Source organism: Planococcus maritimus (assembly GCF_001687625.2).
In the GTDB taxonomy this organism is placed as follows: domain Bacteria; phylum Bacillota; class Bacilli; order Bacillales_A; family Planococcaceae; genus Planococcus; species Planococcus maritimus.
Genome location: NZ_CP016538.2, coordinates 2,173,171 through 2,230,841 on the forward strand (window position 1 = coordinate 2,173,171; position 57,671 = coordinate 2,230,841).

At 45.7% G+C, this 57,671-nt stretch carries 54 protein-coding genes (2 of these 54 only partly in view); 13 read left to right on the forward strand and 41 right to left on the reverse strand.

The genetic code is table 11. The annotated features are described in order from the left end of the window. The 4 genes from BBI11_RS10925 to BBI11_RS10940 form a co-directional block, all read right to left on the reverse strand. A protein-coding gene (locus BBI11_RS10925) for a DUF418 domain-containing protein (protein WP_068463224.1) crosses the window boundary here: on the reverse strand, window positions 1-614 show its 5' portion. It extends 565 nt beyond the left edge of the window; only the first 614 of its 1,179 coding nucleotides appear in the window; it begins with the start codon at window positions 612-614; the stop codon falls past the left edge of the window. A gap of 10 nt (window positions 615-624) precedes the next feature. Then, window positions 625-4,230, reverse strand: coding sequence for a helicase-exonuclease AddAB subunit AddA (gene addA, locus BBI11_RS10930; RefSeq protein WP_068463227.1), 3,606 nt, complete (start codon window positions 4,228-4,230; stop codon window positions 625-627). Then, entirely contained in the window at window positions 4,208-7,684 is a 3,477-nt protein-coding gene (gene addB / locus BBI11_RS10935; protein ID WP_068463230.1) for a helicase-exonuclease AddAB subunit AddB, read from the reverse strand. Before addB ends, addA begins: the two co-directional genes overlap by 23 nt. A 74-nt stretch (window positions 7,685-7,758) precedes the next feature. Next, the gene (locus BBI11_RS10940; RefSeq protein WP_068463232.1) at window positions 7,759-8,391 is read right to left on the reverse strand and encodes a TVP38/TMEM64 family protein; all 633 of its coding nucleotides are present in this window, start codon (window positions 8,389-8,391) and stop codon (window positions 7,759-7,761) included. A 70-nt stretch (window positions 8,392-8,461) separates the two neighbouring features. Between BBI11_RS10940 and BBI11_RS10945 the strand changes: the two genes are divergently transcribed. Then, entirely contained in the window at window positions 8,462-9,226 is a 765-nt protein-coding gene (locus BBI11_RS10945; RefSeq protein WP_083389066.1) for an AzlC family ABC transporter permease, read from the forward strand. Further along, window positions 9,226-9,534, forward strand: a complete 309-nt coding sequence (locus BBI11_RS10950; protein ID WP_068463235.1) for an AzlD domain-containing protein — start codon at window positions 9,226-9,228, stop codon at window positions 9,532-9,534. Before BBI11_RS10945 ends, BBI11_RS10950 begins: the two co-directional genes overlap by 1 nt. Window positions 9,535-9,546: 12 nt before the next feature. Here the strand turns inward: BBI11_RS10950 and BBI11_RS10955 are convergent, their stop codons facing one another. The 13 genes from BBI11_RS10955 to hpf form a co-directional block, all read right to left on the reverse strand. After that, window positions 9,547-9,804 (reverse strand): CsbA family protein, encoded by a 258-nt coding sequence (locus tag BBI11_RS10955; RefSeq protein ID WP_068463237.1) that lies wholly within the window; start codon window positions 9,802-9,804, stop codon window positions 9,547-9,549. 12 nt (window positions 9,805-9,816) lie between these two features. Continuing rightward, complete coding sequence (locus BBI11_RS10960) at window positions 9,817-10,974, reverse strand: PDZ domain-containing protein (protein WP_237150263.1); 1,158 nt, start codon at window positions 10,972-10,974, stop codon at window positions 9,817-9,819. Between the two features lie 81 nt (window positions 10,975-11,055). Beyond that, complete coding sequence (locus BBI11_RS10965; RefSeq protein ID WP_068463238.1) at window positions 11,056-12,162, reverse strand: trans-sulfuration enzyme family protein; 1,107 nt, start codon at window positions 12,160-12,162, stop codon at window positions 11,056-11,058. Beyond that, window positions 12,159-12,749: a peroxiredoxin family protein gene (locus BBI11_RS10970; protein WP_068463240.1), complete on the reverse strand. Its 591-nt coding sequence runs from the start codon at window positions 12,747-12,749 to the stop codon at window positions 12,159-12,161. The genes BBI11_RS10965 and BBI11_RS10970 overlap by 4 nt, the downstream gene beginning before the upstream one ends. 169 nt (window positions 12,750-12,918) lie before the next feature. Further along, on the reverse strand, window positions 12,919-14,445 hold the full coding sequence (locus tag BBI11_RS10975; protein WP_068463246.1) for a murein hydrolase activator EnvC family protein: 1,527 nt from the start codon (window positions 14,443-14,445) through the stop codon (window positions 12,919-12,921). Between the two features lie 111 nt (window positions 14,446-14,556). Next, on the reverse strand, window positions 14,557-15,441 hold the full coding sequence (gene ftsX / locus BBI11_RS10980) for a permease-like cell division protein FtsX (protein WP_068463248.1): 885 nt from the start codon (window positions 15,439-15,441) through the stop codon (window positions 14,557-14,559). Then, window positions 15,431-16,117, reverse strand: coding sequence for a cell division ATP-binding protein FtsE (gene ftsE, locus BBI11_RS10985; RefSeq protein ID WP_068463250.1), 687 nt, complete (start codon window positions 16,115-16,117; stop codon window positions 15,431-15,433). Before ftsE ends, ftsX begins: the two co-directional genes overlap by 11 nt. A 268-nt stretch (window positions 16,118-16,385) precedes the next feature. Beyond that, the gene (gene cccB / locus BBI11_RS10990; RefSeq protein WP_068463252.1) at window positions 16,386-16,727 is read right to left on the reverse strand and encodes a cytochrome c551; all 342 of its coding nucleotides are present in this window, start codon (window positions 16,725-16,727) and stop codon (window positions 16,386-16,388) included. A 54-nt stretch (window positions 16,728-16,781) separates the two neighbouring features. Continuing rightward, on the reverse strand, window positions 16,782-17,654 hold the full coding sequence (locus tag BBI11_RS10995; protein WP_068463253.1) for a YitT family protein: 873 nt from the start codon (window positions 17,652-17,654) through the stop codon (window positions 16,782-16,784). Between the two features lie 159 nt (window positions 17,655-17,813). After that, the gene (locus tag BBI11_RS11000) at window positions 17,814-19,013 is read right to left on the reverse strand and encodes a cation:proton antiporter (RefSeq protein WP_068463260.1); all 1,200 of its coding nucleotides are present in this window, start codon (window positions 19,011-19,013) and stop codon (window positions 17,814-17,816) included. 113 nt (window positions 19,014-19,126) lie between these two features. After that, a protein-coding gene (gene prfB / locus BBI11_RS11005) for a peptide chain release factor 2 (RefSeq protein WP_156889106.1) occupies window positions 19,127-20,228 on the reverse strand; the annotation gives its coding sequence in 2 pieces (ribosomal slippage) (window positions 19,127-20,155 and window positions 20,157-20,228; 1,101 coding nt in all). A 69-nt stretch (window positions 20,229-20,297) separates the two neighbouring features. Further along, the gene (gene secA, locus BBI11_RS11010) at window positions 20,298-22,814 is read right to left on the reverse strand and encodes a preprotein translocase subunit SecA (protein ID WP_068463264.1); all 2,517 of its coding nucleotides are present in this window, start codon (window positions 22,812-22,814) and stop codon (window positions 20,298-20,300) included. A gap of 288 nt (window positions 22,815-23,102) precedes the next feature. Beyond that, a complete protein-coding gene (hpf, locus tag BBI11_RS11015) occupies window positions 23,103-23,672 on the reverse strand; it encodes a ribosome hibernation-promoting factor, HPF/YfiA family (RefSeq protein WP_068463266.1) in 570 nt (189 codons plus the stop codon). Between the two features lie 126 nt (window positions 23,673-23,798). Here hpf and BBI11_RS11020 point away from each other — a divergent pair, with 126 nt between their 5' ends. Continuing rightward, the gene (locus BBI11_RS11020) at window positions 23,799-24,506 is read left to right on the forward strand and encodes an SDR family NAD(P)-dependent oxidoreductase (RefSeq protein WP_068463268.1); all 708 of its coding nucleotides are present in this window, start codon (window positions 23,799-23,801) and stop codon (window positions 24,504-24,506) included. A gap of 58 nt (window positions 24,507-24,564) precedes the next feature. Here BBI11_RS11020 and BBI11_RS16620 read toward each other — a convergent pair whose 3' ends face one another. The 4 genes from BBI11_RS16620 to BBI11_RS11040 form a co-directional block, all read right to left on the reverse strand. Next, a complete protein-coding gene (locus BBI11_RS16620) occupies window positions 24,565-25,224 on the reverse strand; it encodes a ComF family protein (protein ID WP_068463270.1) in 660 nt (219 codons plus the stop codon). Beyond that, window positions 25,221-26,549, reverse strand: a complete 1,329-nt coding sequence (locus BBI11_RS11030; RefSeq protein ID WP_068463272.1) for an ATP-dependent helicase ComFA — start codon at window positions 26,547-26,549, stop codon at window positions 25,221-25,223. The genes BBI11_RS16620 and BBI11_RS11030 overlap by 4 nt, the downstream gene beginning before the upstream one ends. A 39-nt stretch (window positions 26,550-26,588) precedes the next feature. Continuing rightward, entirely contained in the window at window positions 26,589-27,419 is an 831-nt protein-coding gene (locus BBI11_RS11035; protein ID WP_068463274.1) for a DegV family protein, read from the reverse strand. A 172-nt stretch (window positions 27,420-27,591) separates the two neighbouring features. Further along, window positions 27,592-28,152 (reverse strand): YybH family protein, encoded by a 561-nt coding sequence (locus BBI11_RS11040; protein WP_068463275.1) that lies wholly within the window; start codon window positions 28,150-28,152, stop codon window positions 27,592-27,594. A gap of 131 nt (window positions 28,153-28,283) precedes the next feature. Between BBI11_RS11040 and BBI11_RS11045 the strand changes: the two genes are divergently transcribed. Beyond that, on the forward strand, window positions 28,284-28,892 hold the full coding sequence (locus BBI11_RS11045) for a 3'-5' exonuclease (RefSeq protein ID WP_068463278.1): 609 nt from the start codon (window positions 28,284-28,286) through the stop codon (window positions 28,890-28,892). A gap of 75 nt (window positions 28,893-28,967) precedes the next feature. Here the strand turns inward: BBI11_RS11045 and BBI11_RS11050 are convergent, their stop codons facing one another. Both BBI11_RS11050 and BBI11_RS11055 read right to left on the reverse strand, forming a co-directional pair. Beyond that, a complete protein-coding gene (locus BBI11_RS11050; protein WP_068463280.1) occupies window positions 28,968-29,642 on the reverse strand; it encodes a response regulator transcription factor in 675 nt (224 codons plus the stop codon). Between the two features lie 28 nt (window positions 29,643-29,670). After that, window positions 29,671-30,816, reverse strand: a complete 1,146-nt coding sequence (locus BBI11_RS11055; RefSeq protein ID WP_068463282.1) for a sensor histidine kinase — start codon at window positions 30,814-30,816, stop codon at window positions 29,671-29,673. Between the two features lie 153 nt (window positions 30,817-30,969). Here BBI11_RS11055 and BBI11_RS11060 point away from each other — a divergent pair, with 153 nt between their 5' ends. Then, the gene (locus BBI11_RS11060) at window positions 30,970-31,605 is read left to right on the forward strand and encodes a YigZ family protein (protein WP_068463284.1); all 636 of its coding nucleotides are present in this window, start codon (window positions 30,970-30,972) and stop codon (window positions 31,603-31,605) included. 163 nt (window positions 31,606-31,768) lie between these two features. Further along, on the forward strand, window positions 31,769-32,824 hold the full coding sequence (locus tag BBI11_RS11065; RefSeq protein WP_068463286.1) for an LCP family protein: 1,056 nt from the start codon (window positions 31,769-31,771) through the stop codon (window positions 32,822-32,824). A gap of 86 nt (window positions 32,825-32,910) precedes the next feature. Here BBI11_RS11065 and BBI11_RS11070 read toward each other — a convergent pair whose 3' ends face one another. Further along, window positions 32,911-33,987: a glycosyltransferase family 4 protein gene (locus BBI11_RS11070; protein WP_068463288.1), complete on the reverse strand. Its 1,077-nt coding sequence runs from the start codon at window positions 33,985-33,987 to the stop codon at window positions 32,911-32,913. A 327-nt stretch (window positions 33,988-34,314) separates the two neighbouring features. Here BBI11_RS11070 and BBI11_RS11075 point away from each other — a divergent pair, with 327 nt between their 5' ends. From BBI11_RS11075 to brnQ, 3 genes are all read left to right on the forward strand, one after another. Beyond that, window positions 34,315-34,605, forward strand: coding sequence for a hypothetical protein (locus BBI11_RS11075; RefSeq protein WP_068463290.1), 291 nt, complete (start codon window positions 34,315-34,317; stop codon window positions 34,603-34,605). Between the two features lie 111 nt (window positions 34,606-34,716). Beyond that, window positions 34,717-34,908 (forward strand): CsbD family protein, encoded by a 192-nt coding sequence (locus BBI11_RS11080; RefSeq protein WP_068463292.1) that lies wholly within the window; start codon window positions 34,717-34,719, stop codon window positions 34,906-34,908. A 123-nt stretch (window positions 34,909-35,031) separates the two neighbouring features. Next, window positions 35,032-36,354, forward strand: a complete 1,323-nt coding sequence (gene brnQ, locus BBI11_RS11085; RefSeq protein WP_068463295.1) for a branched-chain amino acid transport system II carrier protein — start codon at window positions 35,032-35,034, stop codon at window positions 36,352-36,354. 46 nt (window positions 36,355-36,400) lie between these two features. Here brnQ and BBI11_RS11090 read toward each other — a convergent pair whose 3' ends face one another. Further along, entirely contained in the window at window positions 36,401-37,321 is a 921-nt protein-coding gene (locus BBI11_RS11090) for a YflT domain-containing protein (RefSeq protein WP_068463296.1), read from the reverse strand. Between the two features lie 160 nt (window positions 37,322-37,481). After that, a complete protein-coding gene (locus BBI11_RS11095; protein ID WP_068463298.1) occupies window positions 37,482-38,075 on the reverse strand; it encodes a general stress protein in 594 nt (197 codons plus the stop codon). Window positions 38,076-38,337: 262 nt separating this feature from the next. Here BBI11_RS11095 and BBI11_RS11100 point away from each other — a divergent pair, with 262 nt between their 5' ends. Next, window positions 38,338-39,771 (forward strand): tetratricopeptide repeat protein, encoded by a 1,434-nt coding sequence (locus BBI11_RS11100; RefSeq protein ID WP_237150264.1) that lies wholly within the window; start codon window positions 38,338-38,340, stop codon window positions 39,769-39,771. Between the two features lie 13 nt (window positions 39,772-39,784). Beyond that, window positions 39,785-40,501 carry a hypothetical protein gene (locus BBI11_RS11105; protein ID WP_068463302.1) on the forward strand — a complete coding sequence of 239 codons (717 nt, stop codon included), beginning with the start codon at window positions 39,785-39,787 and terminating at the stop codon, window positions 40,499-40,501. A gap of 90 nt (window positions 40,502-40,591) precedes the next feature. Here the strand turns inward: BBI11_RS11105 and BBI11_RS11110 are convergent, their stop codons facing one another. The 9 genes from BBI11_RS11110 to BBI11_RS11150 all read right to left on the reverse strand — a co-directional run bounded on the left by BBI11_RS11110 (window position 40,592) and on the right by BBI11_RS11150 (window position 48,438). Beyond that, window positions 40,592-41,326, reverse strand: coding sequence for a gamma-glutamyl-gamma-aminobutyrate hydrolase family protein (locus BBI11_RS11110; RefSeq protein ID WP_068463304.1), 735 nt, complete (start codon window positions 41,324-41,326; stop codon window positions 40,592-40,594). An 87-nt stretch (window positions 41,327-41,413) separates the two neighbouring features. Beyond that, window positions 41,414-41,725 (reverse strand): MGMT family protein, encoded by a 312-nt coding sequence (locus tag BBI11_RS11115; protein ID WP_068463306.1) that lies wholly within the window; start codon window positions 41,723-41,725, stop codon window positions 41,414-41,416. A gap of 6 nt (window positions 41,726-41,731) precedes the next feature. Further along, window positions 41,732-42,214: a hypothetical protein gene (locus BBI11_RS11120; RefSeq protein ID WP_068463309.1), complete on the reverse strand. Its 483-nt coding sequence runs from the start codon at window positions 42,212-42,214 to the stop codon at window positions 41,732-41,734. A gap of 30 nt (window positions 42,215-42,244) precedes the next feature. Continuing rightward, the gene (locus tag BBI11_RS11125) at window positions 42,245-43,228 is read right to left on the reverse strand and encodes a GNAT family N-acetyltransferase (protein ID WP_068463311.1); all 984 of its coding nucleotides are present in this window, start codon (window positions 43,226-43,228) and stop codon (window positions 42,245-42,247) included. Between the two features lie 26 nt (window positions 43,229-43,254). Further along, on the reverse strand, window positions 43,255-43,914 hold the full coding sequence (locus BBI11_RS11130) for a Wzz/FepE/Etk N-terminal domain-containing protein (RefSeq protein WP_068463313.1): 660 nt from the start codon (window positions 43,912-43,914) through the stop codon (window positions 43,255-43,257). A 317-nt stretch (window positions 43,915-44,231) separates the two neighbouring features. Continuing rightward, a complete protein-coding gene (locus tag BBI11_RS11135) occupies window positions 44,232-44,531 on the reverse strand; it encodes a MarR family transcriptional regulator (RefSeq protein ID WP_068463315.1) in 300 nt (99 codons plus the stop codon). 191 nt (window positions 44,532-44,722) lie between these two features. Further along, the gene (locus tag BBI11_RS11140) at window positions 44,723-46,018 is read right to left on the reverse strand and encodes a Zn-dependent hydrolase (RefSeq protein WP_068463317.1); all 1,296 of its coding nucleotides are present in this window, start codon (window positions 46,016-46,018) and stop codon (window positions 44,723-44,725) included. Between the two features lie 11 nt (window positions 46,019-46,029). Further along, on the reverse strand, window positions 46,030-47,217 hold the full coding sequence (locus BBI11_RS11145; RefSeq protein WP_068463319.1) for an amidohydrolase: 1,188 nt from the start codon (window positions 47,215-47,217) through the stop codon (window positions 46,030-46,032). 24 nt (window positions 47,218-47,241) lie between these two features. Further along, window positions 47,242-48,438, reverse strand: a complete 1,197-nt coding sequence (locus tag BBI11_RS11150; protein ID WP_068463321.1) for a hypothetical protein — start codon at window positions 48,436-48,438, stop codon at window positions 47,242-47,244. A 339-nt stretch (window positions 48,439-48,777) separates the two neighbouring features. Between BBI11_RS11150 and BBI11_RS11155 the strand changes: the two genes are divergently transcribed. After that, window positions 48,778-50,202, forward strand: a complete 1,425-nt coding sequence (locus BBI11_RS11155; RefSeq protein WP_068463323.1) for an NAD-dependent succinate-semialdehyde dehydrogenase — start codon at window positions 48,778-48,780, stop codon at window positions 50,200-50,202. Window positions 50,203-50,251: 49 nt separating this feature from the next. On the opposite strand, the gene thrB is transcribed toward BBI11_RS11155, so the two are convergent. From thrB to BBI11_RS11170, 3 genes are read right to left on the reverse strand one after another with little or no spacing between them, the layout of a single operon-like run. Beyond that, entirely contained in the window at window positions 50,252-51,157 is a 906-nt protein-coding gene (gene thrB / locus BBI11_RS11160; RefSeq protein ID WP_068463325.1) for a homoserine kinase, read from the reverse strand. Beyond that, complete coding sequence (gene thrC, locus BBI11_RS11165) at window positions 51,154-52,215, reverse strand: threonine synthase (protein ID WP_068463327.1); 1,062 nt, start codon at window positions 52,213-52,215, stop codon at window positions 51,154-51,156. The genes thrB and thrC overlap by 4 nt, the downstream gene beginning before the upstream one ends. Then, window positions 52,212-53,510 carry a homoserine dehydrogenase gene (locus BBI11_RS11170; protein WP_068463329.1) on the reverse strand — a complete coding sequence of 433 codons (1,299 nt, stop codon included), beginning with the start codon at window positions 53,508-53,510 and terminating at the stop codon, window positions 52,212-52,214. The genes thrC and BBI11_RS11170 overlap by 4 nt, the downstream gene beginning before the upstream one ends. Before the next feature lie 129 nt (window positions 53,511-53,639). Here BBI11_RS11170 and BBI11_RS11175 point away from each other — a divergent pair, with 129 nt between their 5' ends. Continuing rightward, window positions 53,640-55,004 carry an aspartate kinase gene (locus BBI11_RS11175; RefSeq protein WP_068463332.1) on the forward strand — a complete coding sequence of 455 codons (1,365 nt, stop codon included), beginning with the start codon at window positions 53,640-53,642 and terminating at the stop codon, window positions 55,002-55,004. Between the two features lie 69 nt (window positions 55,005-55,073). On the opposite strand, the gene BBI11_RS11180 is transcribed toward BBI11_RS11175, so the two are convergent. The 3 genes from BBI11_RS11180 to BBI11_RS11190 all read right to left on the reverse strand — a co-directional run. Then, window positions 55,074-55,571: a cupin domain-containing protein gene (locus tag BBI11_RS11180; RefSeq protein WP_156889061.1), complete on the reverse strand. Its 498-nt coding sequence runs from the start codon at window positions 55,569-55,571 to the stop codon at window positions 55,074-55,076. A 50-nt stretch (window positions 55,572-55,621) separates the two neighbouring features. Then, window positions 55,622-57,241 carry a M20/M25/M40 family metallo-hydrolase gene (locus tag BBI11_RS11185; protein ID WP_068463334.1) on the reverse strand — a complete coding sequence of 540 codons (1,620 nt, stop codon included), beginning with the start codon at window positions 57,239-57,241 and terminating at the stop codon, window positions 55,622-55,624. 138 nt (window positions 57,242-57,379) lie between these two features. Next, window positions 57,380-57,671 carry the final stretch of an aminotransferase class I/II-fold pyridoxal phosphate-dependent enzyme gene (locus BBI11_RS11190; RefSeq protein WP_068463336.1) on the reverse strand. 872 nt of this gene lie beyond the right edge of the window, so the window shows 292 of its 1,164 coding nt (coding positions 873-1,164); the start codon falls outside the window, past its right edge; it ends in the stop codon at window positions 57,380-57,382.

Genomic DNA, 57,671 nt, shown 5'->3' on the forward strand with positions numbered 1-57,671 from the left:
TTGCCATAATACCAATCCGTCAACCGCCTGCTGAAAATTTCTGCGAAGTTCCCTGAGCCATAAGCCGCAATCGATTGTTCGGCTTCTTGGTACCCAATATAAATATTAGGATCTGCCATGACCGAAATAAACATAATGGCCGTGAACATCAAATGAGGCAATGCGTAGATTAATAAAGCAAGCCCCAACAGCCAGTTGGCGGGCAAGCTGAGCATGCCAATCAGCAGCAATCCCATCAAAGCGTAGGTGATTAAAATATCCCCGTACCAAATAAAGAACGCATGAATAATCCCAAATGCCAACAAGATCACCAGTCTCTTGACGGCTAGTGGCACAAACGGTTGACTGTGTTGTTGGGCCCGCGAAAATTGCATCATCAAGCCGTAGCCGAACAACATGGCAAATAGCGGGTAAAAGCTTGCCTGGACGAATATATCCAAGCCGGTGAATATAGTTTGGTCCATATTGCTGCTGAACCATTTATACGGATCGATGTAACTTAAAGGCGAATGGAATGCCAGCATATTGATGAGCAGAATTCCGAATAACGAGAACCCCCTCATCAAATCAATGGCTTCCACCCGTTCACTCAACATGGTCGGCTGTAATTTCAAAATAATCCTCCTAGACTTTCACTTCTTCGTTTGAAGAGAAGAGATACAAAACGCGTTCTTTTATCGGAATGCGCAAAATGGCTTCCACTGCTTCTTGGTAAATGGATAATTGGATGGCGTAACGCTCTTTCATTACTGATTGAACATTGCCCATTCCGCGGGTTTGATCGGTTTTGTAATCAAGCAAGACCCACTCCCCGTTTTCTTTAAACAGGCAATCGACAATCCCTTGGACAATTTGATAATCCCCGTCTTCATCAGCACGGGCATACGTGAAAGGAACTTCTCTTCTGACATCCTCTGCAGCTATCAAGCGCTGTGCGATTGGGCTATCGAAAAAGGTTTCGACTTGTTCGGCTCTGACCGCCTGCGCTTCTTCCTCTGTCAAAATTTCACGCCCTGCCAATTCCTCTAAAAATTGACGGATTTCCGCTAGATTCATCCGGCGTTCAAGCGGCAAATGCTGCATGACCGTATGGACAGCCGTTCCGACGTCTGCTGCGGACAGTTTTCTGTCCATCAAGAAGTCTGGGCGATGGGGCGCCTTTTTCTGTGTTTTCGGTTGATATTCTTGGATGAATGATTCGGGCTCATCCAAACTCTGCAAAAGCTGCAGCCTTTTCATTTCGGTTACCGACTGCTTAGAACGCTTTTCAACAGCAGCCTGGTGGGGATAGGAAAAATCGAAACGGCTGTAGATCAATGCGGCATCGGCATCGGCTTCTGGACGGTCTTCAGGCGCTTCCAGTACAGGCTGCAGCTCTTCTAAAGAAGCGGTCTCGACAATATCAATGTCAAAACGCGAATGATGCTCAATCACTTCACCACCCGTGTGCAGTTGCTTTGCATCAGGATGCCTCGTGACAGCCGGACCAATCCAATCCAAATACGATTTTGCACGCGAGCGTTTAAAATCAGGCAACAGCAGATCGCCAGAAGTCGTTTTCCACTTTTCAAGTAAGCGGTCAATATCTTTTACCGAAGCAGTTAAGTAAAGCTGTTCTTTCGCGCGTGTCATGGCTACATACAAGACGCGCATCTCTTCCGCCTTCATTTGTAGCTGCTTCATCTCTTTGACAGCCAGATACGGCAGCGACGTATATTCAATTCGCGTCTCCGGATTTACAGCCTTGACCGCGAGTCCGTATTGCTGGTCGAATAAATACGGTTTATGGAAATCCATTTCATTGAATGGCCGTCCGGTCCCTGCGAAAAAGACCACTGGAAACTCTAAGCCTTTCGATTTGTGGACGGTCATCAGCCGGACGACGTTTTCTTTTTCACTCAATGATTTGGCAGTCCCAAGGTCGTCTCCGCGTTCTCGCATGCGGTCGATAAAACGCAAGAAGCGGAACAAGCCGCGAAAAGCGGTTTGTTCGTATTCAAGTGCACGGTCGTGAAGAGCACGCAAATTAGCTTGGCGCTGTTTGCCATTTGACATGGCACCCGCCATTTCGTAATAGTTCGTATCCAAATAAACTTTCCAAATCAACTCTGCTAACGAGCCTCTTCGCGCCAAATCACGCCATTTCTGCAAGCTATTAGTAAATCGCGACAACTTAAGGCGCGTAGCTTGTTCCATAGTGCCGATGCGGATAAACGCTTTTAACGCATCGTAGAAAGTGCCTTTCGCATCAGCTAAGCGAATTGCTGCGAGCTCGTTTTCCTGAAGACCGAAAAACGGCGCACGCAAAACGGCGGCAAGCGGAATGTCCTGATACGGATTGTCGATAACACGCAATGTATCGAGCATGATCATCACTTCGAGTGCATCGAAATAACCGCCGCTCAATTCCGCATATAGAGGCACACCAGCCGCTTTAAATTCATCGGAAAAATCACTGGACCAAGTCATTGAACGCATCAAAACAACCACGTCACGATATTCAAGCGGGCGCTCTTTGCCGCTCCATGGATCGTGCACAAGCGTTCCCGCATCCATCATTTGGCGGATTTTCTGTGCAATCCAGCGAGCTTCCCATTGCGATTTGTCCATATCCACAGATACGTCTTCGCCTTCTTCGGTTTCCGGTTCATGGATGAGCGTCAAGTGGATCGGCACATCCGCTTCAGGATAAGGCGCTTTCGGCTTTAATGCCGCATCTTCGTCGTAGCTGATTTCGCCAACGCGTTCGCCCATAATCTGCGAAAAGATGTAATTGGTGCCATCGAGTACTTCTTTGCGGCTCCTGAAATTGGCGTTCAAGTCAATCCTCAGGCCCGTTTCTTGCGCTTCCCGGCTAAAGCGGGAATACTTGCCGAGGAACAGCATCGGCTCCGCCAAACGGAAACGGTAGATCGATTGTTTCACATCCCCAACCATAAACAAATTGCCATCTTGTTCTGTACCGGACTTCACCAGGCTAAGTATCGTTTCTTGCAGCATATTCGTATCCTGGTATTCGTCGACTAAGACTTCCTTAAAGCGTGTTCGGTAATCTTGTGCTATCGCTGAAGGTTTCCCGTCCTCGCTTAAGATTTCCAGTGCATAATGCTCCAAATCCGAGAAATCTACCAAACCGCGATCGATTTTCAGGGCTTTGTAATCTTTTGCAAAGCGCTTTGTCAAATCAACCAATGTTCTCATGAGCGGCGCCATTTCACGCATTTCCCCAAGAAGCCGTTCGGGAGCGCGGGTGAAATACCCGTCTTTTACGTCATTAATCAGTTTTTTTGCTTCATTTCTCCGCGCTTTCGCTTCTTCCGCTAACTGCGGGTCGCAGGAATCTTTTTTCACGGAAGCTAAGCGTTCCCATTTAATGTTTCGCGCATAAGCGTGAAGCGACGCCCAAGACTCATCCAAAGCGTCGAGTGCCGTACGGATCAGTGTAGCATCCATCCGGAAATGCTCTTCCAAGATGTGAGGGCCGTCCGGCTGCGTAGCTAACTCCCAGCCTTCGTCGAGTAAATCGAGCGCTGCCTCAAAACTATGACGTATCGTCATTTTTAAATCATTCATGAACGGCAATTCGTCAACTGTGGCATGTTCCGACACATCGTAAAGCTGTGGCAATTGTTCAAGCCAAGCCTCCGGTTTAGGGTGCACACGTGAATAATCATATAACTTCCCTAGTAAAATCTCCATGGCCTGGTCGCTGCGGTCAGAAGTAAAACTGTCCGCAAGCCTGTAAACTTTGTCGCGCCCTTCCCCCTCGTAAGCAGATTCAAGCACTGCTTCCATCACATCGTCACGCAATAAGGCCGCTTCTGTATCTCCAGCAATACGGAATCCTGGGTCGATTTCCAATAGATAGGCGTATTGCTTCACCACTTGCAAGCAAAACGAATGCAAGGTCGAAATTTGAGCTTTATTGATCAGCCTCAGCTGTTTTTTCAAATGAACCGAGTCTGGCTGTGCAGCGACCGCCTGCTCGAGAGCCGCAGACATACGGTGGCGCATTTCTGCTGCAGAGGCATTCGTAAAGGTCACAACCAATAGCTCGTCGACTGATATCGGATCTTGCTCATCCAGTACCTTTTCAATCATCCGATTGATCAATACAGCCGTTTTCCCAGAGCCTGCCGCGGCCGATACAAGCATGTCCTGCCCCTTGGCCCAAATCGCCTGCCATTGTTCGTCTGTCCATGTGGCATCATTCGGTTTTTTCGGTATCATCACGACCCACCTCCTTGCGTATTTTCTCAACTGCCTGTTCAGAACTCAAGACCGGCAATTTCCGGTATGTCTGGTCGGGATCACTCGGATCGAATTGACATACCGCGCGGAAGTTGCAAAATTGGCATGGCGTATCGTTTTTTAAGCGGTACGGAGAAACGTCCGTATGGCCATCTAGAATCCCGTTCCCTGCGCCTTGATGTTTCTTCCTGACAAATTCACGAATGGTTTCCATGTCTTCTTTTTCTACCGTTTTCGATGAACCTTTGGAGACCGATCCATTTTTATTCAGACGGACGGGAATAACGTTCGAATATCCGTCGATTTGGTCGTCCATCGCCTGAATGACTTCTGGATCTTCTACGACGAGCCCGTTCATCTTGAACGACTTCGCTAGTTCTTCTTCCAACTCTTCAGCCGTTAATAATTTTGTCATCTTGAGCATCGGATTGTGCATATGGAAATACAACACGCCAGCCGGTTCCGCCTGCTCCCCTAGCCAGCGTTTGGAATGGGTCAAGGCGACATCCAAATACGTGAAAGTTTGCAGTGCCAGGCCGTGATACACTTCGCCTAAATCCAGCCCTTGCTTGGACGATTTATAGTCGACGACTCGCAAATACGGTTTACCGCCAATATCCGTTGAATCGATGCGGTCGATGCGTCCCCTGACATTCATTTTGCGGCCGCGTTCAAGCGGTATATCGAGCGGTGGAATCGCTTCTTTTGTGCCAAAGCCTACTTCAAGGGCGACCGGCACGAAGCCCGACACTTGTGCATGCTTGCTTAACATGAATGCCGTTTGGCGAATGATGCCCTCGAGTTTGTATTGGATATAGCGGTAACGATGCGAACTCAACAAGATTTGGTTAACGAAATAAGGTGATAATTGTTCGATTGCCCGCTTGGCGAGATCTGCACATTGTTCTTTGCTTAACGATGACCAGGAAACGCCCAGTTGCATTACTTCGTCTGAAATCCATTTGATGGCAGCATGGAATAAATCTCCCATCGCTGGAGCCGCCAGGCGGTAGTGACTGCGCTCTTCAAGTTTCAAACCATAAGCCGCATAATGGGCAAATTGGCAGCTATGATACGTCTCGATACGGGAAACGCTCGAGGCAATCGGTGCCCCGTAGAGGGATTCAGCGGTCTCTTCCGATAATTTCTCAGCTTTCGTGTGGCTCAAAGGCTTGAATATTTGCTGGATGATCGACGACCAAAGCGGATCTTCCCTGTAATAATCGAGCACGGCTTGCCAATGTCCCGTGAGCTCTCCGCTTCTGATTTGAGCAGCCAGGTGGGAAAGCGTCGCACGTGGATGGCTAATATATTCCAAAGCATCTGGCTCATGCAGCTCTTCTGGGCCAATCGCTGCCAGTTTCGGCTCAAGCTGAAGCAAATCAGCGATTTTCCTAATATATAACGAAGGCAACAAAGCTTTCCCTTCCTCATCAGCAATCGGGTAAGAGACGCTCAGCCGGTCGGAAGCGGAAGAGAATGAGCGATAGGCCATATACGTTTCATCCATCAGACGCATGCGTGAACTCGGGGCAAGTTCGATTCCTATTTTTTGGAACCACTCCCGCTCCGCATCGGTCAAAAGCCCTTCATGTTCAATGCGCTGCGGCAAGACCCCATCACTTGCACCAATAATAAAGACCGAGCGGATATCCATTAAGCGCGCCAAGTCCATTTTGGCAATCGTCACTTGGTCAAGTGACGGCGGAATGCGGGAAAACTCCAAGGTTTCGAAGCCTTCATCAAGAATGCGTGCGGCGCTTTGGAGGTCCAGTTCTTTATCTCCGAACATCAGGACGAATTGGTCAAGCACACCAACCCATTGATTCCATGCCTGCTCGTGCTCGGTTGCGGCAAGCAATTGATGGTCGGCCTCTTCACGGTCTTTCAACAATTGGATTTTCGAATAGACATCGAGTTCTTCCACAAACTGAAACAAGGTAGTGGCAAAATCGCGGCCGGTCACGCAATCGTTGAGGCGTGTTTTCAAACGCTCGAGTGGATCGCGGACGACATCGCGGACGGTTTGCAATTCCATTTGCAGCGCCAGCTCTTCATCGGTCTGGATGCCTGAATGGAATTCGAGCCCGCGGTATTTTTTATAGACCCAACGCTTATCGTCAAACCAACGTTCGCCATAAATGCCATTTGCCAGGACGAAATTCTCGAGCTGGTCTCCTCGTTCCCGCCATTTCGTGACATTGCCTTCTGGAAAGAACAAATCCGTCTTCAATGCCCGAAAAACTGGTTCATATGCATAATTTCCGATGACCGCTTCGAGTGCAGAGCGGCTGAATTCGATCAATGGATGATGAAGCATCGATTTTTTTTGACTGATGAAATAAGGGATTTCGTATTGCGGAAAAATAGTATTGATCAATTCGTCGTACACTTCCGGCTGTCGGTACAGCACCGCAATATCATGATAGCGGGAACCTTCCATTACTTGTTGGCGGATCGACCGGGCAAGTTCGTGGATTTCAGCGCGCCGGTTCGACGCTTCGACTAATTCGACGGCTCCTTGGCCTTGAATGGAAGGAGCGGGAAAAGTTTCAATAAAGCGTTCGACATGCATTAGCTCCTCATTGTTGAAGCGCTTCGTTTCTCTCAAGTAGACCTCTGGTTCTAGCTCAATTCCTTCCACTGCGGCAAGATCTGTCAAACGGCTTGCTGTGACGGCCGATTGATAGAATAACGACTGCTCGTCTTCGGCGCTGCTCGCATCGTCCATCGGCAAGACGATCGTCACAGATTTGGCATGCTTCAGCAACTCTTCGATGATTTGGAATTCACGTGCTGTAAAACTGACAAACCCGTCAATGTAAATAACCGATTGCTTAATCGTTTCTGAGTGCCGGATTTTCTCACTTAACAATCCGAGGTGACCTTCGGAATCCACAAATACTTTGCCTAGCCTGCGGTCAATTTCAAGCAAGATGAGCTCTAGGTCTGCAGCCTTGTCCTGCAATGTCCTAGGTGCCCCAGCTGTTTCAAGCGAGGAACGGATGGTACCGAGCTCTTCGCAATCGATGCAATAACGGGAAAATTCCTTGATCAATTGTTCAATCTGGTCAGTGAACCCCCGCTTCCCTGCCGCTCTTCTAAACAAATTAAATTCATCTCTATGTTCTTCGAGCAAACTGCGGATCAGCATACGGTAGCCAAATGTATCGATTTCCTTGCGGCTAATCCCGCCGACTTCCTGTAATACACGCCAGGCTAGCCGCTTGAACGTGACGGCTTGCGCACGGATCATCCCATTCATGCCATATGCTGCGGATAATCGATATTCCGTTGAAAACGACATTTGATCGGGAACAATGAGAAATATCGGATCCCCGTCTGCTTGGTCTTTTAAACTATCAGCGATTTCCTCTTGGACAAAACGGGTTTTTCCGGTTCCAGCTCGCCCGTACACAATGCGTAGAGACATATAATGCACCCCTTCTCAATAAAGAACGTTTGTTCTCATTATACTATATACGATAAAAAAGAACGACTTTTCCGTTAAGATAGCCGTTCCTTTTCACGTTCTTCTTTCGCTCTTTTGAAATCGGCTTCTACTTTATTATTGAGCCGCTTCTCCAAAATTTTTCCAATAATATACAACAAGACGATGACGACAATCACAATAGCTGTGCGGATCGGCTGGGTAAACAAAGCGCGAATATCATAACCGACATAAGAAATCGTCAAGACCATGACAAATTTCCCGGCCATCAAAGTCAATAAATAATAATGGCGGCTGATATTTGATAGCCCTGCCACTAGATTGACGAGTGCCGATGGCGTAAACGGAAAACACAGCAGCAAGAATAAGGGCCCGAAGCCATTGCGCTCTACCCAATGAATAAGCCGTTCCACTTTCTGATGGCGCGTCATGAATTTCATGAAGCGCGCTTGGCCGAATTTTCGGACCAACAAAAAGACTGTATAAGATCCAGCGACCGCCCCGCCCCAGGATAAGAGGAAACCGAGCCATAGACCGTATGCAGTGGCATTAGCAAAAACGAACACAAATAATGGCAAAAACGGCAAAAACGATTCGATGAACGGCAACAAAAATCCAATGAACGGACCAAATGCCCGGTAAGATTGCGTTAACTCGACAATGTTTTCCATCGTAAAAAAATCCGACATAGGCTCAGTCCTTTTAAATTGCGTGATTTTTCAATAATGAATCTAATAACAGGAAAAAATATGCTATGCTATGATAATTACTTTACACTCTTTCTCCCGTTTTGGAAAAGAGAAATACTTGCGGCTAAAGGAGCGGAACAAATTGAAGGAACACGGATTTTCTTCTGGGATTAAAGCTGGCGCGAGCATCGCCATCGGATATTTCCCAGTCGCATTGACTTTTGGGCTATTGGCGAAAACAACAGGCTTGTCTCTCATCGAAACGACGGCCATGAGCATCTTCGTTTTTGCCGGTGCCGCCCAGTATATATCACTTTCCCTCATCACAGCCGGCGTACTCCCGGCGCTCATCGTCGTCAACACGTTCATCGTCAATATTCGCCATTTTTTGATGACAGCGGCGTTGAACGAAAAAATGGAGCCGGCCGCCCGTTGGAAAAAAGCGCTGTATGCGTTTGGCATTACCGATGAAACCTTTACGGTGCTCGCGACACAGCCAGGCCATAAAATCCGAACCTCATTTGCAGCTGGCGTCATTGTAATATCTTACGGAAGTTGGGTATTGTTCACTGCACTTGGCCATTTGATTGGCGCCAGCCTCCCAGCTTTTTTACAGGCATCCATGTCAATCGCCCTGTATGCAATGTTTGTCGGCTTGCTTGTTCCCTCCATGAAAGGCAACCGCAAAGTCGTCAGCCTGGCATTCATCGCTGCCCTATTCAATTCGCTATTTTTCTTCACCGGCTGGCTGTCCACTGGCTGGGCAATCATGGTGTCGACTCTCGCTTCAGCCATTATCATTGAACTAATTTCACGGAAAGGAGTTGCCGCCTAATGGGTGCTTGGATCTGGTGGATGATTTTTGGAATGGCTATCGTTACCTATATTCCGCGTGCTATCCCGTTAACCTTTTTGGAAGGCCGTGAGTTGCCAGAAGTGGTACAGAATGTATTGCGCAATATTCCATACGCCGTACTGGGCGCTTTGATTTTTCCGGCTGTATTCTTCATTCAGGAAAACATCTGGTTCGGCGTGATCGGTGTCGCCTCTGCATTTGCCATCGCGATTGCCGGAGCGAATGTAATCTTCGTCGTACTTGGGACGATTGCTATACTTTCCATATATGGACTTTGGTTCGGATAAGAAAAAAAGCCGTCACTCATTTTCATGAGCTTCGGCTTTTTTTCTTTTTTGATACATATTGCTTGCATACCAGAAACCAGCTGTTAATGAAGCGGCATTGACGATAAACAATAACCACGTATGAGTGAAGCCGGCATACACTGCCGCTGCAATCAATGCTACGGTCAAGATGAGGCCGACATAATGGTTGAACGTCACTCGCGTAAACAGGATCACAAGAAGCCCGGGCACAAACAGCGATAGGAAAAACTTAGTCACCATTGACTCCATATTTTTCTCTCCTTACTCGACAATCAAGAGACCTAGACGATGGTGGTCATGACGGAAGACAACATGTTGTCGAAGACGCATTTCCAGGTTATGGTCGATTACTTCCAAGCGGCAATGCGCCGCGTTAAGTTGGATGGCTTCGTATAGTTCCGTTTCATTCGTCACAGTGGTGCCGTTTACTTTGCGGATGATTTCCCCGCGCACAAGCCCCATCTTCTCTGCAGGAGAGCCCGGAAGCACATCGATGATCATGACACCTTGCGCTTGTGGAGTCACTGTGTAATTCCCGCTACGCTCTTTTTGTGCATAATACACGCTGATGCCTAAACGGAACACTGCACCAGCAGCAAGTGCGATGATTGCCATCGGCTGCCAAAGAAAACCGAATAGGGCAAGAACAATCGTCAAGACAGCCGACCCTGCAACCGATTTGGCGATTTTAGGATACAAATAAACAGGCAAGGTACGTTTACTGCGGCCTTGGAACCCGAATACGACTGGGAACAAGATGAAGGAAAAGGCCGATTCTCCAATCGGCAGCTGCGGCCAATACGGTGCGTATTCAGAAATCATCTCTCCTGGCACGACCAAGACAGCTGGGATCAGCCACAACCGGCGGGAAATATAAGCAGCTGCACGCAAGCCACGCGCCGATTTATGCAGGCGCGGCGATGCGGCTGCTGCCGCTGACTTGTCGATCATACGGCTCTCGATAAATAGGACAATCCCTGAAATCAAAGCGACTGAAATGAGCCATCCGTCCGAAAAGCTTCGACCAGCCATTTCGGCGAATCCAAGATTGAGACTCCAATTACTAGCTTCAAATAACCAAACGATTACTGCTGCAGCTCCCGCTAAATAAATAAAAGAAGCCAGATGATAAAATCCGGTCAGCATGATGATAATGCTGACGATGCTAAGCGCAATCAGCCATTCCATCGGTACTGCTAACCCAGCGGCTGCCACGATCACCGATAGGATCAATGCATATAGCAAGCCATCCTTCAGTAAGCGCTTGAATTCCGTCCCGCCGTACACAATCCGCGTACGGAAAATACGGCGTTCTTTTTTAACGCGAAAATATCCAAGCATGGTCGCAGCAAATAATGCGACATAAAAAACAGGGTTGAGAAAAAACATGGCGATTGCCATCAAAAAATCCGTTAACACTCCACTGACACCATCCTTAAGCTAAATGAACTTATCTTCCATTGTACCAAAGAAGCAGGAATAGCCCTACATCTTTTTCAATCAGTTGAATGCCAGTTGCAGTTGTCCGAGGATATCGTCTGTGCCTTCAATTCCAGCTGACAGTCTGACAACACGTTCCGTTACGCCGATACGAGCTTTTTCCTCCGCGGATAATGTGCGGTGTGATGTGCCGAATGGATATGACACAGTTGTCTCAACACCAGCCAAAGTCGGAACGATTTTAATCCAACCGAGTGAAGAAAAGAAAGTGGAGACATCTATCGACTCAGGCAATTCAAACGAAACAATGGCGCCTTTTCCTGGATACCATACTCGTGCTTTGTCTTGCAGAAAATCAGCAATCGCCTGTGCATTGGCAGTCTGTTTGTCCATCCGCAGCGCTAAAGTCTTAATGCCGCGAATGGTCAGCCATGCTTCAAACGGGCTTAAATTCATGCCGAGATTGACCACACGTTTTGTGGCTTCTTCGATCAAGGATTCATCTCCGACCAATACCCCTGAAGTGACATCACTATGTCCACCGAGATATTTGGTTGCGCTATGTACGACTAAATCCACACCTTGAGCATAAGGCGTATATGTGTAAGGTGTCGCAAAGGTATTATCTATCATCACTTTCACACCGTATTGATTTTTCAAGCGGACAAGTCCTTCGATATCTTCGATTCGCAGAAATGGATTGGTAATCGATTCACTGACGATTAATTTCACTTCAGGAAAATCAACAAGCATTTGTTCGATCGTGCTGATATCCGAAAAATCTTCGAAGTGCACGGTAATGCCGAGCCTTTTCAATTCTTCTTTCAATAAATGGAAAGTTCCGCCATACACATCCTCAGCAGCAAGGATATGGTCTCCCGCTTGTGCAACAGCTAAGATTCCAGCAAGTATCGCTGACATGCCAGAAGATGCAGCCACGCCTCTCGGTGCCCCTTCAAGCTGTGCAACCGTTTGTCCAAGTGCATCTGTATTTGGGTTCGCTGTCCGGGTGTAGAGATACGTTCCATTTCCTTCGTAATAGCCTTCCAATTCTTCCAACGAAGAAAAAGAGAAAGCCGATGTTTGATAAAGCGGCATGACTTTCGGGCGGATGATCCGCTCTTCCATTCCTGCCGTGTGTACTGATTTCGTGTCGATTGATGTCATTCTGATTCCCCCTCATTGATTTCGTCGATAAATCCATTCATCATGTCTTCGTCCATCGGGCCAACGATTTTATGGAGTATACGGCCTTCTCTATCGATGATATAGGAAGTCGGTATCGAAAACGCTTGGTAAAGCGCACCGATGTCTCCATCCACATCCATCGGAATCGGAAAACTCAAGCCGAATTCTTCGACAAATTTTTCGATTTCCGACATGCCCCGGTCTTCTGTCGTTAAGTTAACTGCGACCACTTCAACAGCCTGCTCCTGCTGTTTGTCATAAAAAGTCTGCATGTGAGGCATTTCTGCACGGCAAGGTGGACACCATGTCGCCCAGAAGTTAAGGATGACCGCTTTTCCACGATAATCCGATAAGCGCATATCCTCGCCTGCCAATGTCGTTAATTCGAAGTCAGGGGCCAACTCGCCTTTCGCTAAGCCTTCATCGGTCGGAAGAAAATCGACCGTACTGCCAAGCGCCATTTTATTCAATGCCCGGTCTTCTTGTTGGCTGTCAAAGACTGCCCACACCGCAAGAATGATGACCACAATGGCGGCTATTAGGAGCCCGATCATTTTTTTCGACATTGTTTTCACTCCATTCCATAACCATCATACGATAAACGAACTGTTTGTAGCCAGTATATTCGCCAGAATTGCTCCGCAACAAATTGTGTCAACGAAAAAACCGCCCAAGCCATTTCTCCAAGCTTCACCAGTCGTGAAGCGGAAAGAACGGCCTTGACGGCTTTTTGGATTAATAAGAAAGATAGTTGGCTGGGTTCACAGCATTGCTGCGCGAACCGTTCCAAGATCCTACATGGATTTCAAAATGTAAATGAGGCCCAGTCGAACGGCCGGTGTTGCCCATGCCTGCAATATATTGGCGCTGTTCAACTTTCTGTCCGACTGATACTCCAATCGAATTTAGATGGCCATATACAGTCGCATAAGGTTGCCCGTTAATCGAGTGGTTAATAATAATGACATTCCCGTATCCGTTCATCGACCCGGCATAGGAGACATACCCGGCAGCTGAAGCCACGATAGGTGTTCCAGGAGAGTTGGCAATATCGTATCCTAGATGCGTCTCAGCACCGTCCCCGATATCACGTCCACCAAACCCAGATGTGTGACGGCCGGATGCCGGCATGACAAAGTTTGCTGCTGGCTTGACGACAGGAGCTGGTGTCGGTGTCGGCGTTGGTGCTGGAGTTGGCGCTGGAGTTGGTGCCGGGCTTGCAGTGCTGGCACTTGCTGATGAAGATTTACTTGCTGCTTTTTCGGCTGCGGCTTTTTCCGCGGCAGCTTTCTCTGCTGCGGCACGTTCAGCTGCCGCTTTCTCTGCTGCGGCACGCTCCGCTGCTGCTTTTTCAGCTGCGGCCTTTTCGGCTGCGGCTTTACGTTCAGCCTCCGCGATACGAGCACGTTCAGATTCTTCTTCCTTAGCCAATTTCGCCATGCGAGCTTGCTGTCCCATGATTTGTTTTTCCACTTCAGCGCTGACTTCAAGCGCTTCTTCGTGTTGTGCTTCTAAATTGGTTTTTTCTGAAGCTAAGCGTTTTTGCTCTGCTTCCATTTGTTTTTTCAACCCAGCTTGTTCTTTCTTCTGGCTATCCAAAGATGCTTTCAGTGAAACAAGTTCTTCGCGGCGTTCTTCCTGGTTGGCAAGAATCGTTTCAACCGCTTCTTTTTTAGCAGCCAATTCTTTTTTATCCTCAGCTTGTTCGCGCATGATGTCACGGTCAGCCTCAATTAATGTATTGACCGCTGAAACACGGTCGATAAAATCGATAAAGCTATTGGCACCCAATAAGACATCTATGTACTCAACCGAGCCTCCGCCCATTTGAATTGCACGAGCTCGTTCTTTCAATAATTCTGTACGCTCGTCAATCTTGCGTTCAAGTTCTTCGATTGCTTCTTTCAACTCATCGATTTCTTCTTTGGTTTGGTCGATTTCAGCTTGTACAGTATCAATTTTAGACTGTGTTTCCTGCATTTTCTTATCTAATTGTTGGATTTCCGAAACGATGCGGTCAAGCTCTGAAGACGTTTCTTGGATCTCGCCTTCTTTCTTTTGGATCCCTGAGCTTAAATCTTCTTCTTTTTCTTCCAGCTCTTTACGTTCTTTTTCTAATTTTTGCTGTTCTTTTTGGACTTGCTGTTGCTCCTGTTCCAATTCATTGAGCTTGCTGCTGTTTGCGTGTGCACTAGGCATGAGCAGAGACAGTGCGAGAATTGATGAAACACCGGACAACATCCATTTAGACTTCGAATTCAAGTTCGTTTTCCCCCTTTGGATTTACGTTCTTTTTCTATGTCTGTATTTTATTTCCTAATTTATGTAAGCTTAAGGCCTATGGTTAACATGCGACCATAGGCCTTTGATTGATTATACACGTAAAAACTTGCGAATGGACATAAAACTTCCCCAGATTCCGATAAAGACACCCATCGCCAAGATCAATGCACTCACTTGGTAAATAAAAGGTGAAAACTCCAGCAGTTGGAAAAGTTCTCCGCTTAGTCGAGGTTGTACGAACTCCGTAATTTTCTGGTATAGCAGCACGACAAGACCGATCGGGATAATAGAACCCAAAATTCCTAGCCACATGCCTTCTAGAATGAACGGTACACGGACAAACCAATTGGTTGCCCCGACAAGTTTCATGATCTCAATTTCGGTACGACGCGCCACAATGGTAATGCGGATCGTATTCGATATTAAGAACATCGCTGTAAACAACAAAGCTAAAATGAGGACCAGGCCGACATTGCGCCCAGCGTTCAAGAAATTGAAAAGTTTTTCAATTTTTCCTTCCCCGTATTCTACGTCTTCGATATATTCAAGGGCAGCAATATCGTTTGCTACCGCTTCTGTCTGTTGAGGTTCTGTCGCTTTTACATAGAACACATCAAACAATGGATTGCTTTGTTCAAATAGGCTCAGTTCTTCGCCAAAGTCGAGTACGAGATCCGTCAATTCTTCTTCTTTCGTTGAAAAATCGGCTGATTCGACGCCACTCAACCCGGATATCTCTTCCTCGAGTTCAGCAATTTGCTCTTCTTCTGCCTCGAGAGAAACGAAGACTTTAATTTCGACATCATTTTCGAGGTCATCGGCTACTTTGTTCAAGTTCATCATGATCATGACGAATACTCCCACAAGCAGCAATGTAACCGTAACGGCGCTGACAGATGCAAACGTCATCCAGCCATTTCTACCGAGGCTCTTGAGGCTTTCTTTGATGTGGCGGCCAAATGTTCTAATCTTCATAGCCGTAATCACCTCCGGCTGCGTCGCGTACAATCAGCCCGCCTTCAATAGCGATAACGCGATGTCTCAATTTGTTAACGATTTCTCGGTTGTGGGTCGCCATGATAATGGTCGTGCCTGTTGAATTGATCTGTTCGAAAAGATTCATGATATCCCACGATGTATCAGGGTCAAGGTTACCTGTTGGCTCATCGGCGATCATGATTTTCGGTGTATTGACGATGGAACGGGCGATAGATACACGCTGCTGTTCACCACCGGACAATTCACGGGGGAACATTTTCGCTTTATGCTTCAACCCGACCATGTCCAATACTTCCATGACACGATCTTTGATGATTGGAGGTTTTTCCTCGATAACCTCTAATGCAAAGGCAACATTTTCATAAACATTTAAGCGCGGCAATAATTTGAAATCCTGGAATACGACACCGATATCACGGCGCAGAAAAGGAACTTTCCGGTTTTTCAATTTGGCGATATCTTTTCCATCGACCAGCATTTGCCCTGAAGATGGACGTTCTTCCCGATACATCATCTTGATGAACGTCGATTTACCGGCTCCGCTTGGCCCAACGATATAGACAAATTCGCCTTGGTCAATCTCAACATTCAAACCATTGAGTGCCACAATACCGTTCGGATATTTTTTATAGACATTTTTCATTTGTATCATTTATAAACCACCTATTAATCATCCGGCATATTGCCGAATTTAATTTCCCATGTACGTAGCAAATTTTGCAGCACGGTTATTATAACACTCCTAAACTTCTTTTTTGTTACAGTTACATTTCAATTCAGACTCAGTCTCTATACAATTAATTATCTGAAAGTTCGATAAGTTTAAGGCGAATTTCATTGCTAGTTTCCTTATTTTTATCATTTGTCTTTATATTCTCCTTGTTTTTTGGCAAAAAAAATAAACCGGTCAACAACCCGGTTTATTTTTGGTTTGCAAGATATTCAGCTACAGCTTGTGCTTCTTCACCTTCGATAATGTTTGGAGGCATTGCGCCTTGCCCATTTTCAATAACTGATAGGATTTCTTCTTGAGATAAGCGGGATCCTACATCATTTAGTGCTGGGAAACTGCCTCCGCCTTCCAAGTTTTCACCATGGCATGAAATACAGTTTTGCTGAATAACTGCTTCAGCGTCTACTGTTGTTGTTTCCGTTTCGCCACCTGTGTCAGCAGGCTCTTCAGGAGATGATTCTTCTTCGCCTCCGCATGCACCAAGAACCAGAACAGAACCGAACAATACCGTCATCAATTGTTTTTTCATGGAAATCCTCCTCTGCGTCTTGCTTATTTTACCTTCTATAGGAGTATACCAAATTTAGGCACGTTTGAAACCTTCTCCTAACACTTCAGACGCGTCGGATACAATGACAAATGCTTGCGGATCGATTAATTTCACCAATTGTTTTAACCTTGTGAACTCTGTTTGTGGAATGACGACCATCAAAATCGGCTTTTCATTTCCTGAGTAACCGCCTGTTGCAGTCAATTCCGTTACGCCTCTATCGACTTCATCATAAATGGCATCCCGGATTTCCACTTGCTTGTTCGTGATGATGTAGACCATCTTCGATCGGCTAAATCCGACCTGCACTAAATCTATTGTCTTGGTCGTGAGGTACAATCCAATCAAAGCATACAAGCCCTTTTCAATATCAAAAACGATAGCTGCTGCCAAGACGATCATGCCGTCGATAATCGCGACACTTGTCCCGAGCGTAAACCCGGTGTATTTGGTGATGATTTGTGCTGCCAAATCAGTTCCGCCAGTCGATGCTTTTCCTCGAAAGACGATCCCTAGTCCAAGCCCCACCATGATACCGCCGAACAGCGAGCCGAGCAACGGATCTCTCGTCCAGGCTTCCCAATCTTCAGTCAGGTAGACGACAAGCGGCAAAAACACGGTGCCGACTGCCGTCTTGATGCCAAAATTCTTCCCAAGCAAAATGACTCCAGATATGAACAATGGGATATTAAACGCCCATTGGACAAATGCAGGCTTCCACTCGAGCAAACCAAATAAAATCGTACTAATGCCACTCACGCCGCCCGATGCGACTTCGTTCGGCAATAAAAACACGTTAAATGAAATAGCGACGATCGCCGCGCCTGCTAATATCGAGAAGTAATCTAGTACACTCGTCAAAACCGGATGTGGATCTTTTGTTTTTCGTATATTTCGTTTTCCCATATGCTGTTATTCCTCTTCCTTTTCTATTCACTTGAACCCTGTCAGAGTATAGCAGACCCCCCGTTTTTTGTGAACTTCATCCGGATAAAGCAATAGACATGCCATGACGAACTAACTAATCACTTTCCTCCGCCAGATGCCAGGTTTTTGAAATGGCTTCTATTGAAGCTTTTTTAATGCGATTGATAATGGATAGACGCCAATACTTTGAATAGTCAGCGATAACAAAATAACTGCAAATGCCAGTGAAATCAGCAATTCTCCCTGGCCAGATGCCGTTTCTTCAAGCCATAGCAATAACGCCACAGACATGGCACCTTTAATGCCAGACCAAGCAGTTAATGTAATTGACGATAAATCATTTTTGAATTCATGCCGCCATTTAGGCACTCCATAAATAAATACTGCAATCACAAGGAAGCGGATGATGATGGATAATAAGAAAATAGCGATCGCGAACCACCAGCCTGAAAACGTCAGATATTCTGCACCTCGTATGCCGATTAACAAAAACAGTACTGCCAATAAGATAGGGGTAACGATGTCCCAAAATCCATCCAATGACTGAGGAAGCGTATCTTCCTCAATGTCTTTGTCCATTTCATAAGCGACGAATATACCGGCTGCCACTGTTGCAAGTACACCCGACACCCCGATGGCCTCCCCAATATAAAAAGCGCCATACGCCCCAATGACGCTAAGCATAACTTGATATCTCTTATCCTCGGTAAAGCGGATGGTTTCGCTCATTAACCAGCCAATAGCGATTCCAAGCATGACGCCCCCCATCGAGACGAGCAACAATTCCGACATAAACTGGCCGACTGAAAATCCGTTTCCGGTTTGATACATTGTCAGGAAAATCGTGAAAAAGACAATGCTCGTCCCGTCGTTAATCATTGACTCCCCTTCGACTACGTCAGCAATTTGTTCTGAACCGCCGCTTTCTTTCAGGATGGCAGTCACAGACACCGGATCGGTCGGTGTCAAAATCGCTGCGAGTAAAAATGACGCCGTCAAGGTGAGTGAAGTAAACAATCCGCCCACGAAATAGACGGACAAGCCTAGCAAAATGACCGTAAGAATCAATCCTATGGTGCTTAAACTGAGAATGATCCCAATATTTTGTCTGAGTTGCTTCAACGGGAATTGATAAGCCGAGGTAAACAACATAGCTGGAAGAAAAACAGTGAAGATAATTTCTTTGGAAATACGGAATCCATCAAAATACGGAATAAAAGAAAGTCCTAAACCTATGAACACCAAGACTACAGGTACTGGGAAATAGTTCTTTTTGATATCGATTGTGTAAACGATATAGCCAATGATCAATAAGACCAACAGTTGATGCGTCATCATATAGGAGACCTCCTTGGCCAATTCAAGCTCTTTACTTCTATTGCCTTTTCACCATCAAAAAAACCCCAAATCAGCCGGTTTCTAAGGGGCTGATTTGGGGACTGAACAATACCTTATTGCATTTTCGAACGCAGCATAGCGTGGATAAAGCCATCCAAATCGCCGTCCATGACAGCTTGAAGGTTTCCAGTTTCATGATTCGTCCGATGATCTTTGACCATGGAGTACGGATGGAAAACATAAGACCGGATTTGGCTGCCCCAGCCGATTTCTTTTTGCTCTCCGCGGATTTCGAGCAATTCCTGTTCTTGCTCTTCAATCTTCAATGCGTAAAGCTTCGCTTTCAGCATCTGCATCGCTTTTTCACGGTTTTTAATTTGCGAACGTTCTTGTTGGCACGTCACGACTGCGCCTGTTGGTAAATGTGTGATCCGGACGGCAGAGTCTGTCGTATTGATATGCTGCCCGCCGGCGCCACTTGCACGGTAGGTATCGACTTTTAAATCTTCGGTGCGGATATCGATTTCGATTTCGCCCGTGAATTCTGGCATCACTTCGCATGACACGAATGATGTGTGACGGCGTCCTGAGGAATCGAACGGTGAGATACGGACCAAACGGTGAACGCCTTTTTCAGCTTTTAAATAGCCGTAAGCATTATGCCCTTTGATTCCGAGCGTCACCGATTTGACACCAGCTTCATCTCCCGCCAAATAATCCAAAGTCTCGACTTTGAATCCGCGTTTTTCAGCCCAGCGCGTATACATGCGCAAAAGCATCGAACACCAATCCTGTGATTCCGTTCCGCCAGCCCCTGGGTGCAGTTCCAGTATGGCATTGTTTTTATCGTGCTCTTCACTTAATAAGAGCTCTAACTCGTAAGCATTTAAGTCTTTGAGAAACTGCTTAAGTTCACCGCTCACTTCTTCATGGAGTTCCTCGTCGGGTTCTTCACGTAACAGCTCGAGGGTCATTTCCATGTTTTCTTGGTCTTCCTCGAACTTACGGTAACGATTCACTACATCTTTTAATGCATTCACTTCGGAAATGACCACTTGCGCTTCTTCTTGGTTATTCCAGAAATTCGGGTCGATCATTCTCTCATCTAGTTCCTGTATCCGAGCCTCTTTGTTTTCTAAGTCAAAGAGACCCCCTAAAGTCCGCCAGTTTTTCGGCTGTTTTGTCGAGCTCGTTGCGAATATCCGATAATTCCATCATGTAAAGTTCCTCCTCATAATAATGCCGAAGAGCTGTTGCTCTCCGGCAATGTACACCTGTTTTCGTTTAAGATGCAGCCCCGTGGCAGTTTTTGAACTTCTTGCCGCTGCCACATGGACATAGATCGTTGCGTCCGACTTCCATCTCGCGACGAGCCGGTTCTTTTCTCTTATTTGTGGCTTGACCGCCCTCTTTTGGGTTGACCGCCTGTCCTTTCGCCACTTCCTCACGCTCGAGATTGTTCTTGATTTCCGCTTTCATGGCATATTTCGCCACGTCGTCTTCAATCGCCTCGATCATCGCTTCGAACATGGCAAATCCTTCATTCTGGTATTCGCGTAATGGATCGTTCTGACCATAAGCACGCAAATGAATTCCCTGGCGCAATTGATCCATCGCATCGATGTGGTCGATCCATTTTGTATCAATTGAACGCAACAACACGACTTTTTCAAATTCGCGCATACGGGCCGGCGTCATTTCTACTTCTTTTTCATTATAATGCGCCGTTACTTTTTCGCGCACATGTTCAATAATTTGCTCTTGTGTCTTGCCTTCTAACTCTTGCGGCGTGATCGTATCTTCTGGCAATAGATTGCCAGAAATCACTTCAGTCAACGACTTCAAATGCCATTCTTCCGGCTTTTCTGCCGTAGTGTAGCTTGCGACCATCCGACCGATTGAGCTATCAATCATACTGTCGACAAGTTCGCGCATATCGCCAGTCTCGAGCACTTCCAAACGCTCTTTATAAATGATTTCGCGCTGTTCGCGCAGCACATCATCATATTGCAAAAGGCGTTTCCGTGCGTCGAAGTTATTGCCTTCCACTCGTTTTTGGGCAGATTCGACAGAACGCGTCACCATGCGAGACTGAAGCGGTTGGGAATCATCCATCCCTAATTTACCCATCATATTACGCATAGCATCTGAACCGAAGCGGCGCATCAAATCATCTTCAAGCGACAGATAAAATTGTGTCACACCAGGATCTCCCTGACGTCCAGAACGTCCTCGCAGCTGATTATCGATGCGGCGGGATTCATGGCGTTCGGTACCAATTACCGCAAGTCCACCTGCTTCAATGACGCCTTCACCGAGTTTGATATCCGTTCCGCGCCCTGCCATGTTAGTGGCGATGGTAACGGCACCTTTTTGACCGGCATCCAAAATGATTTCAGCCTCGTGAGCGTGATTTTTTGCATTCAAGACTGAATGCTTGATGCCTTTTTTCGTCAAATACGCGGAAATGATCTCAGACGTTTCAATCGCAACGGTACCGACTAGAACCGGTTGCCCTTTTTTATGACGCTCAATGATGTCTTCAGAAACTGCTTTGTACTTGCCTTCCGTTGTCGCGTAGATCAAGTCAACGCGGTCGTCACGGATGATTGGCTTATTGGTCGGGATCGAAATGACGTTCATATTGTAGATATTGCGGAACTCTTCTTCTTCTGTTTTCGCAGTACCCGTCATACCAGAAAGCTTTTCGTATTTCCGGAAATAGTTCTGGAAGGTGATAGTCGCCATTGTCATCGATTCATTTTGGACTTCAAGGCCTTCTTTGGCTTCGATTGCTTGATGAAGCCCATCAGAATAGCGGCGTCCTTTCATCAAACGGCCAGTGAATTGGTCAACAATGACCACTTCGCCGTCCTGTACAACATAGTCGACGTCTTTTTGCATCGTCACATGTGCTTTTAATGATTGATTGATCGCATGGTTCAAGCGCACATGCGTTAAGTCGAATAAGTTATCAATGCTGAAGGCTTTCTCGACTTTTTCTATGCCTTCTTCGGTTAACACTACGCCTTTTGTCGTTTCGTCATAAGCGTAATCGCTATCCTTCTGGAGCAGTCTTCCGAAAGCATTTGCTTGCATGTAAAGCTGGGCAGATTTTGCAGCCTGCCCTGAGATGATCAATGGTGTTCGTGCTTCATCGATCAAGATTGAATCGACTTCATCGATAACCGCAAAGTGAAGCGGGCGCTGGACCATATCTTCTTTATACAAAACCATATTATCGCGCAAATAATCGAAGCCGAGCTCATTATTCGTGCTATATGTGATGTCCGCTTGATAGGCTTCACGCTTTTGTTCTTTCGTTAAGCTGTTGACATTGAGCCCGACAGTCAATCCAAGCCAATTATAAAGCTGGCCCATTTCTTCCGCATCGCGGCTCGCCAAATATTCATTGACCGTTACCACATGAACGCCTTTTTTCGTGATGGCGTTCAAATAGACGGCCATCGTCGAAGTCAAAGTTTTACCTTCACCGGTCTTCATCTCGGAAATATTCCCTTGATGAAGCGAAGCGGCACCCATGATTTGTACGCGGAATGGATACATCCCGAGCACGCGTTTTGATGCTTCACGTACGGTTGCAAAGGCTTCAGGCAATATATCATCAAGCAACTCACCTTGTTCGAAACGTGCTGTGAACTCGGCAGTTTTTGCTTTTAAGGCTTCATCCGTTTTAGCTGTATACTCATCTGCTAAGGCTTCCACTTGATCTGATACTTTTTCCAATCGTTTTAAATCCCGTTTATTCGGGTCAAATACTTTATTCAATACTCCAAGCATGTTTAACCGCTCCCTGCATGGCGAATCTGGCTTTAAAAAGCCCAAAAACGCTATTGCTCATATTTTCATTCTTTGGGTTTATCTGAATCATATGCAGCATTTTTTAAAAAATCTCATCATTCATTTTAACACTGCACTATAAAGCGTGCAAACAATGCATTTTTTGAACTGGCAAAAGAGTATTACAACAACTTGGTTTCTATAAGTCTTTCTTTTAACAAGCTTGGTGTATCGACAAGCGCTTAAAAATTGGCAATAGAAAAGCCTCCCGTTACAGGAGGCTTACTTTTATGAAGTGGTCTCAATCAATCCGTAAGAACCGTCTTTGCGTTTATAGACGATGTTTGTGCCGTTGGATTCAGCATCTGTGAAGACGAAGAAACTATGCCCGAGCATATTCATCTGTAGGACTGCTTCTTCCTCATCCATTGGCTTCAAATCGAATTGTTTCGTCCGGACAATTTTCAAATCTTCCTCGTCTTCCGTCTCTGCAGAAGAAACACTTTGCGCTTCGCTTTCAGCTATAGCAAATGCTAACCCCATTCCTTCGCGGTCACGGAATTTGCGATTGACTTTCGTTTTATACTTGCGGATTTGACGCTCCAATTTTGAAACGATCAAATCGATCGCTGCATAGAGATCATCGTGCCGTTCTTCAGCACGTAGTGTTAGGTTTTTCATCGGGATTGTAACTTCTACTTTTGTTTGGTTGTGGTTATACGTTTTCAAGTTGACCATCGCGGTTGCATTCGCTCCATCGGTGAAAAAGCGTTCGATTTTTTCTACCTTCTTCTCGATGTGTTCGCGAATTGCGGGAGTTACCTCAATATTCTCGCCTCTGATGTTGAATTGCAACATGTGAACTCCTCCTTCTGTTTTGCTATCTATCTATTTCTATTTGTTCCCTACGGAATCCTTCTTGAAACGTAAAAAGTTTCATCACAATAGTAAAAAGGTAAACTATACGACAAGGAGATGAAGTTTATGTTTGCAAATAAGACAGTTATTGTCACAGGTGCCGCACAAGGCATCGGCAAAACCGTAGCGCAATATTTTCAAAAAGAAGGCGCACAGGTCATTGGCCTGGATATTGAAGAAGTCAAAATCGATGGTGTGGAATACCGGCAATGTGATGTAGGAAGTTTCTCGGAAGTCGAACGCGTCTTTTCGGACATCCACAAGACCCATGGCAGCATCCATGTGCTGATCAATAACGCTGGAATCTCAGAATTCACCCCCCTCTTCGAGTTAACCGAAGAAGACTGGGACCGCGTGATTGATACGAACTTGAAGAGTGTATTTATCTGCAGTCGTGAAGCTGCACGATACATGGATGAGGACATCCGGTCTATCGTCAATATGTCCTCGACACGAGCATTTATGTCAGAACAAGGAACAGAAAGTTACTCTGCTTCAAAAGGCGGGATTTTCGCACTAAGCCATTCTCTCGCAGCGAGCCTCCATTCAAAAGGCATTCGCGTTAATTCTATCGCCCCGGGTTGGATTCACACGGGCGATTCGGAAGAACTGCGGAAAGTCGATCACGAGCAGCACTGGAGTGGACGCGTCGGCACTACCGATGATGTCGCTAGAGCTTGCTTGTTCCTGTCGAATCCCGACAATTCGTTTATTACAGGGGAATGCTTGACCGTCGACGGTGGCATGACACGCAAAATGATCTATGAGCATTAAGACGAGCGGCTGCTATTGCAGCTGCTTTTTTCATGTTGTCGCTCACTTCTCGCCCTTTTCATGCGCGAATCAATGTCAGGGTTCGGATAGATACAGCCCCCGCTTCCTTCAATGTTTTAGCTGCCTGGCGCATCGTCGTGCCGGTTGTGTAGAGATCATCCACCAACAATAACTGTTTAGGAACCGCTTCACCGTTTAGGCGAAATAGCTGTTGTGTCGCCATCCGTTCTTGGCGGTTTTTTGTCCCCAAGGTCTCACCGCATTTCTCGAGCAAGTGCTGGAATGGAATATCCGCTGACAGCAGCAATTGATCCACTTGCGAAAAGCTCCGTTCGTGGAGTTTTTCTTTATTCAGCGGAATCGGAACGACCACTGCCCGTTCATGCGCCAAGGCTTCTCTTAACTCCTTCGCGAACACTTGCGCCAACAAAACATCTTTCAAAAATTTATATTGGTGAAACCAATCTTTCATAGCTTCATTATAGCCATACAAGCTTTTTCCCGATTCGATGACCTCTCGGTAGCCATGCTCTTCCCAGTAGCGACAGTCCTCGCATAGGATATCTCCTTCTTTGCTGCAAAATTTACAGCCCGTCAAAGAAATCTTCGTAAATTCTTTTTTACATGCCCGGCACGCAATTTCCGGCACTTCGTAGAGAAAAATTCCGCGCCATGAAGGAATAAAATGCAATTGTTGGTCACATAAGCAACAGTTCATGACTCCCCCTCCTTGTTATAAAAAAGGATATCTGCTCTGGCGGCATCCATTTGCCCCGTAATGCCGTTGTGGAAAAAGACAATTTCCCCCGTGGGATCTTTTCCGCTTCTCCCAACCCTGCCCGCAATTTGGATGAGCGCTGCCCGGTCGAATACCCGGTGGCAAGACCCGATGACGGCGACTTGCAGATGAGGAATGGTGATACCGCGTTCCAAAATAGTGGAGGTGGCCAGACCAGCCAATTTCCCTCCTCTTAATTGCAGGACTTTTTCTTTTCGCTCAGCATCCTCAGAATGAACAGCTTCTATGGTCTGATCAATTTGCTTTAACAGCGGAGCAACCTGGTTGATTAATTCGATTGTTGGAAAGAACAAAAGAAATGGCTGCTTTCTTTTCAACCTGTTTTCGATCCAATTTTTTAATGCAACGGGAATCTTGCCTTTTTGGATGTGGCGCTCATAATTCCATAACGCCTGGTATGTGGGGACTGGCAAGGGAGCGCCATGATAGCGGCGGAATATCTTGGAGTGGATGATGATTTGTTTTTGAAGTGTTTGTGATGGAGTGGCAGAAATGTAGATAATCGGAGCAAACGGTTTAACCGCTTTTTTCACGGCCCGTTCTAGCGACTGATCAAGCGAGTAAGGAAAAGCATCCGCTTCGTCGACAAAGAGTAAATCAAAGGCTTCCTGAAATCGATATAATTGATGCGTCGTAGCCAACACAATTTCGCCGTAACCCGTTTGTTCTGGGCTATTGCCGTAGAGTGTATGAATGGCAGCATCGGGAAACGCTTGTTGGAATCTCGGGGACAACTCGAGGATGACATCGGTTCGCGGGGCAGCCACACAAATACGCAGGCCATTTTGCAATGCTTCGTGGATAGGGGGAAAGAGGATTTCGGTTTTACCGGCACCGCAAACGGCGTACAATAGATGGTGCTCATTTTTCCGGATGCTTTCCGAGATAGCTTTTGATGCGGTTTCCTGCTGTGGAGTCAAATGGCCTTGCCAGCCAAAGTCGCGTGGCCCAGCATGCGGAATGGAAGGGGCTCTCCATAAAACCAATTGGGTGCAACTGCTGATGCGCCCCATCCTTATGCACTTCCGGCAATACCGGCAAACTTTGCCGCATGTTGCGCAGTCGAATGGAATCACGTATTCTTTTGAGTTTTCAAGGCATCTTGCACATTCGCCATTTGCCGATATGCCGCTAACGATGGTGGCGTCTCCTTTATCGATCACTTCCTGTATCAGTTCTTCAGGGAATGGAACGAATTGTTTTATCCATATTCTGCCCCTTAAAAACGCTTCAATGGCTTGCATAAATTTCCTCCTTTTGGGTAGCCAAAAGGCCTTAACCGGTCATTTCTTTGCCCAGCCAAGGCCCATTGCGCCTTCTCCTAAATGCGTACCGATCACTGGCCCAAAATGGGAAATGGTGAATTCCACATTCGGACAATCACGTTCAAGCTCCGCTTTCCATTTCTCCGCTTCTTCTAGCCGGTTGGCATGAATGACGGTTGCTTGAAGCGGCTCTTTTCCGCAGTCTTTTTTTAATTCTTCCACAATGCGGTTCATCGCTTTTTTTCTTGTACGGATCTTTTCGTATGGAACGATTAGCTTGTCTTGGAAATGCAGGATCGGTTTAATTTGGAGCATGCTGCCAACCAAAGCCTGTGCTCCTGACAAACGTCCTCCCCTCTGCAGGTGACGAAGATCTTCCACCATAAAATAAGCACGCAAGGTTTTTTTCATTTCCTCAAGTTCTGCTAAAATTTCTTTAGCCTTCATTCCTTTGTTTGCGAGTTCCGCTGCCTTTAACGCATAAAACCCTTGGACGGCACAAGCAATTTCAGAATCGAACACGTGAACGTCCATGTTCTCTACCATATCGCCTGCCTGTTTCGACCCAGCCATCGTTCCGCTGATACCACTCGACAAATGAATGGCCACTACTTCATCATACTGTTCTGAAAGCTTTTCATATAATGAGACAAATTCACCGATGGGTGGCTGAGAGGTTTTCGGAAGTTCTTCCCGTGCTTTTTCGTAAAACTCCACAGTATCCAATGCCGTTTCCGCATAGGACTCGGCGCCGAATGTAATCTGCAAGGGCACAACGTGTATACCTTTGTCTTGTGCTTGTTGCTGTGGGATATATGCCGTGCTGTCTGTCACAATCGCTGTTTTCATTTTCAATCAGCCTCCACTGCTATCTTACCAAAACTTGCCTGTCAGTAGGCAAAAAATCCAGTCCTTGAATCAACACGTTCAAGCTTTCTTTCCCTTTGCGTGCATGTAAAAAAGCTTTTCCGGACACAAGCCCTATTCGCCTGCCAGGAAAAGCTTTGATTGTAGTTGTTGATTATTGATTTCCGATAAAATGCAGGCTCGTCACTTTCCAATCGCCCTGCTCTTTCTTGAACACAACCACTTGCCGCCCAGATTGCTGCATGCCTTGGTCGGTTCCGGATTCATTCATCTCTACATTGATGGTCGCAAATACTTCTGCCCGGTCTTCTTCGTATTTCACAATCGTTTCATCACTCGTCGTATAGGTCGTATCGTAATTATCGAAAGCCTCAGCTAAAGCTTGCTGATCTTCTTCACGGTCAAAGCCATCCGGATTTTCAGCAATCGTCGCCATATATCGTTCCATATCTTCCGCATTGAACGCTGCGATGTATTCGCCGTATGCATCTAACAATTTCTGCTTGTCCTCTTCCGGAACTTCCGCTGCGACAACATCTCCCTCATCATCAAGAGTGAAGCCAACTTCTTGGTCCGTTATGCCGTGTTCTATGGCATTGTTTTCAGTAGCCGCATTGCCATCTTCTGCGGTATTGCTATTGACTGTAGCGTCTTCTTCACTTGAACAACCCGCGAGCGTCAATATGAGCCCAGTTGCCATAATCCATTTTTTCATGATGCATTCCTCCTGCGCTCATTTTGCCATAGCTCCATGCGGAATACAATGAAGAAACAGTGTCAATATGCGACACGACAATTCCATTAGCTGTCATGTACAATGTAAGGAAACCTTAAGGAGGCGATCATGTGGAAAAATGGGAAGCTGAACGTTTGCTCAACCAAAAAATGCAAGACACTCGAACCTATCCAAAAAGAAGAACCGCGACACGAGCGAAAAAATACAATTTGACGATGGAACCTGCAGATGACTATATAGTACTGGATTTTGAAACGACCGGTTTGCGCGCTGGTGACGATAAAATCATCCAAATCGGTGCTGTGAAGTATATCGGTCATCACCAGCAAGACACCATGTATTTATTGATTAATCCGGAACGGCCGATTTCTAGTACCATCACCCGCATTACAGGTATCCGAAACAGTGATGTCCAGAATGCGCCGGTCATAGAAGAAATTGCTCCTCAGTTGATTGACTTTATCGGGGAGCTGCCAATCGTCGCTCATAATGCCCCCTTCGATATGGGATTTTTGTACGCACTTGAGCGCATCACGCCTGTGCCGCCTTATCAAGTAATTGATACGGTCCGGCTGGCACGCAAATTCATCACGGAAACACCCAATCATAAACTGACGACCTTATCCGCCTATTTAGAGCTCGAGCACAATGCTCACGATGCACTTGGCGATTGCTTAGTTACTGCATCGATCTATCAATTTTGCATCGGACGCATGTAAAAAAGCGCCGGAAGCAATTGCTTCCGGCGCTTTTTATATGTTCACGGTGAGATCACCTACTGCGGCCTGTTGGCTTTAGCGGACTTCCACCCATCCGTTTTTAATAGCTGTTACCACTGCCTGCGTGCGGTCGTTAACCTGCATTTTTTGCAAAATGCTCGACACGTGATTTTTAACGGTCTTTTCAGAGATGAACAAAGTTTCACCAATGACACGGTTGCTTTGCCCATCCGTCAGCAATTGCAAAACTTCGCTTTCGCGTTTTGTCAATAAATGGTAAGGTCGACGGATTTCTGTTTGGTGGAATGAACCTTTGTTTTCCCGTTCGCTCAAACGGCGGAATTCCATTACCAAATTTCGCGTTACTTTTGGATGCAGGTACGATCCGCCTTTAGCCACGACTTTGATCGCCTGGATAATGGCATCTGCGTCCATTTCTTTTAGCATATAGCCAAGTGCCCCAGTTTTAAGCGCATGCGTCACATATGATTCGTCATCGTGAATGGACAGCATAATGACTTTAGCGTCCGGGAATCTTTCGATCAGCTCACCCGTAGCTTCGACACCATTTTTTTGCGGCATGTTGATATCCATCAACACAACATCCGGCTGATGTTCTTCGTATAGCTTGACGACTTCCTCGCCGTCGCCGCCTTCTGCGACCACTTCAAAGGTTTCTTCGAAGTCCAGGATACGCTTAACACCTTCCCGGAACAATTGGTGATCATCAATAATAATAATTTTTGTCATTATGTCGTCCTCCTCAAAATACCATATCTTACATACCCGTCTTCAGCGGGATATGAAACATTAACACCGTTCCTTCGCCCAGCGTGGAGTTAATGAAAAACTCGCCGCCGATCAATTCAATTCTCTCTCTCATGCCGGCCAAGCCGAATGACTGGTCTTTAACAATCTCTTGATCAAACCCGGAGCCATTGTCCTTAATGATAATCGACACTTGTTCAGAGAGCCACTCCATTTTAACTTCGATTTCCGTCGATTTTCCATGGCGAATCGCATTCGACACCGATTCTTGCACGAGTCGGAAAATGGACGTTTCAAAGTTATTCGGGAGCCGGAGTTCGTTTCCATTGGAATGAAAAAACAACCGGACTCCGTGGTTATATTCTTCAATCGTTTCGAGATATTTTTTTAAAGTCGGAACTAGCCCAAGATCATCTAATGCCATTGGACGCAAATCATAGATGATTCGCCTGACTTCTGTGAGTGCTTGCCTCACCATCTCTTTCAACGAAGAAATTTCCTTAAAGGCCTTATCCGCACCTTTTTCACGGTATGTTTTCTCGATTAAGTCCGAACGCAGCAAGACGTTTGCCATCATCTGGGCCGGGCCATCATGTATCTCACGTGACAGCCGCTTCCGCTCTTCTTCTTGCGCTTCGATGATTCGCAAGCTATAGTCCTGTTTGCTTTTCGATTTATCGACCGCTTCACCAAAATCTTCAATATCCGACGCCAAATAATTGGTGGCCACGTTGATCTGGTTGACCAATCGTTCTGCACGTTCAATTGTTTGAAGAAGTTTTTGAAGATTGCGCTGGAGGCGGTCCCGTTTTTGCCGAAACTTTTTTTCCTCTGCGCGGTTCAAGGATAATTGCACTTGCATTTCGTTGGCCAACTCAAAAGCTTCGCGAACTTGGTTTTCAGTGAATGATTCGAATGAACCCGATAGTTCAGCGAGTCGCCGGCGAGCTGAACGAGTCCGCTCTTCAAGGGCATCGCCTTCCGCTATGATGCGGCTGATGTTCGACCTAACGTTCTCCAACTCGTCCTTCATCTCTTCATAGCTGCGACGACTTTCTTCGCTAATGGCGAAAATTCCCTGTTTCGACTGGTCCATCTTTGCGACCAGTTCGTCAAAGATGGAATCTAATGAAGTTCCACCGTTTTTCTTTGCCATTCTAAAACCGCCTTAGCTATACTTACTGTAACCAACCGTCTCTTTGCTTCTTTCGCCTTACGGGCTTTAACCAGTATATCACTATATACGCAACAGCATATTAAGAATTCATTACAAATTATCTGATTTCATTCTACAACAGGGGGAGTAAAAATGCGAGAAAATTACATAACAGTAGGTTCTTCTGCCAGTGCAGAAATACTCATAAATAAATCCCGTTTTATCGGTCATGCCGCAAGAGCTGAAACAGAAGCAGAAGCAGCCGCATTTATCGATTCCATCAAAGCGCAACATCGCCAAGCTACCCATAATTGCTCGGCGTACCTGATTGGCGAACATGATACAATTCAAAAAGCAAACGACGACGGGGAACCTAGCGGAACAGCGGGTGTGCCAATGCTAGAAGTGCTAAAGAAACAAGGGCTAAAAGACACTGTACTGGTAGTGACACGCTATTATGGCGGGATCAAATTGGGTGGTGGAGGATTAATCCGCGCTTATGGAAAATCCGCAACGGAAGCAATTGCTGCTTGCGGCGTGGTGCAACGCCGCCTCCACTACTTGATGCAAGTATCCATCGATTACACTTGGCTTGGCAAAATGGAGAATGAAATCCGGCAGTCGGATTATCCACTAGCTGGCATTGATTATTCAGACGCGGTGGTCTTGTCCATCCATGTGCCGATTGAACAAGAACTCCTGTTTACTGAGTGGGTCAATGAACTGACAAATGGCCAGGCTGAAATTGAATCTATACGCACCGAATTCCTCGAGTTTCCACATGCTTAGTTTGTTTTCATTTACGTGCGTATCAAATCCCTGTATAATATCAACAGCACAAAAAAATGAAAATTCGTAAATCCCTTATGTCTTTACGATTAGCAAAAAGCGACAGCATGTGCTCGGCTAATTCCAAAGCCGCACATAATCCCCCCTTAGAGGAGCAACTATAATGAGTAGAAAAATCCAGCGGGAGGCGAAGTCCAGCAGGCGGAAAACAATCATCAAAATTTCCGCGATTCTGGCCGTCTCCTTGTTGATCAGTTTATCCGCGTTCGGCATTTGGCTTGTTAAAAAAGCAGAGTTTGCTGCAAACAATGCGTACGAGTCGGCAGATGGGCGCGACAAATCCGATCTTCGCGAAGAGCAAGTCGAACCGCTGAATGACAATATCTCGATTTTGTTCATCGGGATCGATGACAGTGAAGCAAGAGATCAAAGCAGTGACAATATTCGTTCCGATGCGTTGGTGTTGGCCACGTTGAATAACGAAGATAAATCTGTGAAGCTTGTCAGCATTCCGCGAGATACCTACACTTTCATTCCGGATTCAGGATATGAAGATAAAATCACACATGCATACGCATTGAACGGTCCGCGCTCAACGATTGAAAGCGTTGAAGGACTGCTCGACGTACCAGTTGATTATTATATGACCATGAACTTCGATGCTTTCGTTGATGTCGTAGATGCATTAGGCGGAATCACAGCCGAAGTGCCTTACGATTTGAAAGAAAAAGATGAGACAGATTCTCATAATGCAATTGAACTCGAAGAAGGGCTGCAGCAGCTCAATGGCAGTGAAGCCTTGGCCCTGGCCAGAACCCGCTATTACGATAATGACATTGAACGTGGCAAGCGACAGCAGATGATCCTTGAATCGATCATGGACAAAGCTTTGTCGGCAGGATCTATTACCAAATACGGCAGTGTGATTGAAGCTGTCGGAGACAATATGAAAACCAATATGAGTTTCCGTGATATGCAGGCATTTTTCGAATATGCTAAAAACGGCAAACCTGATGTGGAGACGATGAGCGTTCAAGGTTACGATGATATGTCTACGGGCATTTATTATTACCAGCCTGACCAAGAATCTCTCGAAGAATTGAAAGATATACTTCAAAGCCATCTCGGTTTGAAGCCGGACACATCGAATCTGTCTTTAAACGAAGATACTCTTACCGAACAAGCTTTTCCGGATCTAGAATCAGACCAAGAAGAATAAAAAAACTGGCAACCGAAATTCGGTTGCCAGTTTTTTGTTCTCATAAATGTTTTGCCCAAAAGAAAAAAACGGCCGAGGCCGCTTTTTCACTTCCCTATCATTCTCACTAAATTGATTAACGGGCGGTAATTCTTTCCTGCAAGTCCGACCACTTCCACGAATAATTCAATCACCAGAAGCATAACTCCGATTAGCAGGATACCTCCCCACAGAGTTGCTTGCGAGAATAGCAATGCCGCCAATCCGAATAGCGCAGAAATCCCGTAGATAATCAAGACTGTCTGGCTATGCGAAAATCCGATGTTTAACAAGCAATGGTGTAGATGTGATTTATCCGCTTCGGAAATGGATTTCTTTTCACGAACGCGTCGCACGATAGCGAAGAACGTATCCGAAATCGGCACGCCAAGCATGATGATCGGAATGATTAAAGCGACCACTGTCACGTTCTTAAAGCCCATCAATGCCAGCACGGAGATCATGAAGCCGAGAAACAGCGCCCCGGTGTCGCCCATGAAAATCTTTGCTGGGTGGAAATTGTAAAACAGGAATCCGATGGAGCTTGCGGCAAGAATAGCGGCTGTCGACATAACGAAAATATCGCCCATGATGAAAGCCATCGCCGTTAGCGTCAATAAGGCAACAGTAGAAACACCTGCCGCTAGGCCATCAAGTCCGTCGATCAAGTTGATAGCGTTAGTAATGCCCACAATCCAAATAATCGTAAGGGGAATACTGAAATACCCGAAATCCAACACGCCGCCAAACGGCAAGTTAATGAATGAAATTTCGAGTCCGCCGCCAATGACGACAACTCCAGCTGCAGCCAATTGACCAAGCATCTTCGCTTTTGCTGTAATTTCAAGCATATCATCCAAGACACCCGTTACGATGATGAGAAATGCACCGATGATGATGGCTGTTTCAATCGGAATCAATGAAGCATCTAACGCTGAAGAAACGGGATCCTTCGGTTGGAGGAATAGATAAGCGATCAAAAAAGATCCAAATATAGCTAACCCGCCCAAGCGCGGCATGATTCTTGCGTGTACTTTTCGATAATTGGGCCGATCCACTGCCCCGATGCGAAATGCCAATCTCTTCACAAGGGGAGTCAGGAGAATCGAAGCGATAAATGCCACAACCAGTGTAAGGTATAGCATGTTCTTCCTCCTTAAAAAACTCTCATTTTGCATACATATCCTGCATTATTATAGCATGGCCATTTAAAAAAGAAAGTAATAGATGCTGCTTTCCAATATCTTTCCTTTTCTTACTCTATATCAATAGACGGTCCTCGCGATAAAAAGTTTCCGCCCCCTTCTCCTTTTTGATAAAATAATTCAAGCGAGTGAAACTTTGGAACCAGAATTTCGTTCACTCGATAATATTCAGAATAAACAGGCACTTTTATAGTATTATATCCATAATATGCTATAATAAACACATAGATTACGAATATCATACTAATTTGAGCGGGAGTGCAAATTATGGACAGCAATCTTCTATTTTATTCTTCGAAGAAAGAATGGTCTCCTTATGATGAAGCAGCTGTATTGAAAATGGACTACCATAAACGGGCGGAGCTTGCGCGATCAATTAATTGCGAAGGGCTGCTAGTGGATTTGTCGCTCGATCAGCATCCCGAAGTACGAAAAGGTGTCGCTGCTAATGCAGCTACTCCACTGACTACATTAAAACGATTGGCAGAGCAGGATTTATGCATCTCAGTCCAAGAAAAAGCCAGAGCAACACTTAAAGATCCATCTTTGCAATCATAAACGAATGCTCCCTGAGATTGCTGCGGGGAGCTTTATTAATTTTCACAAGAGGTTTATATCCACTCAAAAAGGCTATATAGGCAGTAAACAAATTCATAAGGAGGCATTTCAATGGCTGATAAAGAAGGATTCTCTGATAAACTGAAAGGCGCCGTCAGCAAAGGCAAAGGCGAAGTGAAAGATCAGGTCGGCAACGCGACGGATAATCCGGATTTGCAGGCTGAAGGCAAGTCCGATAAAACCAAAGGCAAAGTCCAAGACACCGTGGGCAAATTTAAAGAAGGCTTCAATAAAGACAAATAAGTTTATGAAAAACCGGCCAATGTGCCGGTTTTTTTTATTTCCAAATTTTAATTTTCATAACTGCGCGAATTCAGCTATAATAAATTCTTGTGCGACCATGTTTAATTTAAAAGGAGAACTCCCATGAATAAGAAAACGCTTACAAATTCTGAAACTTTAACAATTGGGCTCATGCTATTCGCGCTGTTTCTCGGCGCTGGAAATTTAATCTTCCCTCCCTATCTCGGCCAATTGGCAGGAGAACAATTAATTCCCGCCATTATTGGATTTTTGCTGACAGGCGTCGGCTTGCCGCTATTAGGCATACTCGCCATCGCAAAAGCTGGCGGAGACTTGCAATCAATCGCTGGACGGGTCCACCCGGTCTTTGGCATCGTCTTCACAATGATTGTCTATTTGGCAATTGGTCCGTTTTTCGGGATTCCCCGAACAGCTACTGTCGCGTTTGAAATCGGCACAGCTCCTTTTTTGACAGCTGAAATGGCGTCATCGTTTTGGTCATTATTTTTGTTTACCATCATTTTCTTTGTGATTACTGTCCTTTTTGCGCTGAACCCCACCAAACTTGTGGATCGTATCGGTAAAATTCTGACGCCGATCCTCATCGTCGTCATCGGGTTTTTAGCCATCAAAAGTTTTCTGACACCTATGGGTCCAATTGGTGCCCCAGTCGAAAATTATGGTACGGAAGCGTTTTTTGAAAGCTTCCTCCAAGGCTATTTGACGATGGATGCAATCGCTGCATTGGTTTTCGGAATTGTCATCATTCAATCTATCCGGGCTAAAGGTGTTGAAGATAAGAATATCATCTTAAAGACGACCGCTTATGCTGGATTTATCGCTGCGGCTGGCCTGTCGCTAGTTTACCTTTCCTTAAGCTATATTGGCGCAACTAGTGTTGAAGCTATCGGCATGCAAGACAATGGTGGAGAAGTGATTGCACTGGCTTCACGCGTGCTTTACGGGGAGATTGGCGGCATCATTTTGGCTGCCGCGATTACATTTGCTTGTTTAACGACATCAATCGGTCTCGTCTCCGCAACATCTCAGTTTTTCAATAAGATTTTCCCGCAATTGCCGTACGTGGCCTATGTGTTTATTTTTGCAGGGTTCTCGACCATCATCGCCAATGTCGGGCTGACTCAATTGATCGCCATTTCCTTGCCAGTCCTGCTAGCCATCTATCCATTGGCGATTGTGTTAGTTATACTTTCATTTTTCGATCATTCCTTTTATCAAAAATCTTATGTCTATATAATTCCGCTTGTCCTTACGGGTATCGTTAGTGTAATAGATGCATTAAAGAGTTCAGGGTTTGAGTTCAATGCCATTACACAGGCATTTTCTTACTTGCCGTTTTATGAACAAGGGATCGGCTGGCTCGTTCCTGCTGTTGTCGGAACACTCATCGGAATCGTCATTGCTCGTACCACACACAAATCATGAGTTTATAAAAAAGGCAGGAGAAATGAAAATTTCTCCTGCCTTTTTGTCAGAACAAACGAGGCGTTGGTGGCGTTCCCGTCTTCTTCTCTACATCTTTGTGGAAATCATCTACATCTCTAGGGTTTTTCGCTGATTCAAAATCGTCGCGACGATCTCCATCATTTGAATGCTCTTCTTCTGAATCATGGCCGAACGGCGCTGGCCCAAGGTTCGGATCTGATCCTGGAGAAGATTCAACTTCTCTATTCAATTCCTTTTCGCCTTCTTGGTCACCGAGTTTAGGTTCGTGTTCCATGCGTTTTTCAGATGGTTTTTCCGCTTCCGATGGCTTTTCACGGTCGCTAGTCGGATGGATTTCGTCACCTTTCAAACGGGAATCCTGGGATTTGCTATGCACTTGAGATCTATTCGTCTGCTCACGAGTGGCATCGGTAGTATAAATGCCGTCAACACCCGTATCATGTCGGCCCTCGTGTTTCTGGATATCTTTATCGATCAGTTTTTCATCGTCGTGCATTCTTCCATCCCGTTCAACATCTCTGCCAAACGGCGCGAATGCCGTATTGCGTTCTCCCGAATCCAGATCCATAGGTTGGTTGTCATCAGAATGCGAAGAAAAGTGCTCAGCCTCTGAATCACTAGGCTCCCCATCGGTATAGAGAAGGACCGCGCCTCGTTCAATTTCACGCTCGTACTGATCTGCCTTGTCGCGGGTTATACCGAATTCATCCAACTTAGCTCGAGCTTGATCCTCACCAGTGAAAAGAGTTTTGATGCGTTTGCCAAAAGAATTAGCCTGGCTTGAATCTACTCCATACCGATCGTGTGCTTCGTTCACCAAGTTTTTATCGTTCGCCAGCACATGGATATCTTCGTTACGATATCCTCTTGAAATAAAGCTTTCCAAAGCCTGTTCCATTTCTTCTTGCGTGTAGACGATTTCGTATTGACGGTTTGTCTGTGCCATTCATAAAACCTCCTGATTTCACTTGTCTTGTTAGTTGTTTACCCGCACGTTATCATTGCTAAAACATTTCGTTCCTTCTATTTCATCATTTTTACATCGATAAAACTCGTATCCTCAGGCACCATAAAACCCCCGGCCATTGATGGCTGGGGGCAAGGATTCATCTGTATTTTCGATCAGTCTTACTTTGTGCTTCTGTTTTGCTTGTGCCGCCCCTAGCTTTTTCCACTTCGGGTTTTTCCTGAGTAGTAAAGGATACATGGCGCTCATCTTTCACTAATGTTGGATCTTGAAGGAATGTTTCACCTCGAGCGAAACGGTCTTCCTGTTCATCATAATTATTGTCAACGGACTGGATGTACTGACGGCGCTCTGCATCGGTTGGTTCTCCCTCAGGCGCACCTTCTGATTCTTTTACTTGTTCCATGATGCCCTTTCGTTCGCCTTCAACATATAATAAGGTTCCGCCTTTAGCTACATCTTCTGTGTAGCGCTGAGACTCCGCTTCTGATAAACCAAGTGAATCAATCGATTCCTTGACCGCACTCTTCCCTGTTACAAAACTCTTCATTTTATCTCCGAATGCCCCGGCTTTTTCCACTTCCACTTGATCGCTGTTTAAGTGATCGGTATTTTCAGCCACTGCATGGATTTCCTCTGTGGCATAGCCTTGTTCATTTAACTGGCTCAATTTACGGTTGAAATCTTCTTGAGAATAAACGACCCCAAGTACTTGTTTGTTTGATGTGCTCATCACAATACCCCCATTTAATTGATTTAGCTGCTGTATTATTATTCCTTACCCCTCATTACACTTTATCTAAACTTTCCGGAAATTATTATACTAGAACATTAGAACTACTAGTAAGTCCAATTACTGTAATGATTTAGGTGTTCTTTTGGATAATAGGCACTTTTTACCTTTTTTCTCAAAACACAAGTTACAGATATAAAAAAGCAGTTTATTTTGAAAATTGATGCTATCATAGATTTAATATGTGCATTTAAAGTAAAATATGAATGTAGATGTGGAGGCGGTAAGTATCGTACTAAATAATCTCTCTGATATACGCTTGTCAGGGCCGCCTGGCCAAGCGGAGAAAAACTCTCCTACATGGATGATGGAAGTACTGCCCATTCAAATGGAAAGGAGAGCGGACATGGACACTGGAATGAGACTGAAATACCACCGATTAAAAAAACGTTTCAGCATGGAAGAAACGGCATCTGGCATTATTTCTTCCAAAGAGTTGAAAAAAATTGAATCCGGGTTGAAAGAGCCGGCTTTGAAAGAACTGGAAGCATTATGCAAAAAACTTGAGATTCCGTTAGCTGCTAAAGATAACCCAATTGGGAAAGTGCTAGTGAAAAACTTCAAGAATTCATTGCTTCACCCCCAAAATAAAGGGAAGATTATGGAGCATTATGCAGACATCTGCAACCACCCTCTTTTACGCGCAGACGAAGATGTCGAACTCGAATTCGATATTCAACAAATCCGCTATTTCATTATTACCGGCGATTTGGAAAGCGCAGAAAATAAAATCAAAGAGATGGATCGCTTCAAGGAGTTCATGGATCAAGAACAGTATTACCTGTATCATAAATACAACGGCAATTATAATTACATTTTAAATGATTTCGAGACTGCATTAAAAACCTATTTGATTGCTGAGAAGATTATTCCAAAGTCTATATCTGCCGCTGAAGTGGGAGACTTATATTATTCTATCGGCATATCTAGCAATCATTGTGAAGAACATGAATTGGCTTTTAAATATTCAGAATTGGCATTAAAAATTTATCAACAAGAGTTTGTACCCAAACGAATTGTGGAGTGCCACTTGAATATAGCGATTACTCATGAATACTTCGGAAATTACAAATTATCTCTTGAACATCATAAGAATGCTTTAACCATCGGCAGTAAATTGGATATTGATATTTTAAAATTCACTACTGAATATAATGTAGGCTATTCTAATTTTATTTATCAACAATACGAAGAAGCTATTCCACATTTAAATAACGCCTTAAAATATATTCCCAACGAGTATTTAGCTGACTGCATTTCTACCTATTGTTTGTTGATTAGAAGTTACTTAGAAATTGATGATAGAGTTAAAGCTGAAAAAGCTGTCAAAGAAGGTACAGAAAAAGTTAAAGCTAAAGATTTGGGCTTAGATTCCCCAGCAAATACTTCTTTCAGAAATGTGTACATGGAATTTGTCGCACTAACTTATTTACTTGAAGGTGATGAAAAAGGGTTCGAAGACATTTTATTGAATGAGTTAGTAAAGACTTTCGAAGAATCAAATAGTTTCCATGATTTAGGTTACTACTTTGGATATTTGGGTAATTTGTATTTTAGACAAGAGCGCTACAAAGAATCAGCTATAATGTTAGAAAAATCAAAGGATGCTTACAAAGCAGTCCTCAATATCAGTTAGGAGTGAGAAAATAATGAAGAAAAGCATACTTTTGTTATTAGCATCCACTTTTGTAATAAGCACTTTGCCAGGTGTTACTTCACTAAACGATACAAATGATTTGGCTGTTAAATCTCGCATCCCTGAACCTTGGGCAGTCGAAGATCAACTTGCTGTCAAGTCCCGTATCCCTGAACCTTGGGCTGTTGAAGACCAACTTGCTGTTAAATCTCGTATCCCTGAACCTTGGGCTGTTGAAGATCAACTTGCTGTTAAATCTCGCATCCCTGAACCTTGGGCTGTTGAAGATCAACTTGCTGTTAAATCTCGCATCCCTGAACCTTGGGCTGTTGAAGACCAACTTGCTGTTAAATCTCGCATCCCTGAACCTTGGGCTGTTGAAGACCAACTTGCTGTTAAATCTCGTATCCCTGAACCTTGGGCTGTTGAAGATCAACTTGCTGTTAAATCTCGCATCCCTGAACCTTGGGCTGTTGAAGATCAACTTGCTGTTAAATCTCGCATCCCTGAACCTTGGGCTGTTGAAGACCAACTTGCTGTTAAATCTCGCATCCCTGAACCTTGGGCTGTTGAAGACCAACTTGCTGTTAAATCTCGCATCCCTGAACCTTGGGCTGTTGAAGACCAACTTGCTGTTAAATCTCGCATCCCTGAACCTTGGGCTGTTGAAGACCAACTTGCTGTTAAATCTCGTATCCCTGAACCTTGGTCAGTTAACGCGAAAGCATAATTTCGCAATCAGAATTAACCCGCCCTCCAAAATGGAGAGCGGGTTTTTTGTGATTTCATAAGAAACGACGGACATACTATTGCTGCCGTCTTATTGATTTTGCTTTTTGTCTATCAAACATTCATTAACGAAGTAGGAAAATATATTGCATGATGCTTCATCGCCTTGCAGTGCAAATTCTTCGGGATGCCATTGGATGCCCATCGCAAACTGATGGTTTGGGCTCTGCAATGCCTCCACTAGTCCATCTGCCGCACGGGCTGCCACTTCTAAGCCTTGTGCGACGTCTTTGACGCCTTGGTGATGGAAAGAATTTACATGAAACTCTTTTTCTTTCATGATTTTATAAAGCAGGCTATCCTCTTCCAGTTTTACAGAATGCGTACGGTGTGTCCGCATTGCCATTTGTTTGTGTTGGTAAAGAGTCCCTTCGTATTGCGCTTCCAAGTCTTGATAAACGGTGCCGCCAAAAGCCACATTGAACATCTGCATGCCTCGGCACATTCCCATAAATGGCTTATCCAACTTCAGAAAATTCAAGATCAGTTCTGCCTCATATTTATCACTGCCTGGATAAACTGCACCCAATCCAATATGGGGTTCTTCCCCATAAATATTCGGATTAATGTCTCCGCCACCTGTCACGATCAAACCATCCAAACGCTCGCACAAAAGCGGGATATCTTCTTCATCTACAATTGGCACTATCAACGGCAACCCGCCTGCACGTAAAATAGCATTAGCATAGACAGGATCTAAAGAATACATTTGATCTTCTTCTACACGGGCTGTAATGCCAATAACCGGTTTATTTTCTGTAGCCACTATAATTCCCCATTTCTGAAACAAGAAAATTTGTCATTGCAAGTTTATACCCTCTTTCAGGCTTGTTATAAACGTGCTATTTCTTCGTTACAAATCCGGAAAGTACTGATAGCGGCTGAGAGAAACAGTTCCGTCTTCCTCAAAGCAAATACCTTCTTCTTCGAGCAGCAACTTTTGAGTGTAATTTCCTTCCCCGTCTTTAATGACAATTTCACCCTTTGCGTTGACGATTCTATGCCAGGGAATGCTATATGTTCTACTCATGCTGTGAAGAATTCTTGCCACTTGGCGGGCAGCACGCGGGCTGCCAACTGACCGGGCAACTTGCCCATAGGACATTACTTTTCCTTCCGGTATCTGTTTCATCACTTCGATTGCTTTTTTCGTAAATGGCTGCATTCTCGATTAACTACCCCTTTTTGATGACTTGTTCGTTATCTCTTCAAGCAATTCTCCTTTTTCATAGCGCTGAATAAGTTCCTCGACAAATTCAAATAACGTCAAATTGGAGGCCTCCACTGCCAATCCATTGCTTTCCGTATGAACTTGGCGGTAATAGGCGGTCATTTTTTCTACCTGTTCTTTGAATCCACTCAAGTCAGCTTCTCCTGTATGCAGGAGTGTTTGTTGAAGACTCTCTTTCTTCTCTTCATTTACATAAAGAAAATGCATTTTGTCAAGTTCCTGTACTTTTTGATCAAATAGGCGCTGGTGATCATCGTATCTGTAAAAATGTCGCCAATACTCAAAGATAGTTTTTGCGACTCCAAGGCGCAGTGCCCCATTCACCGAATCCAAACCTTCTAGCACGCATAGTTCATACATAATTTTGCGCAACGACTTCTTATACTCCCGCTCTACTACACCTTTATATTGTGTGTATCTCATGTATTTTACCTCCTTTTTTCGTTGAACCATTTAGATATTGCGATAGCGACGAATTACATCTTCGTTGTCTAAAGAAATATGTTGATCGTATAGTTGCTGGTCATAGATGCATTTGCCGATAAAAAAAGTGGAAGCCGGAATATTGGCAATCGCCCGTTTCGCATCGCCTAAATCGCTGTCCAGACTCCCACCTAGATGAAATTCTTCGTAATAATTATCCACACCCCATTCAGCTACTTTCGCCAATAGTTCACGGTCTGTGTGGGATTTTTTAGCTTCTGGTAAATTGCCTTCCAAATGAAAATTAATGGTTTTTCCCATTGCCAGAACATAGCAAGAGGAAACCAGTTTTTCTTCTATATAGGCCCCAAACAAATGAAGATTCGGCCCAAGCGTGCTGACTAAGGCTTCAAAATAATCATTGGTAAAAAAATAATAGCTATCGGCTTCATCACGACTTCGGGCATTTGAATAGTAAAGAACCAGAAACTCGAACATATGGCGAACGGTTCCCAACTTGCGCATTTCAACTTCAGCAGAATCCTCCCCTTCTGCCTCTAGGTTATTTCGCCATTTTTTCAAATCAATCGAATAGGTTTCGTGTAAAGGCAATAATTGGAGATAATCCTTAAAAAACTCTGCATTTCCTCGTGAAGGATGAAACCGAATGAACTCAGCAATAATGGTTTCCTTTTTGCAAAAGCCAGCAAACGTTTCCCTAAATTTCGCTACTAGTGTTGCGCTATTAGATCGTATGTTCAATATAGGTCCGCCATAGCCAAAAGGTGTTGTAATATCAAAATAATGAGGAAGTTGATCATTTACTTTTCTTTTGATGAAGGGATAGGCCACTTCGCCTTCTGCACATTGAAAATAAAAGAGGTAAGCTTCTCCTGGGTCCAGTTTCAGGGCACTTAGAAAATACTGGGTCGTGTAATAAATATCTTGTATGTCCAAGGCATCAAGTATTTCCTGCCATTTGATATGCTCTTGTATGGAAACCAGCTTGTACATACTCTCACCTCAGTTTTAACTATCGTTTATTTAAAAACGGTTTGTAATTGCGCATCTTTCTTTCGACCTAAATGTGCATATTTTCTCGCAAATCCTACCAGCTCAAGTGCAAAACTAAGAAGAATACCACCAAGCATTCCCGCCACTGCTGCAAGCGATAGCAGGACGCTTAAACTGCTACTTTCTTCAAGCGCACCATTCGAGGTGCCCGCTTTTAAAACAATGCTCACATTGTCTACCTTCAACAGAGTTTTCACTTCTTCTTGCAGGCTATAGGCGAGGGCATTCGCTACCGCAGCAGCTTCGTTCTTACTTTCAGCAGTCACGACAATATTCAGAATCCGAGAATTGTCTGGCCGGTTGATCGCAATATGGTCATGGAGTTCAGCCATCGAATAGGAGTTGGAGGTGTTTTCCAACACTTGGGATAAGACAGCTGGGCTTTTTGCTAAAACTTGATACGCTTCTAATGTTTGATAATCGGCTAAGGCTAAAGCCTCTCCATGGATGGCATCGGATGAGGACGGTTCAACAAACACTTGGCTGGTCGCCGTAAATTCCGGTTCGTAAATAAACACTGATACTAACCAAACAGCGAACACTGTAGAGACCGTCGTACCAGCTACCAATCGGAAATTACGGCTAAGACATGTTAGAAGTCGACACCCAATTAATTGTTTCCCCATGATTCATCCCCCTCACCTATTTGATATCAAACTTACTATCTAAAAATTCAGAATATTATAGTACCTTTATATCACACTTCCTTAGTTCATTCTACACTTTTTAGCTAATTTTTATAAAATTAATTAATTTTAATAAGCAAATAGCCTTGTTACACATATTTATTTTAAAAACCGAACTTTTATATAGTTATATATATACATAAAACGAATAAATCTTAAAACGAGAAAATAGTCCGATATTATTAAACGAAGAAAAAGACTGGCGGAGTATCCGCCAGTCTTTGTTAACCCGATTCATCGGATCACTTATACGTTGATTATTCTTGCCACAATCCGATGATGCCGTTTCTTCTATAAATTATCTCCTCTTTTTCAAGCCTTTTCAGAACCTTAGTCAAGGTTTGGTGAGAGATATTCAAGTCGTAGGTGATTTCTTTAATAGTTTTGAAAAGCACACCTTCCGACGAAGCATTTCTAATGAAATATTCCATAAATCTTTCAGCGATTTCTGCTGTTCGAGCAGTTTCCGATGAAAAATAATGGCGGCATTCCTTCAGGATTTTCTCTTCTGAAAATGGGCGCACACTATTGGGAACGTTATTCTCAACTGCTTTCACGTTCATCACCTCCGTACCGAATTTGATATCAATTCTTACTTTCTATATACCCGTTTTACTGTTAAATATACACTCTATATCAAAATAACCCGATAATTCCATAATAAGGATCTCCAAAACCATATTTTTCTAATGCGTTAAGGCAAAATGAAAAACAGAGGGATTCACCCCTCTGTTTCGCGCTAAGCTACTTATGCTTTTGCCATTCTCGATTCAATAAAGCCTTTTAAAGCATGTACCCCGTGAACACAATCCGATAGCGACGACCACTCTTTCGGGTTGTGGCTAATGCCGTCTTTGCTGCGGACAAATAGCATGGCAACTGGCATATGGCGCCCAACGATCATAGCATCATGACCTGCCCCGCTCGGAATTCGTACAGGGTCAATTCCTTGCTTCATCAATAATTCTGCCAGTTCTTGCTGCAGTTCGTCTGCAATTGGAACAGGTAGAATACTAGTGTTTTGTTGCAGTGAAACCGTAACATGATGTGTTTCGGCTACTTCACTCGCTAAATTTCGAATGCGTTCTACAAGCAAATCCCGCGGTTCTTGATGGATGTCTCGCGCATCGACATGCAGGACGACTTGCTCCGGTATAACATTGATGCCATTCGGAGATACATCGAATTTGCCGACTGTTGCGACAGCCGTTTCACTAATGGCTCGCGGAAGCTCAGGCAAGCGGCTAACAAATTCACCCGCGGCCACTAAACTATCCGTTCTACCAAGCATGGGCGTGTTGCCTGCATGTCCCGCCTGTCCAGAAAATTTCACTTCCATCCAGGCAGGGCCGGCGATGCCACTAACGATTCCGACCGGCTGATCCTTTTGTTCCAATATTTTTCCTTGTTCGATGTGCACCTCTGCAAATAATTCCAGTTCTGATAAATCTCTGGTCGACTCGTGAAACGCCTCTAACGAACTGCCATAAGATTCAAGAACTTGCGCCAGGTCTTTGCCATCATAATCCCGCAACTGCTTCATTTCCATATCGGTTATATTTCCTGTCATCGCCCGGCTCCCCGTCAGCCCGCTATTGAATCTTGAACCTTCCTCATCGGAGAAAATCACTACTTCATATGGTTTTTTAGGAACAACTCCAAGTTCCTTCCACGCTTCTGCCACTTCGAGCGCAGACAAAACGCCAAGTGGGCCATCGAAATTTCCACCGTTCGGTACACTGTCGACATGCGATCCTGAAGCAATAGCAGGCCCCTCTGACTGTCCCGGCAAAGTGCCGAAGACATTGCCAGCACCGTCTTCCTTGACTGTAAGCCCCGCCTCCTCCATCCAGGATTTAACCAATTCTTTAGCTTGTTTTTCTTCACGGGATAAACCTGGGCGCTTTACTCCGCCTGGTTCTGTATAACCAATTTCCGATAACGCATGCAAACGTTTCGCTATCCGGTCTCCGCTGACCCCTGAATGGTCTAATTGTTTGTCGTACCCTCTGATCAAGTCTTCGTATAATGTGCTATTTCCCATAAGCCCCTCCATCAATTTGTTTGGTTTTTGTTCAAATAGCTATAAGCATATTGTGCATATAATTCTGCCCCGACCGATAATGCCTCTTCATCGATATTGAACCGTCCATGGTGATGTGCCCATTGTGTATCTTTTTCTGGATTTCCTGCTCCCACTAACGCGAAGCAACCTGGCGCTTCGTCCAAGAAGAACGAGAAATCTTCGCCGCCCATCGTCGGCTCTTCTCTGTATAAAACATCTTCCCCAAACGCTTCCGCTGCTACAGCTCGTGCCAAATGCGCACTTTCTTGTTCGTTGATAACGGCTTGTGTGCCGCGTATGTATTCTACTTTAAAAGTTCCACCGTATAACTCAGCTGTGTTTTTCGCATACACTTCGAGCTGCTTTTCGATGTGGCCGCGCACTTCCGGATCAAAACAGCGGACGGTTCCTTCGATCACTGCGTTTTCTGCAATGACGTTAAAACGGGTTCCGACTGTCATTTTGCCGACCGTGACGACGGCTGGCTGTTGTGGGTCAATGGTTCTCGAGACGATGGACTGGACGTTCATAACAAACGACGAAGCCATAATTGATGCATCTACACAGGCTTGCGGCATCGCACCATGTCCACCACGCCCAGTGAAGCGAATGTTAAAAATATCTGCTGAGGCAAAAGAGGGGCCAGGAATGCACGATACTTTGCCGGTTGGGCTCTGTGACCAAATATGCATGCCAAAGACATTATCTACACCTTCCATCGCCCCTTGCTTGACCATTTCACGTGCTCCAGTCGCCACTTCTTCTGCCGGCTGAAACAAGAACCTGACCGTCCCCGATAACTGCTCTTTAACTGCCACAAGTGCTTTGGCAGCAATCAGTAACATCGCTGTATGGGCATCATGCCCACATGCATGCATTTTTCCTTGTTCTTTCGAACGATAAGGCAAATCTCCATTTAGCTCTTCGACAGATAATGCGTCCATATCCGCCCTTAGCGCTACGGTCTTGCCTGGCTTGGCACCCGCCAATTCTCCGATGACGCCTGTAGGTTCGGTTTTACGGCATTCGATGCCTAGTTCAGACAAATAATTATAAACGTATTCGGTTGTCCGATATTCTTCCCAAGACAACTCCGGCTCGCTATGCAACTGTCTCCTGATGTCTACCAATTCTCCGCTGTGATTTGCGATTTCTTTTTTAAGTGCTTCAAGAATCATGGCAATACCCTCCTAAATGATAATTTACAGGAACCCGACGAAAATTCCTGCCAAGATGACTGATACGATCGTGACCGTGATGAATCCCGCGACCAGCATCGGCGGAAGCATACGGCTTGTTAGCATTTCACGTTCTTTTTCATCCTGCGTCAATGCGTTGATCACTTCCACTGTAATGATATAGTCTGCCGGGAAGCCGTACAGCGCCGTCAACGAACACGCGAACGCCATTTCTTTGCTGACTTTGAGAATCTTCCCGATGATGAATGAAAAGATATACATGCCGACTAGCCCGATGATGATGCAGCCGATCAATGGATACAGGATTTCCAGCATCATTTCAGGTGTCGCTGTTTTCAAACCATCGAATATGAATAGCAATAATGCCATGATTGCAAAACCGAAGCCATTCGCTTTTTGCAGTGGATGGCGTTCCAAAAAGCCAATGGAACGGGCCAATACGCCGAACAGCAAACACAGAACAAAAGGGCTGATCTCCACAACGGGAGCTAGCAATGTCGAAACGAGGTAGGCCGCATAACCGACGAGTGCCAGGCGGAAGAATTTGAAGAAATCGGTGTTGTATTTCTCTGGTAAAGCCGCAAAAAGTTTCGGTTTTTCATCCTGTTCTCTTTGTTCAACCGCTCCTTGCGTTAGAGGGGCATGATCCGGTAAATCGTTATTGCGGTATTGCTTCAGCAAATTGCGCCCTTCTCGTTTTAGCATGATAGACGTTAAAGGATAACCTGCGAATCCCTGAATAACGTAAATCACGATAGCAAATACAGCGAGCGTCGGAAGTCCAGCTGCTGATGCTCCTTCTGACATGATCAATGCTGATACCAAGCCTCCAACAAGCGGTGGAATGGCGACGATAACGGTCTGAAAATCAAATAATAATGTCCCAATCGCAAGCAAGAAGACGACGATGCCCAATATCCCTGACAAGGCGATTAAAATGGTGCGCCATTGTTGTTTCAATTCATTTAGCGACAATAAAGTCCCCATATTCGTGATCAATAAGTAAATCAGCAAAGTCGCCACGACTGGCGGAATGCCGCCGATGGTCACGATATCTTCCGGAAAGAATGTCCAATATCCAATCAGGAATAATACCCCGCTCACGAAAATGGATGGAATCCAAGCTTTCGTACGAATGGAGATGAGCTCTCCGATAAACAAGATGAAAGCCATAATGGCCAAAGCCAACATTTGGGGCATAGTATTCCTTCCTCTCTCAGCTTCAAAACATTATACAAAAACAAAGTTTTGGAAAAGCTTATTGGTTTTAAGCAATAGTAGCACAGAATTTCGAGTTCTGAAATACAATTTATAGACTATTTTGAAATAACTTAAAATTAAAATAAGAACGCATAAAATGTAAGCGCGACCAACGGCGATATATTGCGTATCCTCATAAATTCACAGTTTTGTAGCTTTTGCTATATTTATTTGGCAATTTTCCATTCATGGACATGCACCAGTGATATCGCCTGTAAGTTTAGACATTTTCCAGGTGAGGTATTGACTACAAGAAGCATAATTTGAGGAGGCGTTTTGATGAATGGCAAACATTATATAAATGGCGAATGGACAGATAAAGGAAACGATGTAATCGAAGTCATGAACCCGGCGACCGGTGAACAAGTGGGTAGCGTCCCCAATGGCGGTGAAGCGGAAGCGACTGAAGCCGTAGAAGCCGCGGCGGCCGCTTTCCCATCGTGGTCAAAGACTACTGCTTACGAACGGGCAGAAATATTGATGAGATGGCACGATCTCCTATTGGAACACAAAGAAGAAGTCGGGGAAATCCTCACCAAAGAAATGGGCAAACCGCTGAAAGAGGCAATCGGCGAAGTAGAATATTCCGCTTCTTTCATCTCCTGGTTTGCGGAAGAAAGCAAACGTGTATATGGCCGGACCATCCCTGCTAGTAAAGACGGCAAACGGATCCAAATCAATAAGCAGCCGGTTGGCGTAGTGACTTCCATCACGCCGTGGAATTTCCCTGCGGCCATGATGGCACGGAAAATGGCACCCGCACTTGCTGCTGGATGCACCTTCGTCTCAAAACCAGCGAAAATGACGCCACTTACAGCCGTTCGCATGTTCGAACTCGCAGAACAAGCCGGATTCCCTAAAGGCGTCATCAATTTGGTGACCGGCAGTGCCTCGCAAATTGGCAAAGTGTTCACCAGTCATCCATCAGTCCGCAAGCTAACCTTCACCGGTTCCACTGAAATCGGAAAAGAATTGATGAAGCAAGGGGCCGAAGTGATGTTGAACTTGTCCTTAGAGCTGGGTGGGCACGCGCCGATTATCGTCCTTGATGATGCGGACCTTGATAAAGCAGTCGAAGGTGTCATGGCTTCAAAATTCCGTAACGCTGGGCAGACTTGCGTGTGTGGCAACCGTATTTATGTACAAGAAGGAATAGTCGATGAGTTTTCTGAGAAACTCAAACAAGCAGCCAGCCAATTAAAAGTCGGAAATGGCTTGGATGATGGAGTGGACATTGGCCCGCTCGTCGATAAAGATGGCTATGAAAAAGTAGAGCGCCATGTAAAAGACGCTATCGATAAAGGCGCAAAAGTGCTAGTCGGCGGCGATGGCAAGACAGAAAATGACGCTTATTTCTATAACCCAACCGTCCTCATTAATGCCAAGGACGATATGTTGGTCATGAACGAAGAAACCTTTGGGCCAGTTGCGCCGATTATGAGCTTTAAAACCGATGAGGAAGCGGTACAGCTTGCGAACGACACACGCTTTGGACTTGCTTCCTACTTTTTCACTGAAAGCATGTCGCGCGGCACATTCATTGCAGAAAACCTGGAATATGGCATCGTCGGCTGGAATGACGGCCTCCCTTCCACTGCACAAGCCCCATTTGGCGGGATGAAAGAAAGCGGCGTTGGCAGAGAAGGCGGACAGGAAGGCTTGGATGCATTCCTCGAAACCAAATACATTTCCATCAAACTATAAGCATTGGAAAATCGAAAAAGCTCCGGATCAGCTGATCCGGAGCTTTTTGTTATGCAACTGTTTCACACGATTTGGTTCCTTCGCATGCCGTTTTCATCGCTATGCCTTCATAATGTGGAAATTGCTCGCCGAGTGCCTTTGCGATGTGCTGTTCATCGCCAGGGCGAACCGGAATGAAAAGAGATGGCCCCGCTCCGCTGATTGCATATCCATAAGCACCCAGCTTACGGCACGCTTCACCGATTTTGTCGAAATCTGGGAACCGATTTTGTCGGTAGGGCTGATGGAAAATATCTTTGCTCATGAGCTTGCCGGCTTTCTCCCAATCACCGCTCACCATTGCTGCAGAAAGTACATTGGCAGCAGCACTTCCCCTAACACTTTCAGCATACTGGAGTTGTTCAGGCAAGAGGTTCCTAGACTCTTCTGTCAAGAAAATCTCTTGTGGGATCAATAACACGACACCAATATCGACTTGTTCGACGTGTACGGTCTCGATCTGCTCTTCATCAAAATAGGAAATCGTTAAGCCCCCGAGCAGTGAAGCGGAAATATTATCCGGATGGCCTTCCATATCAGTTCCAATTTTCACTTTTTGCTGATCCGACATATTCAAATCAAGCAAGCGATTTGCCAATTCAATCCCTGCTGCGATAGCTGAAGCGCTGCTGCCAAGCCCACGCCCGAGCGGGATATCCGTCTCGATTTCCAGTTTAGCTGGCGGTAATTTTTTCCCGTAAGCAGCAGCCGTGCGTTCAGCTGCCTGCAGGATTAAATTCCCTTCAACACCGGACAGATGGGCGTATTCCGGTGTTTTATAATCGAGCTGCCACGAATCGGCAGGCGACACGTGAATATTCAAATGAAGGTCTAAGGCAAGCCCGATGGAATCGAATCCGGGGCCCAAGTTGGCAGTGGAGGCCGGCACCGCTATCGAGAATTCTTTTCCACTCATACTTTGACCTCCTTTTTTAACTCCTCCCAAAACTGTTCCATGTTGGCGGCTTCGAGCATGCCGTCTTGTTTGCTGACTTCGATGGCTGTCGCCGGATCTTTTAAGCCATTGCCTGTCAGTACACAAACAACGGTCGATCCTTTTTTGATTTGCCCATCTTCCACTTGTTTTTTCAGGCCAGCAATCGATGCGCACGATGCCGGTTCCGCAAAGACGCCTTCTGTTTTGGCAAGCAGCTGATAGGCTTCGAGGATTTTATCATCGCTTCTCGAGAGAATGGTGCCTTGCGATTCATCGAGTGCATTAAGAGCTAGTTGCCAGCTTGCCGGATTGCCGATACGAATGGCTGTCGCGATAGTTTCCGGTTGTTCCACCACTTTATTCTGGACGATCGGCGAGGCGCCTTCCGCTTGGACGCCGAGCAATTCAGGGCGTTTTTCGCCAGTGCGTTCCGCATATTCAGTAAAGCCTTTCCACGCAGCTGAAATATTACCGGCATTGCCGACAGGAAGCGCGAACAAATCCGGTACTTTCCCAAGCTGCTCGATCACTTCGAAAGCAATGGTTTTCTGTCCTTCGAGACGGTAAGGATTGACTGAATTGACGAGAGCGATGCCTGGTGATTTGCCGATTTCACGGACCATTTCCAGTGCTTCGTCAAAATTGCCTTTGATCTCCAAAATTTCTGCACCGTACATTTTTGCTTGTGCCAATTTACCAAGTGCGATGCGGCCTTCCGGAATGACGACAATTGTCCGCATGCCCGCTCGTGCGCCGTATGCAGCCGCCGAAGCCGACGTGTTTCCTGTAGATGCACAAACGAGGACGCTCTTGCCTTCTTCTTTCGCTTTCGCGACCGCCATGACCATGCCCCGGTCTTTAAAAGAACCGGTCGGATTGGCGCCTTCAATTTTGGCGTAGACTTCAATTCCCCAATCAGCGGACAGCTTTTCGAGATGAATCAGGGGGGTATTGCCTTCTTGCAATGTTAGTTGAGGCGTAGCTTCCGTCACCGGCAGCCATTCTTTGTATTGTTCGATCAGTCCAGGCCATCTCATGCTACATCCTCCCCTTCAATGCGGTAATGGCTGATCAGGCTAGCCATACCTTCCAATTCGTTTAAAACATCCAAATGCTGTTGGCGTGAAATTTCATGTGTTTTTAAAATAAGCTCTGCTTTTCCTGCGTTTTCATCTGTGCCCGGGTTCTGCACGATGGATTGAATACTCGCGCCGTGATGGCTGTAAATGGCGCTTACTTTGGACAAGACGCCGACTACATCGTTCACTAGCAAACGATGGAAGTATTTCGAACGGCTTTTCTCTGCTGGCTTAATCACGCGTTCGTGTTGCGCTGCGTGTTCGCGTTTTCCGTTCACACCGAGAAGCAAGTTTCTGCAGGCGGCAATAATATCAGAGACGACTGATGTCGCAGTCGGCAACGATCCGGCACCCGGGCCATAAAGCATCGTTTCGCCAACTGCATCCCCGTAAATATAAACGGCGTTGAATTCATTATTGACTGAAGCTAAAGGATGGCTATTTGCCAAGAAAATCGGTTCCACCGATACGTCGATGCCGTCTTCGTCTTTTGTCGATGAACCGACCATTTTCATCGTATAGCCCAAGTTTTCGCCCATCTCCACATCGCCGTCTTGGATTGTCTCCATGCCACGGATGTTGACATCATCGAGTTTGACTTCTGTCGAATAGGCAAGCGATGACAAGATGACCATCTTGCGCGCTGCGTCGAGGCCGCCCACATCGGCGGTCGGATCAGCTTCTGCAAAGCCCAGTTCAGTCGCTTCTGCAAGTGCATCTTCATAGCTTTTCTTTTCCTGCTTCATCTTTGTCAGGATAAAGTTCGTGGTTCCATTGACGATGCCCATCATGCTCGAGATGCGATCCGAAGCCAGCCCATCTTCAAGCGTACGGATAATCGGGATGCCACCGGCTACACTCGCTTCATAGAACAAATCGCATTTTTCCGCATCTGCCAGCTTCAACAACTCATGGCCATATTGTGCCATGACATCCTTATTGGCTGTCACGACTTGCTTGCCAGACTTCAATGCCTGTTCCATCGCCGTTCTTGCACCTTCAATGCCGCCCATTACTTCTACAATGATATCAAGGGAAGAATCATTCAAGATTTCTTCGATGTCCGTCGTGAAAACATTCGGATCGAGGTCCGACATCCGGTCTTTCCCGGCATCCCGCACCAACACTTTACGGATCGCGACTTGTGCACCCAGTTTATGCTGCAGATCTTCCTGGTGCTGCTGGATGATCTTCGCAACGCCGCTCCCTACTGTACCGAAACCTAATAATCCGATTGAAACTTCATTTTTCATTGACGATTCCTCCCATGGTGTGTACACTGTGAAAATACAGTTGTTTTTGTCATAGAGACATTATAGTATTATATCTTAGCGAAAACAACCCTTTTTACAGACTATTAAAAAAAGATGGGACTTGATAGGATGAAAGTATGCAAATTCGGTGGAACTTCAGTCGCTAGCGCACAGCAAATCAAAAAAGTCGCAAGCATCATCCAAGCAGACCCGGCACGCCGGATAGTGGTCGTCTCAGCTCCAGGCAAACGCCACAGCGGAGACGTAAAAGTGACCGACCTGCTCATCCGGCTTGCGTCCGCCGCATTATTAGGTGACGCCATTCAACAGCCCCTGCAGGCAGTCATCGACCGTTATACGGAAATCGCGGATGAACTCGGGCTCGACCGGGAGATTATCGACATCATCCGTGCCGACCTCACAGAGCGCCTGCGCGCAGACAGCGGCCAGCATGATTTGTATATCGATTCGATCAAAGCGGCAGGAGAAGACAATTCAGCGAAATTGATCGCTGCCTATTTCACTTCCATCGGAATGCAGGCGGAGTACGTCAATCCGCACACAGCTGGATTGTTCGTCAACAACCCGCCAGAACGCGCCCAAGCTTTGTCCGAATCTTACAGCCAGCTGGCGGCGTTAGCGGAAAAGCCATCGATTACGGTCTTCCCCGGATTCTTTGCTTACACGAAATCCGGAATGCTTCGCACATTCGACCGAGGCGGTTCCGACATCACAGGGTCCATCCTTGCAGCAGCCGTCAAGGCCGAGCTCTATGAGAATTTCACCGATGTCGATTGCGTCTTTGCCGCCAACCCCCAAGTTGTCGATAACCCCGTAGAAATCGAACAGATGACATACCGCGAAATGCGCGAGCTGTCCTATGCCGGTTTTGCCGTCCTTCACGACGAAGCCTTGATGCCTGCGTACCGGGCCTCCGTGCCTTTGTGCATCCGCAATACCAATAATCCTTCTGCACCAGGAACGATGATTGTAGCCGAGCGCGCCAGTTCACCACGCCCCGTCACTGGAATTTCTGCGGATAGCGGCTTTTCGACCTTATATGTCGGCAAATATTTAATGAACCGGGAAGTCGGATTCGGCCGCAAGCTTTTGCAAATCTTAGAAGAAGAAGAGATTTCCTATGAACACATCCCATCTGGAATCGATAACCTATCCGTCATCCTCAGAAGCCATCAACTTGATGATGCAAAAGAACAGCGCATCATCGAACGGGTGAAAAACGAACTCCAGGCGGACGATGTCCACATCCGCAACGATTTCTCCATGATCGTATTGGTGGGCGAAGGCATGCACAATAATAAAGGCTTGACCGCCCGTGCAGCTGCTGCGTTTGCACGTACCGATGTCAATATCGAAATGATTAACCAAGGTTCTTCTGAAGTCAGTTTGGTATTTGGCATCTTGAAAGAAGACGAGGGAAAAATCCTCAATGAATTGTACAAAGAATTTTTCGCTCCGGCGCTTGTCGGATAGTAAAATGCCCTAAACGAAAAAGACGAAGCACTAGGTGGATGCACCTTGCGCTTCGTCTTTTTTATCGACTTATATATTCCACGCTGAAAACAACGGCCCCGCGTCACCGTAAACCGGATCGGTCTTAGGAAGTGGCGTGTTGAGAATATCTTCTAGCACATAAGGGCGCTCGCCCAGTTCACCGGTCTTCAAGTTGTATTCCACACCGCCAGGATATGCCCCCACAATGAGGAAATCCTCACTAGCCGATAAGCGTTTATGGCCCGTACCGGCCGGAAAAACACAGACATCCCCCGCGGCCACTTCCACGTTCTGCCCACTTTCGCCGCCTAGCTGCAGACGCGCCGAACCGCTCATCACACCGAGCACTTCGTGTGTGTTGCTGTGGTAATGATGAAAATCGAACACGCCGCCTTGCCAGCTATTGCCCCAGCCATGCTTTTCGAAGACCTGTTGGATCCGTTCGAGATTGTCTTTGAAAGCGGCAGTGTAAAAGACAACCGGTAGCCTGGGGTTATTCGGGATGACGCCATTATCTTCAAAATGAAAAACCTGCACATTTTGCATCGAGATCAGCTCCTTTTGCCCTTCTTTACCCGGCAAGCTGCCGATTATGCTTACTTCTTCGACACTAATGGCGTAAACTGCGACAACAACAAATCTTCCAGCAAAACAGGCAATTCCTCAAATGCGCTCTTGCGGTTTAGTCGTTCCGTACGCTGGTGTGCATCACGCCCGAACGGCCCAACATTCAATACCGGTGCCTGGAGTTTGTTCATCGCTTCGAATGGCACACTATAGCTTCTGTTGTAAACTGGCGTGTTTTGTTCATACGTCTGCCAGCCTTCGTTTTGGTCCTGAAAATTAACATAGCTCAGATCGGAAATACCATTGAAATAATGTCCTTGTTTCACTTCAAGGTCAAATCGTTCAAGGGCTGTTTCCTGCACTTGCTGTATGCATTTCTTGACGAGTTCTGATTCGCTCGAATTGACCGGCGGGTAATAAGGCGGCGCAAACAATAAAATCACGGCAGGTGTCAGTTCGTGGCACTGGATTAATAATTGATCCGTAATGGCATGGGACTGTTCCCGCACATCGTGATCGACATCTTCTGTCACATTCGACATAATTTGCTCAACCGCTTTTTCTCCTAATTTTTCAAGCGCGTATTCTTTCAGCTCTTCGAAGCGGAAAACTTTCACTTCGTTGACCGGCTCAATTTCTTCACGCTTGCACATCTCGTTATAATCCCGACTCATCTTGTGAAGGGCTTGGCGCGCCGTTTCTTCAAACATTTGCATCGTTTCTTCTGCATTGCGTTCTAGCAGGAAGACATTATACATCGATACAGCACGATATGGTGTCTGGGCTGAATACTCCATCTTCACGTCACGCTGCAGCACCGTGACCGGCAACGGCGATGTTTCACCGTAAAGTGTTTCCCGGAATTTCGGATTCCAGCTCATTTCTTGAGTTAGATACGAAGCCATATAATTCGATGTCAAGCCGCTGAGTGGTTCGCCGACATGTGTTTCTTTGCCATAAAACAAAGCACTTGGCATGATTTTCCCGATACTCCCACTGTATACTTTAAAATCGCTTTCTTTCGGATCTTGAGCAAAGACCGGTTCTCCATTCAAGAACAACGAATAGTTCAAGCCATGTGTTTCAGCCATTTCCAAAAGGTAAGGGACTGCGTGGCGCATGCCATTGGAATTGACTTCTTCATCCGGCACCGTCAACAAGACAAGGTTGATTGGCCATTGTTCAACGGAAGCTTTCTCGATCAAAGACATATGCAAAGCGAGCCCGGCTTTCATGTCCATCGTTCCCCGACCGAACAAATAATTGCCGGATTCCAAATCAGCCAGTGCCTCCGCGCTGAGCATTTCCTTTCGGTCATGAAGCGCACGTGTCAATAAGCGTGGGCTTGAGGCAAGCGGCCGCAATACGCCGTAATCTTCTGTTGAAACGGTATCAAAATGACTGATCAAGACGACTGTATCCACCGCTTCTTCATGTTTATAAAGCGCCGTTAAGAACGTCCGGCCCCAGTTCACTTCACCCAAGGTCAATTGATCGGGATACTGCTTGAAATAATCGAGTTCCCCCATTAAGCCTTTTAACTTCACTGGAAATTCTGCTTCCCCTTGTGTTAAATAAATGCTTTCCCAACTGACTAATTCACATAATAGATCCTCTAGTTTCTCCGGTGTATCCCAAAAACGCTCCATGTATACCCACCCTTTCCTACTCCGCTTACATTAAACAGACATTTTTCTGCCTTTTCCAATAACTTACTTTTCCATATGTAAATGCACGAAACAGCCCGCAGCAGACATCCTGCACGGGCTGCTCAAATTGATGCTGCTTTACTTTTCATGAAGAGAGGACACAAATTTCTCCAGACGATCCATACCTTGTTCAAGGACCGGCATGCTGTAGGCATAGGAAATGCGCAAGAACCCTTCTCCGTATTCCGTGAAAGCAGAGCCAGGAACAGCCGCTACTCCGCCTTCTTTCAACAAACGGATGGCGAATTCGTAAGATGGCAGCCCGAATTTCTCAATCGAGGGGAAGATATAGAAAGCACCATTTGGCTTAATGACGTCTATACCCATTTCGATCAAGCGTCCGTAAACAAAATCACGTCGTTCGATATAG

Bases quoted from the DNA above. Each gene is read 5' to 3' on its own strand.
- BBI11_RS10945 (WP_083389066.1), top strand. From the start codon at position 8,462: ATGATAATTACTTTACACTCTTTCTCCCGTTTTGGAAAAGAGAAATAC.
- BBI11_RS10950 (WP_068463235.1), top strand. From the start codon at position 9,226: ATGGGTGCTTGGATCTGGTGGATGATTTTTGGAATGGCTATCGTTACC.
- addB (WP_068463230.1), bottom strand. From the start codon at position 7,684: ATGTCTCTACGCATTGTGTACGGGCGAGCTGGAACCGGAAAAACCCGT.
- BBI11_RS11065 (WP_068463286.1), top strand. From the start codon at position 31,769: ATGAGTAGAAAAATCCAGCGGGAGGCGAAGTCCAGCAGGCGGAAAACA.
- BBI11_RS11030 (WP_068463272.1), bottom strand. From the start codon at position 26,549: ATGCAAGCCATTGAAGCGTTTTTAAGGGGCAGAATATGGATAAAACAA.
- BBI11_RS11075 (WP_068463290.1), top strand. From the start codon at position 34,315: ATGGACAGCAATCTTCTATTTTATTCTTCGAAGAAAGAATGGTCTCCT.
- secA (WP_068463264.1), bottom strand. From the start codon at position 22,814: ATGCTTGGAGTATTGAATAAAGTATTTGACCCGAATAAACGGGATTTA.
- thrB (WP_068463325.1), bottom strand. From the start codon at position 51,157: ATGAGTGGAAAAGAATTCTCGATAGCGGTGCCGGCCTCCACTGCCAAC.
- BBI11_RS11120 (WP_068463309.1), bottom strand. From the start codon at position 42,214: ATGAGATACACACAATATAAAGGTGTAGTAGAGCGGGAGTATAAGAAG.
- brnQ (WP_068463295.1), top strand. From the start codon at position 35,032: ATGAATAAGAAAACGCTTACAAATTCTGAAACTTTAACAATTGGGCTC.
- BBI11_RS11180 (WP_156889061.1), bottom strand. From the start codon at position 55,571: ATGCAAAATGTGCAGGTTTTTCATTTTGAAGATAATGGCGTCATCCCG.
- BBI11_RS10965 (WP_068463238.1), bottom strand. From the start codon at position 12,162: ATGACATCAATCGACACGAAATCAGTACACACGGCAGGAATGGAAGAG.
- ftsE (WP_068463250.1), bottom strand. From the start codon at position 16,117: ATGATACAAATGAAAAATGTCTATAAAAAATATCCGAACGGTATTGTG.
- BBI11_RS11040 (WP_068463275.1), bottom strand. From the start codon at position 28,152: ATGAAAAAATGGATTATGGCAACTGGGCTCATATTGACGCTCGCGGGT.
- BBI11_RS11175 (WP_068463332.1), top strand. From the start codon at position 53,640: ATGAAAGTATGCAAATTCGGTGGAACTTCAGTCGCTAGCGCACAGCAA.
- BBI11_RS11150 (WP_068463321.1), bottom strand. From the start codon at position 48,438: ATGCCCCAAATGTTGGCTTTGGCCATTATGGCTTTCATCTTGTTTATC.
- thrC (WP_068463327.1), bottom strand. From the start codon at position 52,215: ATGAGATGGCCTGGACTGATCGAACAATACAAAGAATGGCTGCCGGTG.
- BBI11_RS11185 (WP_068463334.1), bottom strand. From the start codon at position 57,241: ATGGAGCGTTTTTGGGATACACCGGAGAAACTAGAGGATCTATTATGT.
- BBI11_RS11000 (WP_068463260.1), bottom strand. From the start codon at position 19,013: ATGATGACGCATCAACTGTTGGTCTTATTGATCATTGGCTATATCGTT.
- BBI11_RS11035 (WP_068463274.1), bottom strand. From the start codon at position 27,419: ATGAAAACAGCGATTGTGACAGACAGCACGGCATATATCCCACAGCAA.
- BBI11_RS11105 (WP_068463302.1), top strand. From the start codon at position 39,785: ATGAAGAAAAGCATACTTTTGTTATTAGCATCCACTTTTGTAATAAGC.
- BBI11_RS11090 (WP_068463296.1), bottom strand. From the start codon at position 37,321: ATGGCACAGACAAACCGTCAATACGAAATCGTCTACACGCAAGAAGAA.
- BBI11_RS11095 (WP_068463298.1), bottom strand. From the start codon at position 38,075: ATGAGCACATCAAACAAACAAGTACTTGGGGTCGTTTATTCTCAAGAA.
- BBI11_RS11020 (WP_068463268.1), top strand. From the start codon at position 23,799: ATGTTTGCAAATAAGACAGTTATTGTCACAGGTGCCGCACAAGGCATC.
- BBI11_RS10995 (WP_068463253.1), bottom strand. From the start codon at position 17,654: ATGGGAAAACGAAATATACGAAAAACAAAAGATCCACATCCGGTTTTG.
- BBI11_RS11145 (WP_068463319.1), bottom strand. From the start codon at position 47,217: ATGATTCTTGAAGCACTTAAAAAAGAAATCGCAAATCACAGCGGAGAA.
- BBI11_RS10970 (WP_068463240.1), bottom strand. From the start codon at position 12,749: ATGTCGAAAAAAATGATCGGGCTCCTAATAGCCGCCATTGTGGTCATC.
- BBI11_RS11115 (WP_068463306.1), bottom strand. From the start codon at position 41,725: ATGCAGCCATTTACGAAAAAAGCAATCGAAGTGATGAAACAGATACCG.
- BBI11_RS11170 (WP_068463329.1), bottom strand. From the start codon at position 53,510: ATGAAAAATGAAGTTTCAATCGGATTATTAGGTTTCGGTACAGTAGGG.
- BBI11_RS11050 (WP_068463280.1), bottom strand. From the start codon at position 29,642: ATGACAAAAATTATTATTATTGATGATCACCAATTGTTCCGGGAAGGT.
- BBI11_RS11055 (WP_068463282.1), bottom strand. From the start codon at position 30,816: ATGGCAAAGAAAAACGGTGGAACTTCATTAGATTCCATCTTTGACGAA.
- BBI11_RS11070 (WP_068463288.1), bottom strand. From the start codon at position 33,987: ATGCTATACCTTACACTGGTTGTGGCATTTATCGCTTCGATTCTCCTG.
- BBI11_RS11100 (WP_237150264.1), top strand. From the start codon at position 38,338: ATGAATGTAGATGTGGAGGCGGTAAGTATCGTACTAAATAATCTCTCT.
- addA (WP_068463227.1), bottom strand. From the start codon at position 4,230: ATGATACCGAAAAAACCGAATGATGCCACATGGACAGACGAACAATGG.
- BBI11_RS11155 (WP_068463323.1), top strand. From the start codon at position 48,778: ATGAATGGCAAACATTATATAAATGGCGAATGGACAGATAAAGGAAAC.
- BBI11_RS11130 (WP_068463313.1), bottom strand. From the start codon at position 43,914: ATGGGGAAACAATTAATTGGGTGTCGACTTCTAACATGTCTTAGCCGT.
- BBI11_RS11060 (WP_068463284.1), top strand. From the start codon at position 30,970: ATGCGAGAAAATTACATAACAGTAGGTTCTTCTGCCAGTGCAGAAATA.
- cccB (WP_068463252.1), bottom strand. From the start codon at position 16,727: ATGAAAAAACAATTGATGACGGTATTGTTCGGTTCTGTTCTGGTTCTT.
- ftsX (WP_068463248.1), bottom strand. From the start codon at position 15,441: ATGAAGATTAGAACATTTGGCCGCCACATCAAAGAAAGCCTCAAGAGC.
- BBI11_RS16620 (WP_068463270.1), bottom strand. From the start codon at position 25,224: ATGAACTGTTGCTTATGTGACCAACAATTGCATTTTATTCCTTCATGG.
- BBI11_RS11140 (WP_068463317.1), bottom strand. From the start codon at position 46,018: ATGGGAAATAGCACATTATACGAAGACTTGATCAGAGGGTACGACAAA.
- BBI11_RS11125 (WP_068463311.1), bottom strand. From the start codon at position 43,228: ATGTACAAGCTGGTTTCCATACAAGAGCATATCAAATGGCAGGAAATA.
- BBI11_RS10940 (WP_068463232.1), bottom strand. From the start codon at position 8,391: ATGTCGGATTTTTTTACGATGGAAAACATTGTCGAGTTAACGCAATCT.
- hpf (WP_068463266.1), bottom strand. From the start codon at position 23,672: ATGTTGCAATTCAACATCAGAGGCGAGAATATTGAGGTAACTCCCGCA.
- BBI11_RS10955 (WP_068463237.1), bottom strand. From the start codon at position 9,804: ATGGAGTCAATGGTGACTAAGTTTTTCCTATCGCTGTTTGTGCCCGGG.
- BBI11_RS11080 (WP_068463292.1), top strand. From the start codon at position 34,717: ATGGCTGATAAAGAAGGATTCTCTGATAAACTGAAAGGCGCCGTCAGC.